This is a genomic window from Cellulosimicrobium sp. SL-1 (genome assembly GCF_011033075.1).
Lineage (GTDB): Bacteria > Actinomycetota > Actinomycetes > Actinomycetales > Cellulomonadaceae > Cellulosimicrobium > Cellulosimicrobium funkei.
This window is the reverse complement of record NZ_JAACJC010000004.1, coordinates 113,143-170,527: the sequence shown is the minus strand read 5'-3', so window position 1 is coordinate 170,527 and position 57,385 is coordinate 113,143. Positions and strand designations below refer to the sequence as shown.

Sequence of the window (57,385 nt, the reverse complement as noted above, 5' to 3'; positions counted from 1 at the left end):
CCGATGACGGCGCTGCGCGAGTTCCGCCTCCCCGACCTGGGCGAAGGGCTCACCGAGTCCGACATCGTCAGCTGGCACGTCCACGCGGGCGACCGCGTCGAGCTCAACCAGGTCATCGCGGAGGTCGAGACCGCGAAGGCCCTCGTCGACCTCCCGTCCCCGTACGCGGGCGTCGTCGCGTCCCTCCACGCCGAGGAGGGCCAGACGGTGAGCGTCGGCGAGCCGCTGGTCACCTTCGAGGTCGACGACGGCGCGGCCCCCGTGTCCGGCGGCGGTGCCACCCCGGTGACGGACGGCGCCGCGGCGCCCGGGGCCGCCAAGGTCCCGGCTCGGGTGCCCGACGCCGTCCCCGCCCTGGTCGGGGCGGTCGCCGCGGTGGGAGCCGCCCCGGCCGACCCCACCGACGCGCCCGGGTCCGCCGAGGTCCCGGCCCGGGCGCCCGACGCCGTCCCCGCCCTGGTCGGGGCGGTCGCCGCGGTGGGAGCCGCCCCGGCCGACCCCACCGACGCGCCCGAGCCGAACCTCGTCGGCTACGGGGCCCGACCCGACCGGGTCGGGCGGCCCGCGCGTCGACCCCGGCGGGCGGCGACTGAGACCCAGGTTTCAGGGCCCGACGTCGCCGAGGCACCCCGCCGCACCACCGTGACCGGCGAGCGGCCCCGGTCGACACCGCCCGTGCGCGCGCTCGCAAAGAAGCTCGGCGTGCGGATCGACCGGGTCGAAGGCTCCGGCCGCGACGGGCTCATCACGCGCGACGACGTCCTCGCGGCGGTGAGCTGCCACCGCGACGTCGCCCGCCGACCGCGCGACGAGCACCACGCGCACCCCGCGACGTCCGCCGGCCCGGGGGCATCGAGCGGCGAGAAGCGAGAAGTGGCCCCTCCGGACCGCGGCCGCGGGGCCACTTCTCCCCTCTCGGCGCCGGGTGCGGCGACGGGCGTGGCCGCCGACCGCGCGGCCGGCCTCGAGCCGGAGGTCGTGCCCGTGCGGGGCGTGCGCAAGCACACCGCGGCGGCGATGGTGGCGAGCGCGTTCACGGCGCCCCACGCGACGGTGTTCCTCACGGTGGACGTGACGCGGAGCGTCGAGCTCCTGGAGCGGCTGCGCACCCACCGCCTCGCGCGCGGCGCGCGGATCACCGTGCTGGCGCTCGCGGCCCGCGCGCTGTGCCTCGTGCTGCCGCGCCACCCTGCGCTCAACAGCGCGTGGCGCGACCTCCCCGACGGCTCGGCGGAGATCGTGCGGCACCGACGGGTGCACCTGGGGATCGCGGTCGCGACCGACCGGGGCCTCGTCGTGCCGCACGTGCCCGACGCGCAGGCGCTCGACCTGCCCGACCTCGCCGTCGCGCTGACCGACCTCACGACCACCGCGCGCGACGGCCGCACGACGCCCGAGCGCCTGACCGGCGGGACGATCTCGATCACCAACGTCGGGGTGTTCGGCGTCGACGCGGGCACCCCGATCCTCGTCCCCGGCGAGGCGGCGATCCTCGGCCTGGGGGCGGTGCGGCGTCGGCCCTGGGAGCACGACGGCGAGGTCGCGCTGCGCGACGTCGTCACGCTCAGCCTGTCGTTCGACCACCGCGTGGTCGACGGCGAGCAGGGCGCGCGCTTCCTCGCCGACCTGGGCGCGCTGCTGGAGGACCCGGCGCTCGCGCTCCTCGCCGGGAGCCGGCAGGAGGTGGTCGCGTGACCGTCCTGACGAGCGCCGTCGAGCCCGGGTCGGACGCGGCTCGGGCGAACGACGCCGCGCAGCGCGGGCTCGCTCAGGAGCTGCGCGAGCGCACGGCGGACGTCGCGCGCGGCGGCCCGGCGTCGGCGCGCGACCGGCACGTGGCGCGCGGCAAGCTGCTCCCGCGCGACCGCGTCGACCGGCTGCTCGACGAGGGCAGCCCGTTCCTGGAGATCGCACCGCTCGCCGGGTACGGCGTGGACGACGGCGCGTGGCCGGCCGCGGGTGTCGTCGCCGGGATCGGGGTGGTGAGCGGGCGGCAGATCATGGTCGTCTGCAACGACGCGACCGTGAAGGGCGGCACGTACCACCCGCTCACGGTGAAGAAGCACCTGCGGGCGCAGGAGATCGCGCTGGAGAACCGGCTGCCGTGCGTCTACCTCGTCGACTCGGGCGGTGCCTTCCTGCCCCGGCAGGCCGAGGTGTTCCCGGACCGCGACCACTTCGGCCGGATCTTCTACCACCAGGCGCGTCTCTCGGCGGCGGGGATCCCGCAGATCTCCGCGGTGCTCGGGTCGTGCACGGCGGGCGGCGCCTACGTGCCCGCGATGAGCGACGAGACGGTCATCGTGCGCGGGCAGGGCACGATCTTCCTCGGCGGTCCGCCGCTCGTGAAGGCGGCGATCGGCGAGGTCGTCACGGCCGAGGAGCTCGGCGGCGGTGAGCTGCACGCGCGCCGCAGCGGCGTCGTCGACCACCTCGCCGACGACGACGAGGACGCGCTCGACACCGTGCGGCGCATCGTCGCGACGCTCCCGCCCGACCCGGAGCCCGCGTGGGACGTGGCGCCCAGCGAGCCTCCCCGTGTGGCGGGTGCCGCCGTACAGGACCCGGGGGAGGATCTGTACGCCGCCGTCCCGGCCGACGTCCAGGCTCCCTACGACCCCCGCGAGGTCATCGCCCGGCTCGCCGACGGGAGCCGGTTCGACGAGTTCAAGCGCGAGTACGGCGACACGCTCGTCACGGGCTTCGCGCGGATCCACGGGCACCCCGTCGGGATCCTCGCGAACCAGGGTGTGCTGTTCTCGGCGTCCGCGCTCAAGGGGGCGCACTTCGTCGAGCTGTGCGACCAGCGCGGCATCCCGCTGCTGTTCCTGCAGAACATCTCCGGCTTCATGGTCGGCACGGACGCCGAGGCGGGCGGGATCGCGAAGGACGGCGCGAAGATGGTCACGGCCGTCGCGACGACGCGCGTCCCGAAGCTCACGGTGATCGTCGGCGGGTCGTTCGGGGCGGGGAACTACTCGATGTGCGGGCGCGCGTACTCGCCGCGCTTCCTGTGGTCGTGGCCCGCGAGCCGCATCTCCGTGATGGGCGGCCCGCAGGCCGCGTCCGTGCTGTCGACCGTCAAGCGCGACCAGCTCGCGGCGCGCGGCGAGACGTGGGACCCCGACGAGGAGGCCGCGTTCTCCGCCGGCATCCGCGCCGACTACGACGAGCACGGCAGCCCCTACTACGCGACCGCGCGGCTGTGGGACGACGGCGTGATCGACCCCGCCGACACGCGCCGCGTGCTCGGCCTCGCCCTCGGCGTGTGCGCGCGCACGCCCCTCGCCGAGACCTGGACCGGTGACCGGTTCGGCCTCTTCCGGATGTGAGCCGATGACCTCCCGCACCCTCCACGACGCGACCGCCCGCCCGACCGGCGGTCCCGGGTTCCGCACGGTCCTCGTCGCCAACCGCGGCGAGATCGCGTGCCGCGTGATCGGCACGCTGCGCCGCCTCGGCGTGCGGTCCGTCGCCGTCTTCTCCGACGCCGACGCCGACGCGCGCCACGTGCGCGAGGCCGATGTCGCGGTCCGGCTCGGACCGGCGCCTGCGGCGCAGAGCTACCTCGACGTCGACGCCGTCGTCGCGGCGGCCGTCGCGACCGGCGCCGAGGCGGTCCACCCCGGCTACGGCTTCCTCTCGGAGAACCCGGCGCTCGCCCGGGCGTGCGAGCGCGCGGGGATCGCGTTCGTCGGGCCGGGCGTCGACGCGCTCGAGGCGATGGCCGACAAGCTCGCCGCGAAGAGCATCGTCGGCGCGCGGGGCGTGCCCGTCGTGCCCGGGGCGGGCGAGCCGGGCATGTCCGACGACGACCTCCTCGCCGCCGCGGGCGCCGTCGGGTTCCCGCTGCTCGTCAAGCCGTCCGCCGGGGGCGGGGGCAAGGGCATGGTCGTCGTGCGCGCTGAGGCCGACCTGCCCGGCGCCCTCGCGTCCGCGCGCCGGGTCGCCGCGTCGTCGTTCGGCGACGACACGCTCCTGCTCGAACGGCTCGTCGAGGCGCCGCGCCACATCGAGGTGCAGGTGCTCGCCGACACGCACGGGACCGTGGTCCACCTCGGCGAGCGCGAGTGCTCGCTCCAGCGCCGCCACCAGAAGGTGGTCGAGGAGGCGCCGTCGCCGCTCCTCACCGCGGAGCAGCGCGCCCGCATGGGCGAGGCCGCGTGCGAGGTCGCGCGGTCGGTCGGGTACGTCGGCGCCGGGACGGTCGAGTTCCTCGTCCCCGCCGCGAGCCCCGACGAGTTCTTCTTCATCGAGATGAACACGCGCCTCCAGGTCGAGCACCCCGTGACCGAGATGGTCACCGGCCTCGACCTCGTCGCGCTCCAGCTCCGCGTCGCGGCGGGCGAGCCGCTGGGCCTGGCGCAGGACGACGTCGTGCTCCGCGGCCACGCCGTCGAGGCGCGCCTCTACGCCGAGTCGCCCGACCGCGGCTTCCTCCCGGCGACCGGGTCGGTGCTGGTCTACGACGACGGTGGCGTCCCGTCCGGGCCCGGCGCCTCGCCGCTGCGCCTCGACTCCGGGATCTCCGCCGCTGCCGTGGTGGGTGGGCACTACGACCCGATGCTCGCGAAGGCCGTCGCCTGGGGCGAGACACGCGACGAGGCCGTGGAGCGCCTCGACGGCCTGCTCGCGCGGACGGTCGTGCTGGGCGTCGAGACGAACACGGCGTTCCTGCGGTCCCTGCTCGCGGACGACGACGTCCGTGCCGGTCGGCTCGACACCGGCCTGATCGACCGGCTCGTGGCGTCGGGGTCGGATTCGGGGTCGGTGGCCGGGCTTGGCGAAGGGCCGGGGGCCGTGGTCGGGTCCGGCGAGGGGCCGGGGGGTGTGCGCGCCGTCTACCCTCCGCGCCCTCGTTCCTCGGGCGCTCCCGCCAGGCCCGACCACGACAGCGCGCACACCCCCCGACCCCTCGCCTCGGAGGTCGGCTCGCCATCCGACGGCCCGGACTGGGTCGACCTCGTCGCCGCAGCCCTGTTCCTCGTCGAGCAGGCGGTTGCGGCTCGTCCGGAGGGCGGGACGGGCCACAACCGCCTGCTCGGCGGGGGGATCGGGGGGCGGGACGACGATCCCTGGCGGGTGGGGGACGGGTGGCGGCTCAACGGGGGCGCGGCGGCGCGGCGGGTCCTGCTCGTCGATGCGGCCGGGAGCGCGCACGAGGTGCGGGTGTCCGGGGTGGTGGGGGACGCCGTCGTGCACGTGCCGGCAGCCGACGACGGCGCGTGGCCCGGCTCGACGACGCACGCGGCGCGGGCGTCGCTCGTCCGCGACCCCGGGGCCGACGGCGCGTGGTGGCTCACCCTGGACGGTGTCCGGGAGCGCGTGCGGCTCGCCCTCGACGCACCCCCCGCCGACGGGGAGCCCGCGACGGTGTGGGTGTGGCGCGACGGGCGGACCGTCGCCCTGGCCGCCCCGGACCGGGAGCAGCGCGCCGCACGGGCGCGGGCCGACCGCCGTCGGGCACGGGGTGACGCGCCCGGCGCGACCGACCCCGAGGTGCGCGCCGCGATGCCCGGCACGGTCGTCACGGCCGCCGCGGACGGCGAGCCCGTCACCGCGGGGGACGTCCTCGTCACCGTCGAGGCCATGAAGATGGAGCACCCGCTCCTCGCCCCCCACGACGGCGTCGCCGACGTGCGCGTGCGCCCCGGCGACCTCGTGCGCCGGGACCAGGTGGTCGCCGTCGTCCACCCTCACGACTCCGGTGCGGCACAACCCGCCGCCCCGGTCCCGCAACCCGACACCCAGGGAGCATCATGATCGAGGCCGACGTCCTGCTCGACGACGAGCAGCGGAAGCTCAGCCAGGTGGTGCGCGACTTCGCGGACAGCGTCGTCGCCCCCGCCGCCTACCGCTACGACACGGAACGCCGCCTGCCGATGGAGATCATCGCGCAGATGGGGGAGCTCGGGCTGTTCGGGCTGCCGTTCCCGCGCGACGTCGGCGGCCAGGGCCAGGACTACGTGTCGCTGTGCCTCGCCGTCGAGGCGCTCGCGCGCGTCGACCAGTCGATCGCGGTGACGCTCGAGGCCGGGGTCGGGCTCGGGATCGTCCCGCTCTACCGGCACGGCTCGCGCGAGCAGCAGGAGCGGTGGCTGCCCGACCTGCTCGCCGGGCGGACGCTCGCGGCGTTCGGGCTCACCGAGGCCGGTGCCGGGTCCGACGCGGGCGGCACCCGCACGACCGCGCGGCTCGACGGCGACGAGTGGGTGATCGACGGGTCGAAGCAGTTCATCACCAACTCGGGGACGCCCATCACGAGCCTCGTGACGATCACCGCCGTCACGGGCGAGACGGTCAGCCAGGACGGCGAGGTGCGCAAGGAGCTGTCGAGCATCATCGTCCCCGCGGGGACGCCCGGGCTCGAGGTCGGGCCGTCGTACGACAAGGTCGGCTGGCACACCTCGGACACGCACCCCCTCACGCTGACCGGCGTCCGCGTGCCCGCCGGGAACCTGCTCGGCGAGCGCGGCCGCGGGTACGCGAACTTCCTCCGCGCGCTCGACGAGGGCCGCATCGCGTTCGCCGCCCTCGCGACCGGCGCCGCGCAGGGCTGTCTGGAGGAGGCGCTGCGGTACGCGCGCGAGCGCGTCGTGTTCGGGCGGTCGATCGGGGAGAACCAGCACGTCGCGTTCACGCTCGCCCGCATGCAGGCGCGCGTGCACACCGCGCGCCTCGCGTGGCTCGACGCCGCGCAGAAGCTCGTGCGCGGCAAGCCGTTCAAGGCGGAGGCGTCGGTCGCGAAGCTCGTCGGCGGCGAGGCCGCGATGGCGAACGCGCGCGACGCGTCGCAGATCTTCGGCGGCTACGGGTTCCTCAACGAGAACCCCGTCGCGCGGCACTACCGCGACGCGAAGGTGCTCGAGGTCGGCGAGGGCACGACCGAGGTGCAGCTCATGGTCATCGCGAGGAGCCTGGGACTGGACGGCTAGCGGGGGACCGACGCCGACGTCAGGGACGAGGGGAGGAGCAGCATGCGCGAGGTGGTCCAGCGGGGCCTGTACTACGACGAGCTCGAGACCGGGGTGGTGTACCGCCACCGTCCCGGCCGCACGCTCACGGAGGCGGACGACGTCGTCTTCTCCACGCTCACGATGAACCACCAGGCGCTGCACCTCGACGCCGCGTGGGCCGCGACCCAGCCGTTCGGGCAGCGGCTCGTCAACTCGATGATGACGCTGTCGACGCTCGTCGGGCTGTCCGTCGGGCAGGTCACGCAGGGCACGATCGTCGCGAACCTCGGGTTCCGCGAGGTCGAGTTCCCGAAGCCGCTGTTCCACGGCGACACCCTCTACGCCGAGACGGAGGTCGTGGAGAAGCGGCTCTCCGCGTCGCGGCCGGGGCAGGGCGTCGTGACCCTCGAGCACCGCGGCCTCAACCAGGACGGCGTGCTCGTCGCACGCGCCGTCCGCACCGCGCTCTTCTGGACGCGCGCCGCCCACGAGGCGGCGTCGGCGGCCGTGCCCGACGACGCCCGGTCCCCCGGGGCGTCCACCGGACCCGGGGCTGTGGGCACGGTGGGTACCGATCCCGGCGACACCCCCGAGCCCGGCGCCGGGCACGACGACGGCCCCGGGCTCGGCGAGCACGCGGCGGGGGTGCACGAGCCCGTCCTCGAGCGCGGCGACGAGGAGAGCGCGTGGTGAGCGACGGCGTCGGGCACCGGGCCGCCTCCCCGCCAGGGTTCGGGCTCGGGCCCGCGGTGCTGTTCTGCCCCGGCGACCGACCCGACCGGTTCGCGAAGGCCGCGGACCGCGCGGACGCCGTGATCCTCGACCTCGAGGACGCCGTCGCCCCGCACGCCAAGGACGCCGCGCGGCGTGCCGTCGTCGAGGCGTCCGCGACGCTCGACCCGGCGCGCACGGTCGTGCGGGTGAACCCCGTCGGGACGCCCGAGCACGCGCTCGACGTGGCGGCGCTCGCGGACACGCGCCTGCGGACGGTCATGGTCGCCAAGGCCGGGCCGGAGCTGCTCGTATCGCTCGGCGGGCTCGCGACGACGCTCCCCGGGGTGCGGGTGCTCGCGCTGTGCGAGACGGCCGCCGGTGTCGTGGCGGCGCCGGAGCTCGCCCGCAGGCCCGAGGTCGTCGCGCTGATGTGGGGCGCGGAGGACCTCGTCGCGTCCCTCGGGGGGACGTCGAGCCGCCGCCCCGACGGCACGTACCGCGACGTCGCGCGGCACGCCCGCGCCGCGGTGCTGCTCGCGGCGGGTGCGGCGGGGAAGGCCGCGGTCGACGCTGTGCACCTCGACGTGGGCGACCTCGACGGGCTGCGCGCCGAGGCCGAGGACGCGGCCGCGTCGGGGTTCGCCGCGACGGCGTGCATCCACCCGAGCCACGTCCCCGTGATCCGCGCCGCCTACGCGCCGACCGCCGAGCAGGTGGCCGACGCCCGCGCGCTGCTCGACGCCGCGGCCGCGAACCCGGGCGGCGCGGGCGCCGTCTTCACGTTCGAGGGCCGCATGGTCGACGAGCCGGTGCTCCGGCACGCGCGGGCGGTCCTCGACCGGGTGGTTCTCGACCGGGCGCGCTCGGACGGGTGAGCGCGGGGATCTCGCGCTCGCGGGCCCGGCCGACGGCGCCTCGTCGCGGCCGACCGGACAAATACCCCGCTCCGCCCGTTCCACTTGCGGGCTCGGGCATCGTATGGTCACTCGCGTGAACGTCTACGTCGTCCTGTCCCGCAGTCGTACGGTCCTGTCCCGGACGATCGCGCTGGCGACGCGCGACGAGTTCACGCACTCCTCCCTGGCGCTCGACCAGGGGCTCGACCTCATGTTCAGCTTCGGCCGGCGCCGGGCGGGCAACCCGTTCGTCGGCTGCTTCCGGCGCGAGCGGTTCGACGACGGCCTGTACCGCGGCATGGACGTCGTGCCGGGGGTCGTGCTCGCGGTGCCCGTGACCCCCGAGCAGCACGAGGCGATCCGCGTCCGGATCACCGAGTTCCTGCTCGACTCGCACGCGTTCTCGTACAACGTGCGCGGCCTCGTCGGCGCGCGGTTCGGCCGCGGGCACGAGGCCGCGGACCGGTTCTTCTGCTCGGAGTTCGTCTACCACGTGCTGCACGGCGCGGGCGTGTGGGACCTCGGGGTCGAGCGGTGGCAGGTGCGGCCCCAGACGCTGCTCGACCTGCCGGGCCGCGTCGTCTTCCGCGGGGACCTCAAGGACTACGTCGCCGCGCACCGGACGCTCGAGACGCTGCCGTCGCTGACGTTCGCGCCCGCCCGGGAGCGCGTGCCCGGCTGATCGCCGGGGCGCGCTCCGCGGGCCCCGCGCCGTCCCCGTCGCCCGCGGCCCCTCAGCCCGCGCGGAGCGCCGCCACGATGTCCTCGACCCGCTGCTTGGCGTCCCCGAAGAGCATCCCGGTGTTCTCGCGGAAGAACAGCGGGTTCTGCACCCCGGCGTAGCCCGCCGCCATGGACCGCTTGAAGACGACGACCTGCTCCGCCTCCCACACGCGCAGCACGGGCATGCCTGCGATGGGCGAGCCGGGGTCGTCGAGCGCGGCCGGGTTCACGGTGTCGTTCGCCCCGATGACGAGCACGACGTCCGTCCCCGCCAGGTCGTCGTTGATCTCGTCCATCTCGAGCACGATGTCGTACGGGACGCGCGCCTCCGCGAGCAGCACGTTCATGTGCCCGGGGAGCCGGCCCGCGACGGGGTGGACGCCGAAGCGGACCTGGGCGCCGCCGTCGCGCAGGAGCTGCACGAGGTCGGCGACGGGGTACTGCGCCTTGGCGACAGCCATGCCGTAGCCCGGGGTGATGACGACGCTCCGCGCGTCGCGCAGGAGAGCCGCGACGTCGTCGGCGCGCACCTCGCGGTGCTCGCCCTGCGGGCCCTCGCCGCCCGCGGGGGCCGCGCCCTCCTCGGCCCCGAAGCCGCCGAGGATGACGGACACGAACGACCGGTTCATGGCCCGGCACATGATGTAGCTGAGGATCGCACCGGAGGACCCGACGAGCGCGCCCGTGACGATGAGCAGGTCGTTCCCGAGCATGAAGCCCGCCGCGGCGGCGGCCCAGCCGGAGTACGAGTTGAGCATCGAGACGACGACGGGCATGTCGCCGCCCCCGATCGACGCGACGAGGTGCCAGCCCAGCGCGAGCGACACGACGGTGAGCAGGAGCAGCGGCCACACGGACGGCACGACGACGAACCACGCGACGAGCCCGAGGCTCGCCACGAGCGCCCCGAGGTTGAGCAGGTTCCGGCCGGGGAGCTGGAGCGGCGCCGACCGCGTGCGGCCGGACAGCTTGAGGAACGCGACGACGGAGCCGGTGAACGTCACGGCGCCCACGAGCACGCCGAGCGAGACCTCGACGAGGTGCGCGACGTCGTCGTGCCCCGCGGCCTGCGCGGTGAGGTACGAGTTGAAGCCGACGAGCACGGCCGCGGCCCCGACGAAGCTGTGCAGGATCGCGATGAGCTCGGGCATCTGCGTCATCTCGACGCGGCGGGCCCGCCACGTCCCGACGGCGGCGCCCACGAGGAGCACGACCGCGACGAGCAGCGCGGTGACGAGGACGGGTCGGGCGCTCGTGCCGAGCGCGAGGACGATCGTCGCGGCGAGCGCGAGGACCATGCCGACCATGCCGAGGACGTTGCCGCGGCGCGCGGACTCCTGCTTCGACAGGCCCGCGAGGCTCAGCACGAACAGGACGGCCGCGAGGACGTAGACGGCCTGGGCGACGGACGTGGCGGTCATCGGGCCACCTCCTGCGCACGGGCGGGGACGTCCTTGCGGAACATGCCGATCATGCGGTTGGCGACGAGGAAGCCACCGAACACGTTGATGCTCGCGAGCGTCGCCGCGACGAGCGCGAGCGTCGAGACGACCCAGTCGTCGGAGCCGAGCTGCAGGAGCGCGCCGACGAGGATGATGCCGGAGATCGCGTTCGTCTGGGCCATGAGCGGCGTGTGCAGGGAGTGCGTGACGTTCGAGATGACGTAGTACCCGACGATCACCGCGAGCGTGAACACCGTGACGTGCCCGACGAGCGACGGCGGCGCGAACGACAGCGCGAGTGTGACGAGCACCGCGGCGAGCGCGGCGCCGACGGTCCGACGGCGGCGGCGCAGGCTCGCGGCGGCGGCCTCCGTGGCGGCCCGCTCGCGGTCCGCAGCCTCCTGGGCGGGGTCCGGCGGTGGTGGCGCGGCGGGGGACGGCGCCGCGCTCACCGCGACGGGCGGCGGCGGCCAGAGCACCTCGCCGGCGCGCGCGACGGTCATGCCGCGCTGGACCGGGTCGTCGAGGTCGAGGACGGGCACGCCGTCCTTGCCGGGCGTGAGCAGCTCGAGCAGGTGCACGACGTTCGTCCCCAGGAGCTGCGACGTGTGCTGCGGGAGCCGGCCCGCGAGGTCGGTCCAGCCCACGACCACGACGCCGTTCTCGGTGACGACGCGCTCGCCCGGCACGGTGAGCGCGCAGTTGCCGCCGCCCGAGGCCGCGAGGTCGACGACGACGCTCCCGGGCCGCATCCCGGCGACCGCCTCGGCCGTGAGGGTGCGCGGCGCCCGGCCGCGCACGAGCGCCGTCGTGACGACGACGTCCGCGTCGGCCGCCTCGCGCGCGTAGACGGCGAGGGCCGCCGCCTCCTGCTCGGGCGTGAGCGGCTTCGCGTAGCCGTCGGCCGACATGCCCTGCTGCGCCGCGGGCTCGCGCACGGCGGTGCCGCCCATGGACTCGATCTGCTCGGCCGCCTCCGACCGGACGTCGAACGCGCGGACCTGCGCGCCGAGGCTCGCGGCCGCGCCGACCGCAGCGAGGCCCGCGACGCCGCCGCCGATGACGAAGACCTTCGCGGGCGGCGTCTTGCCCGCGGCGGTGACTTGCCCCGCGAACATGCCGCCGTACTCGGCCGCGGCCTCGACGACGGCGCGGTAGCCCGCGACGTTCGACAGCGTGCTCAGGACGTCGAGGGCCTGGGCACGCGAGATGCGGGGCACGGCGTCGAGCGCGAGCGCGGTCACGCCGTGGTCGGCGAGGCGCCGCACGAGGTCGGGGTCGTTCGCGGGACCGAGCATCGCGACGAGGGTCGCGCCCGGGCGCAGGAGCGCCACCTGCGCGTCGGTGGGCGCGTTCACGGCGGTGACGACGTCGGCCCCCCACGCCGTCGCGGCGTCGACCACCGCGGCGCCCGCAGCCTCGTACGCGGCGTCGGAGAACGTGGCCCCCGCGCCCGCGTCGTGCTCGACGACCACCTCGTACCCGAGCGCCCGCAGGCGCTCGACCGTGCGCGGGGTGGCGGCGACCAGCCGCTCCCCGTCCCTCACCTCGCGGGGGACACCGATCCTCACGTGCGGGCTCCTCACCTCGTCGAGCATCGTGGGCGCCCGCGCGACCGGAGACGGCGGCAGGTGCGCGGCGAGCCTATCGGGGGCCGCCCGCGCCGTCCCGGGTCGAACGTCCCCGGGCCTGCGGCGTCCGCCCACGCGGTGCGCGGACCGCGACGGGGCCGGGCGTGCGGGCTAGAGGTCGCCCTTCTTCTGCAGGAAGCGCATGGCGAACCAGCCGATGGGGATGCGCGCCCAGTACGTCGCGACGCGGAACAGCATCGCGACCGACGTCGCGATGGCGGGCGGCACCTGGGCTGCGGTGAGGCCGGCGATGAGGGCGAGCTCGATCGCGCCGAGGCCGCCCGGCGTCGGGACGGCCGCGCCGGCCGCGTTGCCCACCAGGTAGATGACCGCGACGTCGACGAGGTCGAGCTCCTGCCCGAACGCCGCGAGCGCGGCGTCGAAGGCGAGCACGTAGCCGAGCGTCATGACGATGTTGCCCGCGAACCCGAGCGCGAGGCGGCCGGGCTGGCCCAGCATCTCCGAGAGCCGCGGCCAGACCTGCTGGACCGTCGGCCGGATCTTGGCGAGCGCCCAGGTCCGCACCGCCGGCACGAGCAGCGTCGCGAGCACGGCGAGCGCGACGCCGCCGATGGCGAGCAGCACCGTCGTCGAGGGGAGCTGGACGAGGCCGCCCTCGCCGGTGAAGACGGACAGGACCACGAGGATGAGGATCGTCACGACGAACTGCGACACCTGGACGAGCGCGACGGTGGCGACCGCCATGGGCGTCGAGATGCCGCGCTTCGTGAGCAGCCGCAGGTTGAGCGCCGCCGGGCCGATGCCGGCGGGCGCGGCGAGCGCGATGTACGACCCGGCGGCCTGCGTGAGCGTGACGCGCCACATCGACAGTCGCTTCGGGGAGAACGCGGCGAGGGTGAGGGCCGCGCCGACCCACGTGAGGATGCCGAGCGCGAAGGACAGGACGGCGAACCAGGGGTTCGCCTCCGTGACGGCTGTGGCGATCTGGTCGAAGTTGAAGGACGTCACCAGCGCCGTGACGGCCGCGATGACGAGGACGAGCGTGAGGATGGTGCGGCCGCCGAAGCGGGTGATGCGCTGCGGCTCGACGTCGGCTTCCGGCAGCCGCTCCACGAGCGCCGCGCGCAGCTCCTTGAGCAGCTCCTTGTCCTGCCGGATCTCCTCGCGCGTGCTCGGCGGCAGGGCGACGGACTGGAGCAGCGGGCCGATGGCGGCGATGTCGTCGTCGGGCAGCACGCTCACCGCGGACTCGACCGCGCGCTGCGCCCCGACGCGCAGCGCCAGCAGCGCGACCATCTGGGCGAGGTCCATGCGGCGCGCGAGCTCGGACGACGCGATGTCGCCCTGCTCCCACCCGGTGAGCCACACCTCGGGGGCGCCCGTCGCCGGCTCGTGCGAGACGAGCACGACGTCGGAGGTCAGGGCGCGGTGGGCGATCCCCGCGGAGTGGGCGAGGCGGAGCTGGCGCCACGCCTCGTTGAGCACCGAGCCGGTGAGGTCCTCGACGGGGAGGTCGCGCAGCGACACGGCGCCCGTCGCGTGCTCCTGGACCAGCACCATCGAGTCGGCGGACTCGGCGACGCCCAGGAGCCGCGGCGTGCGGACGCCGGCCGCCCGGGCCGCGTAGGACAGGAGGGCCGTGCGCTCCGCGGCGGCGCGCAGCGAGATCGCGGCGCGACCCTCGCTGCCGCGCAGGCGCAGCGACCGCCAGAAGCGGGTGAGGAAGCCGACGACCTGGCGGTCGCCGTCGAGCACGACGACGTCGCGGCGCACGTCGTCCTCCGCGAGCATCGCGTAGACGCGGTTGTCGCCCGCGCGCGTCAGCGCGATCGCGGCCGGGTCGGACGGGGCGTCCTGGGGCTCGGGGGCGGCGTCCGTGCCCTGCGGTGCGGCGCCCTCGTCGGGGTGCGCGGCCCCGAGGTGGTGCGCCGCCAGGGCGGCGTCGGCGGTGAGGACGGTCCCGCCGTCGTCGTCCGCGCCGGGCGCGCGCAGCACACCGACGTGCACCTCGGCCGTGATGCGGCCCTCGGCGTCGACCTCCGTGATGGGGTCGTCCGCCGCCTCGGCGAGCTCGTCGTCGTCGGTGACGTCGCGCACGCGGACGAGCGCCACGGGAGAGAACCCCGCGCGCCGGACCCCGGCCACGAGGTCGGGCCCGTACGCGCGCTCGCTGCGCACGCCGGAGACATAACGCACGGCCAGCCCGGCGAGCCGTCCGAGCAGCAGCGTGATGAGGATGCCCGGCAGCGAGACCTGGCCGGTGATGAGCACGACGCCGATGCCGACGAACAGCAGGTTCCACGACCACTTGACGGTGCGCCGCCGGGTGCGGGTCCCTGCGGCGGTGAGCAGCCCGCCGATCGCCGCGACGTAGCCCGGGACGGTCAGGCGCCACGCGCCCTGGGAGTAGACGGAGAGGCCGCGCACCAGCTCGTCGGAGCCCCAGGCGCCCAGGGCCAGCACGACGAGCACCCCGAGCAGCAGGCCGAGACCCGCGGCGACGATCGACTCGACGACCTGGCGACCGAGCCGGCGCACGCCGAGCTCGGTGAGGACCGCGATAGGGACGAACAGGGTGATGAGGCCCTCGAGCACCGCGACCGGCACGAACAGGATCCGCGCGAGCAGGTCGGAAAAGTTGCGGACGTCCTCGGCCACGCCGGCCGTCGTGCCGTGCGCGTACACGGACATGAGGAGCACCACGGCGACGCCGATCGCGCACAGCACGAGGTTGACGAGGTCGATCGGGTGCCGGACCCGCTGCTCGGCGGTGTCGACGACGCGGACCGTGCCCTCGTCGTCGCCGTCGCGCGGGGCGAGCAGCGCCTCGAGCGCGCCGGTCTGGGGACGGGCGTCACGCCGACCCGACGCGGTGAGCGACCCGACCTCGACGACCGCGCCCACGTGGGGCGTGTCGCCCGTCGTCGGCTCGGGCGCGGGGGAGGACATGCCTGCGAGTCTAGGTCCGGGGGTCCCGGCAGGCGCGGTATTTGGCCGATTCCTCCGGGTGATTCGCCCGGTTCGACCGGTTGTCCGACGCACGTGGGGGTTGTTCGACGGGCGGGTGTGAGGAAGGCCTCCCTAGCATGGGGGTGCGAGCACCCCTGGGGAGGTCGGCATGGCACGTGGCACGACGACGCAGCGCGACGAGGCCGGAGGCGCCGCACCCGCGACGCCGGACGAGAGCGGGCAGGAGCGCAACCCCTTCCGGCGGGTGTGGTGGCTCCCCGTCGTCCGGGGCACGCTCCTCGTCGTCCTGGGCCTGCTCCTCATGATCGAGCCGCTCGAGCGGCTGGGGACCCTCCGGGTCGTGCTGGGGGCGTTCCTCGTGGCCGACGGCGTGCTGGTCGCCGTGCAGGGGTTCGTGCACCGCAAGCAGGTCGGGTCGGCGTGGTGGCTCGCGCAGGCCGGGGTCAACGTCGTCTTCGGCGTCGTGGTGGCGCTGTGGCCGGACCTCGGCGCGACGGCGCTGTACTACGTCCTCGCCGTCTGGGTGCTCGTCCTCGGCATCACGACGATCGCGGGGGCGGCGGCGCTCGTGCGCAACCGCGACCTCGGCTGGGCGTGGATGCTCGCCGTGGGGATCGTGTCGGTGCTCTTCGGGATCCTCCTCGTCACGCGCCCGCTCGACGCGTTCGACGTGCTGCGCCTCGTCACCGTGGTGTTCGCCCTGTACGCCTTCGTGTCGGGGGCGATCCACGTGGTGTCCGGCTTCGCGGTCCGGGCGGTCGCGCGGGAGCTCGCCGACCTGCGCGCGCAGGCGGTCGCGGCCGGTGTCGTCGTGACGGGCGGGTCGGTGCTGGGCGCCGCCGCGGTGCACCCGGGCGTGGCTCCGCCGTCGGCCGTGAGCGGGGCGCCCGCCGGGACCCCGGCGGCTCCCGCGCCCGACGCGTCCCCGACGAGCGACCTCGCCCCGGCCGAGCCCGCCCCGGTGGAGCCCGCCCCGGGCGAGCCTGGCCCGGGCGACCCGGCGGCGGGTGGTCCCGGGGTGGCCGGACCGGAGGACCGCGCGGGCTCCTGAGGGCCGTTCGGTTGTCGTCCGCCAGGGCCGGGCGCCCCGAAAGGGGCGGGACTTTACACCCACGACGCGACCGCTGTGAGTGTGTCTCACGTCACGACCGTTGCCCGGGGCGCAGGGTTACGACCGGGTAACAACGCTGGCGTTCTGTCCGGTTTTCTGTCGATCCTGACACCTGTGCGACACGGCACTGTGCTAGAAATCACGGCACTCCGCCGACAGGTCGGGGTCCTGGTGCGTGCAAGGTCGCGCCACCGGTGTCTCGCACCCCGAGAAACCCGAGAAAGAGGTAGACACATGACAGCGGTGTCCAGGAAGCGGCTCCTCGCCGCGGCCGCCGGTATCACGGCGGTGACGCTGACCCTGACCGCGTGCGGCGGGGGCTCGAGCGACGGCGAGGGCGACGGTGACGGCGGCGGTTCGGCGAGCGGCTCGCTCGTCATCGGCACCACCGACAAGGTCACGGTGCTCGACCCGGCCGGCTCGTACGACAACGGCTCGTTCGCCGTGATGAACCAGGTCTTCCCGTTCCTCATGAACACCCCGTACGGCAGCCCCGACGTCGAGCCCGACATCGCGGAGTCGGCCGAGTTCACCTCGCCGACCGAGTACACGGTCAAGCTCAAGCCGGGCCTGAAGTGGGCCAACGGCAACGACCTCACGTCGTCCGACGTGAAGTTCTCGTTCGACCGCCAGGTCGCGATCAACGACGAGAACGGGCCGGCGTCGCTGCTCTACAACCTCGACAGCGTCGAGACGCCCGACGACACGACCGTCGTCTTCCACCTGAAGAGCGAGAACGACCAGCTCTTCCCGCAGATCCTGTCCAGCCCGGCGGGCCCGATCGTCGACGAGGACGTCTTCGCGGCCGACGCGCTCACCTCGGACCAGGACATCGTCGACGGCAAGGCGTTCGCCGGCCAGTACACGATCACGGGCTACAAGTTCAACGAGCTCGTCTCCTACGAGGCGTACGACGGCTACGAGGGACTCCTCGGCCCGGCGAAGACCGACAAGGTCGCGGTGAAGTACTTCGCCGAGGCGTCGAACATGAAGCTCGAGATCCAGCAGGGCAAGATCGACGTCGCGTGGCGCAGCCTGTCCGCGACGGACATCGAGGACCTGCGCGGCAACGACGACGTCAAGGTCGTGGACGGCCCCGGCGGCGAGATCCGCTACATCACGTTCAACTTCGACACCCAGCCGTTCGGCGCGAAGACGCCGGAGGCCGACCCGGCCAAGGCGCTGGCCGTGCGCCAGGCCGCCGCGTCGCTCATCGACCGCGACGAGCTCTCGGACCAGGTCTACAAGGGCACCTACACCCCGCTGTACTCCTACGTGCCCGCGGGCCTGACCGGCGCCGCCGAGCCGCTCAAGGAGATGTACGGCGACGGCGCGGGCAAGCCCGACGCCGCGAAGGCGCAGCAGCTCCTGGCCGACGCGGGCGTCGAGACGCCCGTGACGCTCAACCTGCAGTACTCGAACGACCACTACGGCCCGTCTTCGGCCGACGAGTACGCGCTCATCAAGGACCAGCTCGAGAAGGACGGCCTCTTCACGGTCAACCTGCAGACCACCGAGTGGGTCACGTACGCCAAGGAGCGCACGTCCGACGTCTACCCGGCGTACCAGCTCGGCTGGTTCCCGGACTACTCCGACGCGGACAACTACCTCACGCCGTTCTTCCTCACGGAGAACTTCCTGGTGAACCACTACGCCAACCAGGAGGTCAACGACCTCATCCTCCAGCAGGCGGCGACGCCCGACGCCGACGAGCGCACCGCGCTCATCGAGGAGATCCAGAGCAAGGTCGCGGCGGACCTGTCCACGCTCCCGTACCTCCAGGGCGCGCAGGTCGCGGTCGTCGGGACGGACGTGGAGGGGGCCGAGGACACGCTGGACCCGTCCTTCAAGTTCCGCTACGCGGCGCTGTCCAAGGGCTGACCGGCAGCTGCCCCAGCCGCCCGGCCCTCCCCGCGCGACCCGCGGGGAGGGCCGGGCACCGCTCGTCCGGACCGGCGACCACGCCGACGCCCGGGCACCTGAGGAAGAGACGACATGACGACCACCACCACCGACGTGCCCGTCGGCGAGGACGCGCCCCGCGACCCCGGCGGCACGGGGCGGGTGCGCACCCCACGCACGACCCGCCGTCGCGGCGGCGGGCTCGGGAGCTACATCCTGGTCCGCGCGCTGCTCATCATCCCGACGGTCTTCATCCTCGTGACCACGGTCTTCGTGGTCATGCGGGCCACGGGCGACCCGATCACCGCCGCGCTCGGCGGACGGCTCACGCCGGACCAGCTCGCCGAGCGCATCCACGAGGCCGGGTACGACCGCCCGGTGGTCGTGCAGTACCTCGAGTACCTCGGCGGCATCGTGCGCGGCGACTTCGGCACGACGATCAGTGACAACCGTCCCGTCACCGAGGTGCTCGCGACGTACGGCACCGCGACGCTCGAGCTCGCGGTCTACGCCCTGCTCGTCGCGTTCGTCGTCGGCATCCCGCTGGGCATGCTCGCGGGCTACCTGCGCGACCGCGTGCCCGACGCGATCCTGCGCGTCTCCGCGATCCTCGCCTACGCGACCCCCGTCTTCTTCGCCGGCCTCATGCTCAAGCTCGTCTTCTCGGTGTGGCTCGGCTGGCTGCCCGTGTCCGGGCGCGCGTCCACCGACGCGGAGATCGAGCTGCAGTTCCTCGACGACCCTTCCGGCTTCTACCTGATCGACGCGATCCGGACGGGCGACCCGGCGATCGTCGGCGACGTGCTCCAGCACGCCGTGCTCCCGGCGCTCGCGCTCGGGCTGCTCACCGCGGGCGTGTTCCTGCGGCTCGTGCGCACCAACGTCATCGGGACGCTCTCGACCGACTACGTGGTCGCGGCGCGGTCGCGCGGCGTGCGCGAGTCCCGGCTCGTGCGCGCGCACGCGTGGCGCCCCGCGCTCATCCCCATCATCACCGTCATCGGGCTCCAGGTCGCGATGCTCCTCGCGGGCGCCGTGCTCACCGAGACGACGTTCGAGTGGAAGGGGCTCGGCTTCCAGCTCGCCGAGTACCTCCAGGCGCGCGACTTCGTCGCCGTCCAGGGGATCGTCGTGCTCATGGCCGTGATCGTCGCGGTCACGAACTTCCTCGTCGACATCATCGCGGCGCTCATCGACCCGAGGGTGAGGTACTGACATGGTCGCGGAGACCGTCGTCCCGGCCGGTCCGGGCACCGGGGGCCCCGTCCCCGTCGTCGTCCCCGAGCGCGGGCGCGTCGCGTGGTGGAAGCGCCTGCCCGTCGTCCACCAGCTCCGGCAGAGCGTCGGGCTGCAGCGCGGCATGCTCGTCACGGGCCTCGTCATCACGGGCCTCTTCCTGCTCACCGCCGCCCTCGCGCCCGTGCTCGCCCCCTACGGGTACAGCCAGCTCCGCACGGCGGACGGGCCGTTCGGCGCGCAGCAGCCGCCGTCCGCCGAGCACCTGCTCGGCACGACCGTCGGCGGCTACGACGTCCTGTCGCGCGTCATCTGGGGCGCGCAGACGGCGCTCCTCGTCATCGTCGTGGCGATCCTCGCCTCGATCGTCGTCGGGGTGCTGCTCGGGCTCGTCTCCGGGTACTTCGGCGGCTGGGCCGACCGTCTGCTCGTCGTGGTCTGCGACGCGATCTACGCGTTCCCGTCCCTGCTCCTCGCGATCCTCATGGCGATCGTCATCTCCGGCGGCCAGTCGAGCATGTGGGGCGGCATCCTCGCCGCGGCCTTCTCGATCACCGTGGTGTTCGTCCCGCAGTACTTCCGTGTCACGCGCGCGGAGGTCGTGCGGATCAAGGGCGAGGCGTTCGTCGACTCGGCGCGCGTGCTCGGCACGCCGCACCGGCGCATCATGGTGCGCCACGTCCTGCGGAACTCGACCCGCACGCTGCCGCTCATCGTCACGCTCAACGCGTCCGAGGCGATCCTCACGCTCGCCGGGCTCGGGTTCCTCGGATTCGGCATCGAGCCGACGGCGGCCGCCGAGTGGGGCTACGACCTCAACAAGGCCGTGTCCGACGTGACGAGCGGCATCTGGTGGACCGCGCTCTTCCCGGGGCTCGCGATCGTGCTCGTGGTGCTCGGCATCACGCTCGTCGGCGAGAGCCTCAACGACCTCGCCGACCCGCGGCTGCGCTCCCGCCGCGCGTCCGCCGAGGTGTCGGGCGACGTCGCGGAGACGTCGGTCGTGCCGGGCGGGACGCTCACCGCCGGCCCCGGCGGCCTCGACGCGATCGAGGGCGCGGGCTCGCGCTCCGACGAGCTCGCGGCCACCCCCGGGCAGCGCGACCCCGACGCCGTCGGGCTCGACGGGCGGGCCGGCAGCACCCCGGACGACGACCCTCCGACAGGTCCGGCGACAGGCCCCGCGGCCGGTCCTGCGCCTGCTCCAGCGGACGCACCCCACGACGAGACGGAGGACCGGCGATGAGCGCCGTGACCGAGACGACCCGCCGCGAGAGCGGTGACGCCGCACGCCCCGTCGTGACGATCCGCGACCTCGCGGTGTCGTTCGCGACCGACGCCGGGGCGGTACGCGCCGTCGACGGCGTCGACCTGGAGGTCGCGCCCGGGGAGGTGCTGGCCGTCGTCGGCGAGTCCGGGTCCGGCAAGACGGTGACCGCGAAGACGATCCTCGGCCTGCTGCCGTCGACCGCGACGGCGCGCGGCGCCGTCGTGCTGACGAACAAGGCCGGGACGGCCGACCACGACGTCGTCACGCTCGGCGGGGAGCGGCTGCGTCAGGTCCGCGGGACCGACGTCGCGATGGTCTTCCAGGAGCCGTCCGCCGCGCTCAACCCGGTGTACACGGTGGGCTGGCAGATCGTCGAGGGCATCCGCGCGCACACGAAGGTGTCGCGGCGCGAGGCGCGCCGGCGCGCGGTCGACGTGCTGCGGCGCGTCGGCATCCCCGACCCGGAGACGCGCGTCGACCACTACCCGCACCAGTTCTCCGGCGGGCAGAAGCAGCGCATCGTCATCGCCATGGCCCTCGTGCTCGACCCGGGGCTCATCGTCGCGGACGAGCCCACGACCGCGCTCGACGTGACCGTCCAGGCCGAGATCCTCGACCTCCTGCGCCGGTGCCGCGACGAGTTCGGCACGGCCATCGTGCTCATCACGCACAACATGGGCGTCGTCGCGGACCTCGCCGACCGGGTCGCGGTCATGTACCAGGGGAAGGTCGTCGAGCAGGCGCCCGCGCGCGAGCTCTTCGCCGCCCCGCAGGCCGCGTACACGCGCGCGCTGCTCGACTCCGTGCCGCGCGTCGGCGAGGGGACCGCGCGGGCCGAGGCCCGCGCGTCGGCCCGCGACGCCGGGTGGGCGGACGCGGAGCCCGTGGTGGCCGCGCAGGGACTGACCGTCACCTACCCGGGCCGCCTGCGCCGCCCCGGCTTCACCGCGGTCGACGACGTCTCGCTCACCATCCGGCCCGGCGAGGTGCTCGGCCTCGTGGGCGAGTCCGGCTCCGGCAAGACGACGTTCGCGCGCGCCGTCGCCGGTCTCACCCGGGTGACGGGCGGGTCGCTGCGCGTGCTCGGCGTCGAGATGAACGGCGTGAGGGAACGCGAGCTGCGCCCCGTGCGGCCGCGCATCGGGTTCGTGTTCCAGGACCCCGCGACGAGCTTCAACCCGCTGCTCACGATCGCGGACTGCGTCGCGGAGCCGCTCGTCGTGCACGGGCGCGCGGAGTCGCCCCAGGCGGCGCGCGGGCGCGTCGACGAGCTCCTGGAGGCCGTGCAGCTCCCGCGGTCGTACGGCGACCGGTTCCCGCACGAGCTCTCCGGCGGGCAGCGCCAGCGCGCGTCGCTCGCCCGGGCCCTCGCGCTCGACCCGGAGCTGCTCGTGGCCGACGAGCCGACGTCGGCGCTCGACGTCTCCGTGCAGGCGCGCGTGCTCGAGCTGTTCGCCGAGCTCCAGCGCGAGCTCGGCTTCGCGAGCCTGTTCGTGTCCCACGACCTCGCCGTCGTGGACCTGCTGTCCGACCGCATCGCGGTGCTCTATCGCGGGCGGCTGGTCGAGGAGGGCACGGGCGCCGAGGTGCTGGGCAGCCCGCGCGAGGAGTACACGCAGCGTCTCCTCGCGTCCCTGCCCGTGCCCGACCCGGTGCTCCAGGCGGAGCGCCGCGAGCAGCTCCGAGCGCTGCGCGGCGCCTGACCCGATCCTGGCCCGGCCCGAGCTCCGCGCGTCGGGCCGGGCCGGCCCCGGGGGTGGCTGCCCCTAGCATGTGAGTCCCGTCCGTCGAGAACCAGGAGCACCGGTGGCCACTGCGTACGACATCCTGTTCGGCCTGACCCCGCAGGACGCGGTGGACGGGTCGCCGGTCGGGACGGCGGACCTGCTGCCGCCGCCCGTCGCTCCCTGGGGCGAGGTGGCCTGGGGGTGGATCGGCGACGGCGGCCCGGGGATCGAGCCACGGACGTGGCCGCGGAGCCCGAGCACCGGGCTGCCGATGCGGCACGCCGTCACGCTGCGGCTGCCGGCCGAGTACCAGCGTCGGGGCCCCGGGTTCCCCGGCGTCGCGTACTTCCTCGGCGAGGGCCAGTTCGCCACCGAGCACGACGCGAGCGACCCGGAGGACCCGTTCGTCGTGGACCTGCGGGCGGCCCGGGAGCACCCGCAGGCGCTCGTGCTCAGCGACATCATCGGCCAGAGCTTCGCCCTGGTCTGGCTGACCGAGCAGGAGCTCTCGGCCGGTCCCACCGCCGCCCCGCCCGACACCCGTCGGCCGGGCGAGCACGTCGCGACGGACGACGGGCAGAACGCGTGGGACCCGCCCCTCGGCACGCGTCGCGGGGAGGACATGACCGTCACGCGGTGGGCCTACCTGGTCCCCCGGGTCGACGACCCGAACGCGGGCCTCGCCCCGGGCCAGGAGGAGGACGGCTGGGTCTCGCCGTGGGACGAGGACTGGACCGGGCTCCCGGAGGAGGAGCGGACCTGGGCGGACGACCATCTCGGAGGGACGTCGGAGGCGATGGTCGACTCGCTCCCGAGCGGCTTCACGCCGCACTACCTCGAGCTGTCCACACCCACGTGGGGGGTCGACTACGGCAACCGCGAGACCCACCTGGTCGACCTCGAGACGGGCGCGTTCGGGATCGCCTGACCGCCCATGGCACGCGAGCGCGGCCGTCACGCGAGGCCGAGCGACTGCTTCCACTCCAGAGGCAGGAGCGCGTACCCGACGAACGCGACGACGTCGAGCAGGGTGTGCGCGATCATGAGCGGCATGACGCGGTGCCGGCCCCAGCGGGACGTGTAGAAACACGAGAACACGACGCCCATGACGACGTTCCCGAGGAACGGTCCGAAGCCCTGGTACAGGTGGTACGCCCCGCGCAGGAGCGAGCTCCACACGACGAACTTCACGCGCCCCCAGCCGAGGTCGCGCGTGCGCTCGAACAGGTACCCGACCGCGATGACCTCCTCGAGCAGACCGTTCTGCAGCGCGGCGAGGACGAGCACGGGCACCGTCCACCACGCGGCGTTGAGCGCCGACGCCTGCACCTCGACCGTGATGCCGAGGACACGCCCGAGCGCGTAGAACCCCAGGCCGGGGATCCCGATGGCCGCGGCGAGGGCGAACCCCCAGCCGACGTCGCGCAGGGGCCGGGCGCCGTCGAGCCCGATGGCGCGGACGGCGGAGCGGCCGCGCGCGCTGAGCAGGTACAGCGCGAGCGCGACGGGCAGCACGGCGAAGAAGATCCCGACGAGCTGGTAGGCGAGGTCGAGGTACGGGCGGGCCGACCGGCTCACGTTGAGGCTCGCGGACTGCTCGCCGAGCGGGGTCCCGGCGGTGAGCCGCGCGACGATGGTGATGATCGCGTAGACCGCGGACTTGCCGAGGCTGAGCCCGAGCACGATCCAGATCTCCGCGCCGATGCGACGGCGCGTGGCGCGGTCCGGGCGCGCGGGAGCGCCGGGGGCGACGGCGGCGGGGGCGGCCGTCGGGCCGGGCACGGGCGCGGCGGGGGAGCCGGGAGCGGTCAGGTCGGGCACGGTCCGGTTATAGCACCGCTCACCGGAACCCACCTCGGTGCCCCCTGGACGGAACCTGCTCGCCGACCACGGGCGGAGCGCCCCGCGAGCACGCGATCCGCGACCGGATCGGGGCGAGAGCGGTCGCGTACCCCGTGCTCGGCGGGTGGAGGGGCTATTGGCGGGGTGGGCGGCCCGGGCGGCGGGGCGGGCGGACGTCGCGGGGGAGGCGGCCGGCGTCGTCGAGCGCTCGGCGCAGGAGCATCTCGATCTGCGCGTTGACGCTGCGCAGGTCGTCGCCGGCCCAGCGGGCGAGGGCGTCGTGCACGGCGGGGTCGAGGCGCAGGAGGACCGACTTGCGCTGCGGCCGCTGCGCTCGGCCCGGGCTCGGGGGCGTCTCCGTGCCCGCGTCTGCACCCGCGCCGGTGGCTGTGCCCGTGCCCGACGACGCCTGCTCGTCCGGAGAGGGTGCGTCGCCCTCGGGGGTGGCCTGCTGCCCGCCCGCGGGCACGCCGCGGCCCGACGACGGCTGGTCGCCGTCGCCGGGCGCGTCGCGCTTCTCGGGCGGCGTGGGCCCGACGGGCGTCACTGGTACAGGGACCCCGTGTTGACGACGGGCGTCACGCGGCTGTCGCCGCAGAGCACCACGAGGAGGTTGGAGACCATCGTCGCGCGGCGCTCGTCGTCGAGCGTGACGATGTCCTCGGCCTCGAGGCGGGACAGGGCGTCCTCGACCATGGACACCGCGCCCTCGACGATGCGCGAGCGTGCCGCGATGATCGCCCCGGCCTGCTGGCGCTGGAGCATCGCCTGCGCGATCTCGGGCGCATAGGCGAGGTTGGAGATGCGGGCCTCGATGACCTCGACTCCCGCCACGACGACGCGCTCCGCGACCTCCGCCGCGATCTCGGCCGAGACGACCTCCGTCGCGCCGCGCAGCGACTCCTCGCCGGCCTCGGCGTCGTCGTAGGGGTGGGACATCGCGACGTGGCGCAGCGCGGACTCGGCCTGGACCACGACGAAGTCGTCGTAGTCCTCGACCGCGAACGACGCCTTGGCGGTGTCGGCGACCTGCCAGACGACGATCGCGGCGATGTTGATGGGGTTGCCGTCGGCGTCGTTGACCTTGAGCTCGCTCGTCTCGAAGTTCCGGACGCGCACGGACACGCGGCGGCGGGTGCTGAGCGGCACCGTCGCGACGAGGCCCGTGGTGCGGACGGTGCCGAGGTAGCGGCCGAAGAACTGGACGACGACCGTCTCGCCGGGGTTGATGACGGCGACGCCGGTCGGGACGAGCACGCCCGCGAGGAACGCCAGGACGCCGAGCGTGATGAGCACGGTGGGGTTGCCGGCCTCCGCCGCGGCGGCCACGACGAGCCCTGTGCCGCCGAGGAGCAGGACGATGCTCAGCGCGATGACGGCGGCCGCGCCGCCCGCTCCGAGGGACCAGGCGGGCCGCTCGGTGACGTCGACGCGCGTGCCGTCGTGACCGACGGGGCGGCCGGTCGGTTCGCCGCCGACGGACTCCTGCGGGGGTGCTGCGCTCTCGGTCACGGTGGTCGTCCTCTCCTGCGGCGGGGCCGCGTCGTGTATAGCAAAGTGATATCACATTTCTGAGCTGTGCCGCCATCCGTCCCGCGGGGCCTTGCGCGAGGGCGTTCGCGTGTGGGAATCTACAAACAGGTTTGCAGTGCAAAGTAGTTTCCGGAACGACCCGCACCACCGAGAGGCCACCATGACGACCGACCACGGCGACGCCGTCCACGACGGAGCCGTCGGCGAGCCCGACGAGCCGTCCCTCGGCGCCGCCGAGACGCTCCGCCTCATCCGCGAGCAGCAGGAGCGCGCGCGCCAGGCGACCGAGCCCGACTCCCGACTGCTGTTCCTCGCGTGGGGCGTCGCGTGGCTCGTCGGCTACCTGTGCCTGTGGACGAGCGCGGTCCGGGTCGCGGACGGGACCGCGACGGTCCGCGTCACGAGCGGCGCCGGCCAGGTCATGGGCGCCCAGCCCGAGCCGTGGGCCTTCTGGGTCTTCTTCAGCCTCATCGCGGCCGCCGTCGCGTTCACGATCGTCCACAGCGTCACGCGCACCGCCGGGACGCGCGGCGTGAGCGCCCGCACCGGGGCGATGTACGGGTGGTCGTGGATGCTCGGGTTCCTGTGCTTCGGCCTCGTCCTCGGCGGGCTGGCCCGCGCCGGGGCGTCCGAGGAGGTCATGGCGCTCGCGAGCAACGCCTTCGCGTGCGTCGTCGTGGGCCTCCTCTACCTCGGCGGCGCGGCCGCGTTCGGCGACCGCGGGCTGTTCGTCCTCGGCGTGTGGATCCTCCTCACCGCGGCCGTCGCGACGTTCGCCGGGCTGCCGCTCACCTACCTCGTCATGGCGCTCGCGGGCGGCGGCGGCTTCCTCGTCATGGCCGCGATCGAGCAGGTCGTGCGCGTCCGACGACGGCGTCGCGCGTCCCACCCCGTGCCCGCCCGGCCGGCGGAGGGTGCGGCCGATGCCTGAGACCGAGCTCGACCCCGTCATCCACGCGCCCGCGCGGCTGCGCGTGGTCGCGACGCTCGCCACCCTCCCGACGGGCGACGAGCTGTCGTTCCCCAAGCTCCAGAAGCTCCTCGACATGACCGCCGGCAACCTCTCGACGCACCTGCGCAAGCTCGAGGACGCCGGCTACGTGACCGTCACCAAGACGCACGAGGGCCGCACGCCCGCCACCTACCTGTCCCTCACCGCCCGCGGTCGCGTCGCCTTCGAGGACTACACGACCGCCCTCGACGCCCTCCTGAAGGGAGCCCGACCATGAGCGACGAGCGCACCGAGCGCGCCCCGCGCACCGGCCCGGTCCGGACCGCCCGAGCCGAGCCCGCGCCGTCGGGCACGGACCGCACCCCGTCCGTGGTCGCCGTCGACCGCGTGACGCGTCGCTTCGGCGCGGTCGTCGCGCTCGACGACGTCTCCCTCACCGTCGGGGGCGGTGAGCTCGTCGGGCTGCTCGGCCCGAACGGCGCCGGGAAGTCGACGCTGCTGTCCCTGGTCAGCGGGCAGCGGCGACCCGACTCCGGGACGGTGCGGCTCCTCGGGGGCGACCCGCGCGACGCGCGCAGCCGCGTCGGCCTCGGCCTCACGCCGCAGGAGACGGGCCTGCCCGCGACGCTCAAGGTGCGGGAGGTCGTGGACTTCGTCGGCGGCCACTACCCCGACCCGGTCCCGACGGCGGAGCTGCTCGAGCAGTTCGGCCTCACCGAGCTCGCGGGCCGCCAGACGGGCGCGATGTCCGGCGGGCAGAAGCGCCGCCTCGCCGTCGCGCTCTCGCTCGTGGGCCGCCCGCGCGTCGTGCTGCTCGACGAGCCGACGACGGGCCTCGACGTCGGCGCGCGGCAGGCGCTGTGGGACGCGATCCGCGCGTACCACGCGGGCGGCGGGACGGTGCTGCTCACGAGCCACTACCTCGAGGAGGTGCAGGCGCTCGCGCAGCGCGTCGTCGTCATCGACCAGGGCGTCGTGAAGGCCGACGACTCGCTCGACGCGATCCTGCGGCGCGTGTCCCTGCGGCGCGTCGTCGTCGGGTCGGCCGTCGACCTGCGCGACCGTCCGGGCGTCGTGCGAGCCGATCGCCTCGGCGACGGCCGCCAGGAGCTGTACACGCCCGACGCCGACGCGCTCGTGCGCGAGCTCGTCACCTCGGGCGTCGACTTCCACGACCTCGAGATCCGGGGGGCGAGCCTCGAGGAGGCGTTCGAGCAGATGGTCGCGCGCGGCGCGGCCCCGACGACGGAGGCACGGGCCCGATGACCACCACGACCACCACCCCGCGGACGGCGACGCTGCCCGGGCCGCTGCGCCTCACGTGGCTGCACCTCAAGTACCAGTTCCTCGAGACCGTGCGCGTCCCCGTCGCGGTGCTCGGCAACCTGCTGTTCCCGGCGCTCGCGATGTTCTTCTTCGTCGTGCCGCAGAAGGCCGTGGCCCAGGACCCGGTGGCGGCGACCATGGCCGTCGCGTCGCTCGGTCTGTTCGCGATCTGCTCGGCGAGCCTGTTCACGTACGGTCTCGGCGTCGCGGAGGACCGGCAGCTGCCGTTCGACCCGTTCGTCCGCACGCTGCCCGCGGGGCCCGCGCCGCGCATGGCGGCGCGCGTGCTCAACGGCGGGATCTTCTCGCTGTTCGGCCTCGTGCCGCTCATCCTCATCGGCTGGCTGTTCACCGACGCGAGCGTCACCGCGACCCAGCTCCTCGCGGGCGTCGGGACGGTGCTGCTCGTGTCCGTGCCGTTCGTGCTGCTCGGCATGGCGATCGGCTACTCGCTGTCGGCGAAGGCGGCGCTCCCGGTGGTCCAGGTGATCCTCTTCCCGCTCGCGTTCGCGGGCGGCCTGTTCCTGCCGCCGTTCCTCTTCCCCGACTGGCTCGACGCGATCTCGAAGGCCACCCCGACCCGCGCGGGCCGCGACCTGCTCGTCCAGGCCCTCACGGGCGAGCCGGCGTACGGCGCCGCGTGGTTCGTGCTCCTCGGCTGGACGGTGCTGTTCGCCGTCCTCGCGGTCGGCGCCTACCGCCGCGACGAGGGCCGCCGCTTCCGCTGACCCTCACGCCCCTACTGACCCCACCCCTCCCGCCGAGCACGGGGACGGCGACCGGATCCGAGCGATTCTGGTCGCCGTCCCCGTGTTCGGCGGTTTTCGGTTCCGGGTGTCAGGCAGCGCGGCGGAGGCGGAGGGAGTTGCCGACGACGAGCACCGAGCTCGCGGCCATCGCCGCGCCCGCGATCATCGGGTTGAGCAGGCCGGCCGCGGCGAGCGGGATCGCCGCCACGTTGTAGGCGAAGGCCCAGAAGAGGTTCTGCTGGATGACGCGCAGCGTGCGGCGCGACAGCCGGATCGCGGTCGCCGCGCTGCGCAGGTCGCCGCGGACAAGCGTGAGGTCGCTCGCCTCGATCGCGACGTCCGTGCCGGTCCCCATCGCGAGCCCGAGGTCAGCCGTCGCGAGCGCGGCGGCGTCGTTCACGCCGTCCCCGACCATCGCGACGACGCGCCCCTCGCGCTGGAGCCGGGCCACGACGTCGACCTTCTCGTCGGGGAGGACGCGCGCGACGACGTCCGTCTCCGCGATGCCGACGGCGCGCGCCGCCTCGAGGGCCGCGCCCTCGCCGTCGCCCGTGAGCAGGTACGGCCGCAGGCCGAGCTCCCGAAGCTCGCGCACGGCCTCGGCCGACGTGGGCTTCACCGGGTCGCGCAGCACGAGCACCGCGCGCGCCCGGCCGTCCCACGCGACGACGACGGCGCTCGCCCCCGACGCCTCGGCCGCCGCGAACGCGTCGTCGAGGGCCGGCTCCGGGGTCACGCCCTCGCGCGCGAGCCAGGCGGGCTGCCCGACGAGCACCCGGCGCGCGGTGAGCCCCGCGGCCCCGGCGCCCCGCGAGAGGCCCGAGTGCGCGGTCCGGACGACGGCCTCGACCCCGCCGCCCGGGGCGCTGCGGAACTCGAACGCCTGCAGCGAGCCCACCGCGACGCCGTCGGCCCCGACCCGGGGGCCGTCGTCCGACGCCGGGGCGCCCGCGGGCAGGTCGCGCGCGGCCGCGGTGATCGCGCGGGCGATCGGGTGCTCGCTCAGGGCCTCGACCGCGCCCGCGTGGCGCAGGGCGTCGCGCGCGTCCGCAGCCGCGGGGCCGTCGGCCACGAGCCGGTCGAGCGGCGCGCGGCCCGACGGCGTGACGACCGCCTCGAGCGCCATCGCGCCCTGGGTGACCGTGCCCGTCTTGTCGAGCACCACCGTGTCGACGCGGCGCGTCGACTCGAGGATCTCCGGGCCCTTGATGAGGACGCCGAGCTGCGCGCCCCGGCCCGTGCCGACGAGCAGGGCCGTCGGCGTCGCGAGCCCCAGCGCGCACGGGCACGCGATGATGAGGACCGCGACCGCGGCGGTGAACGCGAGCTGCGTCCCGGCGCCCGCGAGGAGCCACGCGGCCAGGGTCCCCACCGCGAGCACGAGCACGACCGGCACGAACACCGCGGAGATACGGTCCGCGAGCCGCTGCACCGGCGCCTTGCCCGTCTGGGCCTGCGTGACGAGGCGGCCGATCTGCGCGAGCGTCGTCTCCTCGCCCACGCGCGTCCCCCGCACCAGCAGCGCGCCCGCCGCGTTCACCGTCGCGCCGGTCACGGCGTCGCCGGGTCCGACGTCGACCGGCACCGGCTCGCCCGTGAGCAGCGACGTGTCGACGGCGCTCGACCCCTCGAGCACGACGCCGTCCGTCGCGACCTTGTCGCCCGGCCGCACGAGGAACACGTCGCCCACCGCGAGGTCGGCGACGGGCACGCGCTCGGTGACGCGCGCGCCGTCGGGCCCGGTGCGCGGGGTGCCGTCGGGGGCGAGCAGCACGCGCTCCGCGTCCTTCGCGCCCAGCGCGAGCAGCGACCGCAGCGCGTCGCCCGCGCGCCGCTTCGAGCGGTGCTCGGCGTACCGGCCCGCGAGCAGGAACGTCGTGACGACGGCCGCGACCTCGAAGTAGAGCTCGGGCGCGGCGCCCGCGTGGCCGCGCGACGGGACGAGCGTCGGCTCCATGCGCATCCCGAGCGCGCCGGCGCCGCCCAGCAGCAGCGCCCACAGCGACCAGAGCGTCGCGGCGACCACGCCGAGCGACACGAGCGTGTCCATCGTCGACGCGCCGTGCCGGGCCGCGCGGAACGCCGCCGCGTGGAACGGCCACGCGGCCCACGTGACGACGGGCAGCGAGAGCGCCGCGACGACCCACTGCCAGCCGGTGAACTGCAGCGCCGGGACCATCGACAGCGCGACGACCGGCACGGTGAGCACCGCCGCGACGCGCAGGCGCTGCGCCAGCACGGCGCCGCGGTCGGTCGGGACGGCGCCGTCGTCGGGTGCGGCGGTGGCGCGGTCAGGCCCGACGGCGCGGTCGGGCTCGATGGCGGGGGCCGGCTCGGTGGCGGGGTCGGCGGAGGTGCGCGGGCCCGCCTCCGGGTCCTCCGGCCGCACCGCCGCCTCGGCGGTCGCTACGGCGGTCGTCTCGCCCTGATCCGCCGGGGGAGTGCCCCGGTCGGCCGTGGCGGCTGCGCGGCGGGTCGTGACGCGGGCCGTGTAGCCGGCCTTCTCGACGGCCTCGACGAGGTCGGCGTCGGTGACGTCGGCCGCGAGGACGACGTGCGCGGTCTCCAGCGGGAGGTTGACCGTCGCGGTGACGCCCTCGACGCGGTTGAGGCGCTTCTCGACGCGCGCGACGCACGACGCGCACGTCATGCCGCCGATCGCGAGGTCGACCTCGGCGACGGGCCGGGCCTCCGCGGCTCCGCCGGGTGCGGCGGTCGGCGTGGGCGCGGGCTGTGCGGTCATCGGTGGGGCTCCTCGACGGGGTGCGGGGCGAGGTCGCCGCGGTGGTCCGGCGTGGTGGCCGTCGCGGCGTGCGCGGCGCTGCTCGTGCGCGCGGGGGGTCGGGGGTCGCGGTGGCGACCGGGACCCGGGGTGCCCGACGACGGTCGCGGCCTCGTGCGGTCGAGGCGCGTCCCGCCGTCGGGCATCGGGGAGGTGCGGACCGGGGACGGTCAGGCGCGGGGCGGGACCTGAAGGTCGTACGTCTTCGTCGCGGGGGCGGCGTCGGCGGCGGGCTCGGTGCCGCAGCCGCACGCGCAGTCGTGCGCCTCCTGCTTGTCGGCCGCCTGCTCGGCGTACTGGGCGGCGAGCGCGTCCTGCTGGACCTCGACCGACGCGACCTCGTACCCGGCCTCGTCGACGGCCTCGCGCAGCGCGGCCTCGTCGAGCGGGTCGTCGGAGAAGACCGTGACCTCGGACGTGCTGCCGACGCGGAGCTCGACGCTCACGTTCTCGACGCCGGCGACGGCCTCGAGGTCCTTCGTGACGTGGGCGACGCAGTTGCCGCAGGTCATGCCGGTGATGCCCAGGGTCGTGACGGTGCTCATGGTGCTCCTCGGGTGGTGGGGTGGTCAGCTGCGGACGAGGCGGGCGATGGCGTCGGCGGCCTCCTTGACCTTGGCCGCGCCCTCCGCCTCCGACTGGCGGGCCGCGTCCACGACGCAGTGGCCCAGGTGGTCCTCGACGAGGCCGATGCTCACGGCCTGGAGCGCCTTGGTGACGGCGGAGACCTGCGTGAGGATGTCGATGCAGTAGACGTCCTCGTCGATCATGCGGGCGATGCCGCGCACCTGGCCCTCGATGCGGCGCATGCGCTTGAGGTATGCCTCCTTGTCGGACGCGTAGCCGTGCGGACCGGTGTGGACCGCCTGCTCCTGCTCGACGGCCGTCGCCTCGGTCGTGTCGGTCATGCTCTCCTCCTCGTCCAGGACGCGATAGCGCGCCCGCCGCGCGGGTGGTGCGGCGGTGATACCCCGTCAGGGTACGCCCCATCATACCCCCGTGAGGTATCCGCGGGGAGGCTCGCCGAACGCCTCCTGGGCCGTGACACGTGTCATGCCCGTGGGGTGAGGACTCCACCCCGTCCGGTGACGGGCCGCACTGCCGCAGGCGCCGTACCGGCGCGAGGCTGGAGGCACCACCAACGAGAGGCGCACCATGACCGACATCGTCACCGGGCTCCAGGACCTCACGCAGGGCCTGCCGCCCTTCCTGCGCTGGGTCGGGGTCCTGCTCGCCGGCGCGATCCCCTACGTCGAGGCCGAGGGCGCGGCGGTCCTCGGGGTCGTGGCGGGCGTCAACCCGTTCGTCGCCATCCCGGTCGCGATCGTCGGCAACGCGATCGCGCTCGCCCTGGTCGTCTGGGTCATCGGTGCCGCGCGCAGCGGGATCACGCGCGGACGGACCGTCGAGACCACGCCCAAGCGCCAGCGGATGCGGCAGGTGTTCGACCGCTACGGCGTGCCCGGCGTCAGCCTCCTCGGGCCGCTGCTCCTGCCGAGCCACGTCACCGCCGCGGCGATGGTCGGGTTCGGGGCTCCGCGTGCCCGCGTCTTCGCGTGGGGAGTCGTGGCGGTCGCCGCCTGGGCCCTCGTGCTGGGCGTCGTCGTGCACCTCGGGGTGAGCGCCGCCGTCGGCTGACGGCCGATCACGACGCCGTCACGACGGGATCACGATTCGTCGCCCGCCGCGCGGTGCCCCGGGTGCGCACCTACCCTCCCAAGCATGGGCACGGGAGCCGGAGCACGACGCGCGCTGCGCGTGGCGGTGGTGTCGGTCGCGCTCGCGGGGACCGGCGTGGTCGCGGCGCCGCCCGCGGGCGCGTGCGCGTGCGGCGGCCTCGTCGACGGGCCCGCGTACGACACGGCGGTCTCCCACGAGACCGCGGTCCTCCAGTGGGACGGGACCACCGAGACGATGCTCGTCGAGCTCTCCACGCTGTCGAACGCGCCCGAGGTCGGCCTGCTGCTGCCCACGCCCGCACCGGCGCAGGTCGCGCTCGCCGACCCGCAGGTGTTCCGCGAGCTCGACGAGCTCACCCAGCCGCGCGCCGTCGTCTCCGACACCCGGTGGTGGCCCGAGCTCGGCTTCGGGAGCGGGGCGGACGCCGTGGCGGGCGCGGACGTCACGGTGCTCGACGAGGTCCGGCTCGGGCCGCTCGACGTCACGACGCTCGGCGCGAGCGACGCCGGCGCGCTCGACGCCTGGCTCACCGAGCGCGGGTTCCAGCTCCCCGAGACGATCCGGACGGCCCTCGCCCCCTACGTCGGCGAGGGCTGGTCGTTCGTCGCGGCCCGGCTCGCGCCCGAGGAGGCGGCCGCGTTCGACGGCACGCTCCAGCCGCTCCGGGTCACGTTCCCGAGCGGCTCGCTCGTCTACCCCATGCGCATGTCCGCCGTCGCGGAGGACACCCAGAGCACGCGCACATACGTCCTGGCTGACCACCGCGTCGACCGCGTCGACGCGACCGCCGAGGCGCAGGAGCCGACCGTGCGCTTCGCCGGGCGCCTCGACCCGGCGCACGTCGTGTCGCAGGAGCTCGCCGCGCTGCTCGCCGGCGGCGGCTTCGTCACGGCCCACGAGCAGGTGTTCACCGCGCCGGCGACGCAGATCGTCTCCGACTTCTCCTTCGCCCCCGCCGCCGCGGACGTCGCCTTCACCCCGACGTACGCCGTGGTCGCCGAGAAGCGGATCGGGCCGTTCTTCGCCGGGCCAGTCCTCGCGTTCGCCGGCGTGCTCGCGCTCGCGGCGCTCGTCGTCTGGAGAGGCCGACGACGCCGCGCGCCCTCGCCGGCCCTCGCCCCGCACCCCGCGCGCGCCTGAGCGGCACGACCCGGCCCGCTGCCCGGGTCACCCCGGACGGGCGAGACGCGCGGTTCGCCGCGACACGCGGCACCGCCGGGTGTTCCATGGAGGCGAAGCGGGAGGCGCCCGGGCCCAGGCCGTCGGGAGCCGGCCCGTCACCTCGGCAGGGGAGTGACCATGACGATCCAGGACCCGATCCTCACCGCCTTCTCGCGCACCGCGAAGCAGGTCTGGTACTGGCCGGTGATCCGCGGCGTGCTCGCCATCCTCTTCGGCATCATCGCGCTCGCGTGGCCGGACAAGACGGCGGCCGTCGTCATCTGGGTGATCGGCATCTTCGCCGTCGTCGACGGCATCGTCGAGATCGTCGAGGGCGTCCGGCGCCGCGGCACGGGCAGCGGCACCGCGTTGCTCGTGACGATGGGCGTCCTGAGCCTCGCGGTCGGCGTCGTGCTGCTCGTGTGGCCGGGCAAGACCGCGATCGTGCTCACCTGGATCGTCGGGTTCTGGGCCGTGGTCTACGGCCTGTTCCAGACGGTCGCGAGCCTTGACCTGCGCAAGGTGCCCGGGAGCGGGTGGGGCTGGGGCGTCGTCGCCGGCCTGCTCGGCATCGTCTTCGGTCTGCTCGTGCTGTTCAACGTCAACGCCGGCCTGGTGTCGATCGTGTGGCTGCTCGCGCTCTTCGCGATCGTCTGGGGCGTCATGCTCATCGCGTTCGGCGTCCAGATCCGCTCGCTCGGCCGACAGGCCGGACGCGCGGCCACCCCCGGCACGTACTGACCCCCGCCGACCACGGGTTGCTGTCGTTCTGAGCGTCAGAACGACGGCAACCCCGTGGTCGGCGGTGGGACGCTCCGGCCGGGCGCCGTCAGGCGGGGCGGGCCTCGGCGGCCGCGCGCGCGGCGGCGGGGAACGCGTCGAGGATGCGGGCGACGGCGGTGTCGTCGTGGGCGGCCGAGACGAACCACGCCTCGAACACCGACGGCGGCAGGCTGACCCCGGCGTCGAGCATCGCGTGGAAGAACGCGCGGTACCGGAACGACTCCTGCGCCTGGGCCTGCGCGTAGTCGCGGACGCCCGCGGTCGCGGCGAGCTCGCCGAACATCACGGAGAAGAGCGAGCCCGCGCGCTGCACGCGGTGCGGCAAGCCCGCGGCGTCGAGCGCGGAGCTCACCGCCGCCGACAGCACGCCCGCGACCTCGTCCACGCGCGCGTACACCGTCTCGTCGGCCAGCCGCAGCGTCGCCAGGCCCGCGGCGACCGCGACGGGGTTCCCCGAGAGCGTGCCCGCCTGGTAGACGGGTCCGAGGGGCGCGAGCTGGTCCATGACGCTCGCCGGTCCGCCGACCGCGGCGACGGGCATCCCGCCGCCCACGACCTTGCCGAAGGTGAACAGGTCGGGCGTCCAGCCGTCCGCGCCCTGGCCGCGCAGCACCGCGTTCTCGAGACCCCACCAGCCGCTCGGCCCGACGCGGAAGCCCGTGAGCACCTCGTCGAGGATCAGCAGCGCGCCGTGCGCCGCCGTGATGCGGCGCAGGCCCTCGTTGAAGCCCTCCGCGGGCGGGACGACGCCCATGTTCGCGGGCGACGCCTCGGTGATGACGGCCGCGATCTCGGAGCCGCGCTCCGCGAACGCCGCCTCGACCGCCGCGAGGTCGTTGTACGGGAGCACGAGCGTCTCGGCCGCCGTCGCCTCGGTGACCCCGGCCGAGCCGGGCAGGGCGAGCGTCGCGACGCCGGACCCCGCCTCGGCGAGCAGCGCGTCCACGTGCCCGTGGTAGCAGCCGGCGAACTTCACGACGACGTCGCGCCCGGTCACGCCGCGCGCGAGCCGGATCGCGGTCATCGTGGCCTCCGTGCCCGTGGACACGAGGCGCACGCGCTCCGCGGCGGGCACCCGGCGGCGGATCTCCTCCCCGAGCTCGACCTCGCCGAGCGTCGGCGCGCCGAACGACAGCCCGCGGGCCGCCGCCTCCTGGACCGCGGCGACGACGTCGGGGTGCGCGTGCCCGAGCAGCGCCGGGCCCCACGAGCACACGAGGTCGACGTACTCGCGGCCCGCGACGTCGGTCACGTACGGGCCGCGCGCCGAGGCGAGGAACCGCGGGTCGCCGCCCACGGACCCGTAGGCGCGCACGGGCGAGCTGACGCCGCCCGGGAGCACGCCCTGCGCGCGCACGAACGCGGCGTGGTTGTCCGCCCCGCCCGCGCCCGGCGCGCCGAACAGCGCCGCGTCCTGCGCCTGCACGGCCTCCGCCGTCCCGAAACCGCCCGTGTCCGTCATGCCCGCGTCCTTCCGTCGTTCTCGTCCAGCCAGCCCGCGAGCTCCGTCGCCCAGTAGGTGAGGATCACGTCCGCGCCGGCGCGCTTGATGCCGAGCACCGACTCCGTGACGGCGGCGCGCCGGTCGATCCAGCCGTTCGCCGCGGCCGCCTCGATCATCGCGTACTCGCCCGACACCTGGTACGCCGCGACGGGCACCGCCGACATCTCCGCGACCGCCGCGAGCACGTCGAGGTACGACCCGGCGGGCTTCACCATGACCATGTCCGCACCCTCGGCGAGGTCGAGGTCGGCCTCGCGCAGGCCCTCGCGGGCGTTGCCCGCGTCCATCTGGTAGGTGCGGCGGTCGCCCTGGAGCGCCGAGTCCACGGCCTCCCGGAACGGCCCGTAGAACGCGCTCGCGTACTTCGCGGAGTACGCGAGGATGCCGACGTCGTCGAACCCGGCGGCGTCGAGCGCCTCGCGGATCACGGCGACCTGGCCGTCCATCATGCCCGACGGCGCGACGACGTCCGCGCCCGCCCGCGCCTGCGCGACGGCCATCGAGGCGTAGCGGTCGAGCGTCGCGTCGTTGTCGACGACGACGCCCCCGTCCCGGCCCTCGGCCAGCACGCCGCAGTGCCCGTGGTCGGTGAACTCGTCGAGGCACGTGTCCGCCATGACGACCGGCCCGCCGTTCGTGTGCTCGCGCGCCGCCTCGACCGCGACCCGGATGCCTCGCTGCAGGATGCCGTCCTCGGCGTCCGCCTGGGTGCCGGTCGCGTCGCGCTCGGCCGGGATGCCGAAGAGCATGACGCCGCCGACCCCGGCGCGCGCGGCGTCGCGCACGGCGTCCGCGAGCGTCGCCTCGGTGTGCTGCACGACGCCCGGCATCGACGAGATGGGGCGCGGCGCGTCGAGGCCCTCCTTGACGAACAGGGGGAGCACGAGGTCGGACGCGTGCACGCGCGTCTCGCGGACGAGCCGTCGCACGCGCGGGCTCGTGCGCAGGCGGCGCGGCCGGTGGTGCCCGACGGGGAGCTGGTGGGTCACGAGGGGTCTCCTTCGGAGGTCGGGTCGACGCCGGTCGTGCCGGCGGCCGGGGGAGCGGCCGGGTCGTCGGGCAGGGCGGCGGAGCCGGCGGTGGTGCGGGTGGCGGCGAGCGCGCCGACGAGCGCGGCGGCCAGCGCGGCGTCGGTCGGGCGCTCCGCGACGGCATCGAGCCGCAGCCCGACGTCGCGCGCGGCCCGGGCGGTCGGGTCGCCGATCGCGACGCCCACGACGTCGTCGCGCGGGCCGAGCTGCCGCGCGACCTCGCGCGCGACGCTCCCCGAGGTGAGCACGACGGCGTCCACCGCGCCCGCGCGCCACGCCGCGACGACGTCCGGCGCGAGCGTGTGCGTGACGGTGCGGTAGACGGTGACGACGTGCGGGACGTACCCGAGGTCGTGCAGGCCGTCGTGCATCGTCGGCGCGGCGAGGTCCCCCTGCGGCAGCAGGACCACACCTCTACCTCGCGAGGTAGAGCCCTGGTTCCCCGAGGTAGAGCCCTGGTTCCCCGAGGTAGAGCCCTGGTTCCCCGAGGTAGAGCCGCGGTCCGCCGGGGTAGAGGCCTGGTCCGACGGGGGGAGGGCGGCGAACGCGGCGACGAGGCCGCGGGCGGAGTTCTCGTCGGGCTCGAGCTCGACGGGGACGTCGACCGCCTCCAGGGCGCGGCGCGTCGCGGGCCCGACGGCGGCCCAGCGGGCCCGGCGGGCCGCGTCGCCGAGGTCGACGCCCTGGCGGGCGGCGCTCGCGAGGAGCTCGTCGATCGCGTTGACGCTCGTCACGACGACCCACGCGAAGTCGCCGTGGACCAGGCGGGCGAGGGCGCCGTCGACGGGCGCGGTGTCTTCGACGGGTGCGCGCTCGATCGCCGGGCTGACGAGGACGCGGGCGCCCGCGTCGCGGAGCGTCGCCGCGAGGCCCGCGGCGCGCTCGGGCGCACGCGGGACCAGGACGGTCCGACCGGCGAGCACGTCGGCCCGGCGGGCCGCGTCCAGGTCGTCCACAGGCCCCACGGCGTCCACGCTGTCCACCGGCCCCACGGCGTCCACCGTCTTCGCGGCGTCGACAGCGTTCACGGCGCCCGCCGTGCCGCGCGCCGGGAGCGGGGGCACCACGGCCGCGGGTCCCCGCGACGGGTCGCGCAGCGGTCCGGGGCTCATTCCGCCGCGCCGCGGTAGCCGCCGTCGCGGAGCTGCTCGCGGGCAGCCTCCACGGCGCGGTCGGTCGCCGGGGCCTCCGCGGCCGGGGCGTCGAGGACAGGGGTGCCCGCCCCGGTCTCGCGCAGCGGCGCGAGGCGCGCGGCGCCGTCGGCGAGGAGCGCGTCGGCGACGCGGGCACCCAGCCCGCGCGCGACGTCGTCCCGGGCGGTCGCGGCCGCGGCGAGCGATCCGGCGCTCGGGGGGAGCGCGGCGCGCGCGGAGTGCGTGAGCTGCTCGGCGCCGTCGACCCGCGCGACGACGGCCGTCAGCGCCACGTGGCCGTCCTCCACGACGGCGTGCGCGCCGACGGGGGCCGCGCACCCGGCCTCGAGCCGGCCGAGGAGCGCGCGCTCGGCGAGCACGGCGAGGCGCGTGGGCTCGTGGTCGAGGTCGTGCAGGGCACGGGCGAGGACGGGGTCGTCGAGCGACGACGTGCGCACCTCGACGGCGAGCGCGCCCTGCCCGGCGGCGGGCGCCATGATCGCGGTGTCGATGACCTCGGACACGGCCTCGAGCCGGCCGAGGCGGGCGAGGCCCGCGTAGGCGAGCACGACGGCGTCGAGGTCCGCCTCCTCGCCGAGCGCACGCGCGAGGCGCGTGTCGACGTTGCCGCGGATGTCGACGACGTCGAGGTCGGGGCGGACGGACCGGAGCTGCGCGGCGCGCCGCGGCGACCCGGTGCCCACGCGGGCGCCGCGCCGGAGCGTCGTGATGGTCAGGCCGCCGCGCGCGCACAGGACGTCGCGCGGGTTCTCGCGCTCGGGCGTGACGACGGTGAGCCCCGGTGCGGGCTCGGTCGGGAGGTCCTTGAGGGAGTGCACCGCGACGTCGCACCGGCCGTCGAGCAGCGCCTCGCGGAGCGCGGTCACGAAGACGCCCGTGCCGCCCATCTGGGCGAGCGAGCCGGTGAGCACGTCGCCGTCGGTGCGGATGCGCACGATCTCGACGTCGCGGCCGGTCAGCTCTTCGAGGCGGCGGGCGACGTGGCCGGTCTGGGTCGTCGCGAGGGCGCTGCCGCGCGTGCCCACGCGGAGGGGCGTCGTACCTGCAGGACTCACGGAACCAGTCTCTCCCCACTTCGGCATTCCACGAAAATGTGCACGTCACGGCGCGGGAATGATGCGGGGAGTGACGTGGTCCTGACGGCCGGTCAGGAAGTTGCGGACAATGTGTCAGGTCATTTCGCGCGGAATTCTCGGGACTATTCCGGCGTGCAATCCGGTGAGGATTCCCTCACCCCGCGGCCGCGAGGCCGCGGGCACATTCCTGCGCGTGGCCGACGATCGACGCGAGCCCCGTCCCGGCGATCCAGCCGCCGGTCACGGCCAGCCCGGGCACGGCGTCCACGCGCGCGACGAACGCCGCGACCTCGCGCCGGAACGCGGGCGTGGGCGGGGGCAGCGCGCCGTTCCACCGCGTGACGACGTGGCCGAGGACGCGCCCGTGCAGGTCGACGCCGAAGAGGCGCGACGCGTCCAGGACGACGCGGTCGAGGTCCGGCTCCGTCGTCGCGCCGATGCGTCCGTAGCTGAGGCGCACCACGTGGTGCCCCGGCCCGGCGGCGGCGCGGACGCGGTCGCGCAGCCAGGGCCACTTGGCGGTCGAGTGCGTGAGCGCCTTGGCCTCGACGTCCGACGGCGGCGCCGCACGCCCGGCGTCGCGGTGCGGCGGGGCGACGAGCAGGCCGGTCCCGCGCGGGGCGTCGTCGAGCTCGGGCGCGCGCAGCAGGAGCGTCACGAGCCGCACGTCCGCGCCGGGCTCCGGGTCCGGCAGGAGGTCGGCCGCCGTCCCGACGAGCGGGCCGAGCGCGTCGACGAGCGCCGGGGTCGTCACGACGAGGCGCGGCGCGGCGAGGTCGACCGAGCCGCTCGGGGTCTCGGCGCGCACGAGCCAGGTCCCGGGGCCGCCGTCCGGGGCCGCGGCGCGCGAGATCCCCGTGACCTCGTGGCGCAGCCGGAGGTCGGCACCCGCGGCGAGCCCCTCGACGAGCCGGTGCATGCCGCCGTCGATGCCGCGCACGGCCGACCCGGCCGGGGCGAGGGCGCGCATCGACGCGACGGCGCGCGCGAGCGACCCCTCGCGCTCGAACGCCTCGCGGAGCCCGGGCGCGACCGCCGCGACGTCCAGCCGGTCGAGGGGGGCGGAGTGCACGCCGGAGGCGACCGGCGCGACGAGCCGCTCGGTCACGCGCGCCCCCATGCGGGACCGCGCGAACGTCTCGAGCGTCCGCAGGTCGGTGAACCGGCGGGGCAGCACCCGGTCGAGGCTCGCGCGCAGCGACCCGCCGAGGCCGACGGCGCGGCGCACGTCGCGCGACCACGGGTCCGCGGGGATGCCGAGGACGCCCGCGCGCGGCAGGGGGTACGCGTGCCCGGCGGCGTAGCCCCACGCGCCCGCGCCCGACGGCTCGACGACGTCGAGCCCCAGCCCGCGCACGAGGTCGCCGACGGCGGTGCCCCGGGCTGCGAACGACTCGGCCCCGAGGTCGACGCGCACGCCGTCGAGGCCGGGCAGGTCCCCGCCGCGGACGGGCCCGCCAGGCACCTCGGCGGCGTCCAGCACGACGACGCGCAGCCCCTGCGCGCGCAGCGTCCGCGCGGCGGTGAGCCCGGCGACGCCCGCGCCGACAACGATCGCGTCCGCGGTCTCGACCCCCTCCGGTGCGGCGGGTCCGGACGGACGGGGCGTCGTCGGCTCGGTGCTCACCGTCGGGTCGCCTCCTCGGTGGCGGTGTCGGCGGCGCTGCCGGGAGCGTCGTCCGCGAGCGCGTGGACGAGCGCGACGACGCGCGTCAGCACGTCGGGGTCGGTGTCCGGCGGGACGCCGTGGCCGAGGTTGACCACGTGCCCCGGGGCCGTGCGCCCGCGGCGCACGACGTCCCGGACGTGCGCCTCGAGCACGTCCCACGGCGCGGCGAGCAGCGCGGGGTCGATGTTGCCCTGCACCGGCACGGGGGCGTGGCCCTCGGCGAGGAGCCGGGCGGCGTCGTCGAGCGGCGTGCGGTAGTCGACGCCCACGGCGACGTCCTGCACCCCGGCCGTGGTGACGGCGTCGCGCATCGCGGGGAGCAGGTGGCCCGTGCCCGTGCCGAAGTGGACGACGGGCACGCCGAGGTCCGCGACGTGGGTGAGCGCGCGCGTGCTCGCCGGGGCGGCGCCGGCCGCGTAGTCCGCGAGCGAGAGCGAGCCGGCCCACGAGTCGAAGAGCTGCGCCGCGCTCGCGCCCGCCTCGACCTGCGTCCGCAGGAACGTGCCGGTGAGGTCGGCCGCCCAGTCGACGAGGCGCTGCCACGTCTCCGGGTCGCCGCGCAGCAGGGCGCGCGCCGCGAGGTGGTCGCGCGACGGCCGGCCCTCCACGAGGTAGGCGGCGAGGGTGAACGGCGCCCCGGCGAACCCGATGAGGGGCGTCGTGCCGAGCGCGTCGACGGTCAGGGCGACGGCCTCGCGGATAGGGGCGAGCGCGTCCTCGGTGAGCTCGCTCTCCACGAGCCGGGCGACGTCGTCGGGCGTGCGGTACGCCTGGCCCATGACGGGGCCGACGCCCGGCGCGATCTCCACCTCGACGCCCGCGAGCCGCAGCGGGACCACGATGTCCGAGAAGAAGATGCCCGCGTCCACGCGGTGCCGGCGCACCGGCTGGAGCGTGATCTCGGACGCGAGGTCGGGGCGCAGGCACGAGTCGAGCATGCTCACGCCCTCGCGGGCGGCGCGGTACTCGGGCAGCGAGCGGCCCGCCTGGCGCATGAACCACACGGGTGTGATTTCCGGGCGCTTTCCGGTCGTGCCCGCGCGCAGGGCCTGCACGAGCGGGGAACGGTCCGTGCGGCCGTCGGTCAGGGGATGGCCCGGGGAAAGGGCGACAGGAATCACAGCTACCGATTCTGCCTCTCTCCCGGGGGAATGATTAAATCGGAGGCACTGTGGCTCTTCTCTCCCTCACGGCCAGCCACCACGAGCTGGACCTCGACGCCCTGGAACGACTCTCCACCGGGGCCCACTCGATCGGCGGCTCCGCGGTCGCGGCGTGCGACGTCATCACCGGTGCGGTCGTCCTCGCGACGTGCAACCGGTTCGAGCTGTACCTCGACGTGGACGCCCCCCTCGACGGCACCGGCGTGCAGCACGCGACCGAGCACGTCGCGCGTATGGTCGCCGAGGCGTCGGGCGTGGAGGTGGCCGAGGCGCTCGCGTCGTTCCGCACGCGCGCCGGGACCGAGGTCGCCGAGCACCTGTTCGCCGTCGCGTCGGGCCTGGACTCGATGGTCGTGGGGGAGCGCGAGATCGCCGGCCAGGTCAAGCGGGCGCTCGAGACCGCGCACGCCGACGGCGTGACGTCCTCGACGCTCGAGCTCCTCTTCCAGACGGCGTCGCGCACGTCCAAGAAGGTCAGCACGCAGACGACGCTCGGCGGGGCCGGTCGCTCCGTCGTCGCGCTCGGGCTCGACCTCGCCGCCGCCGAGCTGCCGCCGTGGCCGCAGGTCCGCGCCGTCCTCATCGGCACCGGGTCGTACGCGGGCGCGAGCCTCGCCGCGCTGCGGGCGCTCGGGTGCGACGACGTGCGGGTCTACTCGCAGTCCGGCCGCGCCGAGGAGTTCGCCGCCGCGCGCGGCGTGGAGGCCGTGACGGACCTCGTCGCGGCGCTCGAGGACGCGGACCTCGTGGTGTCGTGCAGCGGCGCGCGCGGGCGGGCGCTCGCCGCGGACACCGCGCGCCCGGGCCCCGAGCGGCGCGAGCAGGCGATCGAGCACGTGCTCGACGCCGCCGCCGTGGTGCGGGCGCGCGAGCGGGCCGCGGTGCGGGCGGGCGAGGAGCCCGTCGCGCGCCCCACGGTCGTGCTCGACCTCGCGCTGCACCGCGACGTCGACCCGCGGGTGGCCGACGTCGAGGGCGTGCTCCTGTACGACCTCGCGACGCTCGCGGCGCACTCGCCGTCGATCGCGTCCGAGCTCGTGACCCAGGCCCGCGCGATCGTCGACGAGGCCACGCGGGCGTTCGAGGAGACGCGCCTCGGCCGGGCGGCGGACACCGCGGTCGTCGCCCTGCTGGCCGACGCCGAGCGGCGCGTCGCGCTCGAGGTGGCCGACGTCGTCGCGCTGCGCGAGGCGGACGGCGACCCGGTGGAGCCGGACGAGGCCGACGAGATCGCGCGCGGCGTGCGGCGCCGCGTGCACGCCGACCTGCACCGCGCGATCGTCGCGGCCCGCGCGGAGGCCGTCGCCGCGGCGCAGGCCGAGGAGCGTGCGGTCGTCGCGGACGCCCAGGCGCTCGTCCACGAGGCCGCCGCCGCACGCTGAGCACTGTCCGCTGGACGGACCCGCTGCCTCAGGCACGCGATTGACAGCGCAGTCATAGCCGGGAGAGGGTGGCCGACGGACGCCCGTCGTCGACCAGGAGCACCGTCGCCCCGCCACGAGCGGCCCGGGCGGCACCTGACCGACGGCCCCGGGGCGCCCCGGGCGACGACGCCCGGTCGCACGTCGAAGAGGACATGGCATGAGACGACCACGACTCGCCCTGCTCGCCGCAGGGCTCGCGCTCGCCGTCGCGCCGGGCACGCTGCTGCCCGCCGCCGCGGGCGCCGCCCCCGCCGACGAGGGCACCGTCACCGCCGCCGCGGGCGACGACCTCACGCTCGAGGTCAACCCGTTCGTCGGGACCGAGAGCGAGGGCAACGCCTACCCGGGCGCGACCGTGCCGTTCGGCATGGTCCAGCTCAGCCCGGACAACACGAACTCCTACGCCTCGACGTCGTACAGCACGAACGCCGGGCGCGTGTGGGGCTTCAGCCACCGGCACGTGAACAGCGCGGGCTGCCCCGCGGCGGGCGAGCTGCTCGTCACGCCGGACACGAGCACCACCCCGCGCACGTCGCGCTCCTTCATCGCGATCAAGGACCAGAAGAGCACCGAGCGCGCGTCGGCCGGGTTCTACGAGGTGACGCTCGCGAACGACGTGCGCGCCGAGCTCACCGCGACCACGCGCGTCGGCGCGCACCGCTACACGTTCCCCGCGTCGACGACGTCGCACCTGTCGTTCAACGTGGGCCAGACCCTGCGCGACGCCGGCGCGAGCTCGGTGACGTGGGTCGACGACCGCACGCTCGAGGGCTGGGTCGACAACGGCGGCTTCTGCGGCGGCACGCCGGACAAGCAGCGGTACTTCTTCAGCGCGACGTTCGACCGCCCGGTCGCGTCGAGCGGCACGTGGGGCACCGACGCGCGCTACGTCGCGGGCTCCACGACGAGCGAGGTCGCGGGCGGCAACAACGGCGCCGTCGCGGTGTTCGACACCACGACCGACCGCGACGTCGAGGTGAGCGTGGGCGTGTCGTTCGTGAGCGTCGACGGCGCGCGCGCCAACCGCGAGGCCGAGGCCACCGACGAGGGCGGGCAGGTCGCGTTCGACACCGTGCGCGAGGAGGCCCGCGACGCGTGGAACGCGGAGCTGGGCCGTGCCGCGATCGACGCGTCGCCCGACCAGCGCCGGATCTTCTACACCCAGCTCTACAAGACCCTGCTGTCCCCGACGATCGGCAGCGACGTCGACGGCCGGTACCGCGGCATGGACCTCGAGGTCCACCAGGCCGACGGCTGGGACTACTACCAGAACTTCTCGCTCTGGGACACGTACCGCACGCAGGCGACGCTGCACGCCCTCCTGCTGCCCGAGCGCGCGCAGGACATCGTGCGTTCGATGTACCAGCACCGCGTCGAGGGCGGCTGGCTGCCGCGCTGGTCTCTCGGCGCGCTGGAGACCAACATCATGGCGGGCGACCCGGTCACGCCGTGGCTCGCGGAGAACTTCGCGCTCGGCACCGTCCCCGACGACATCGCCGACGAGCTGTGGGACTACCTCGTGGAGAACGCCACGACGACCCCGCCGGACGACGTCGCGTCCGTCGGGCGGCGCAGCACCGAGTTCTACGCCGAGCACGGCCACGTGCCGTTCTACCCCGAGAACGAGGGCGGCCTCGGCGGCCAGTTCGAGGAATACCGCCACGGCGGCTCGGCGACGCTCGAGCTCGCGCTCGCCGACGCGAGCCTCGGCGCCGCGGCCGAGCGCACGGGCCGCGAGGGCGGCCAGGCGTTCCTCGACAAGGGTCGCAACTGGCGCAACCTCTGGAACCCGGACGTCCAGCTCTCGGGCGGCTTCCAGGGCATGGTCAACGCGAAGCGCCCGACGGGCGAGTTCGTCACCCTGCCCGAGCTGACGGACGTCACGCGCTCCGGCTTCCACGAGGGCGTGCCGTGGCAGTACCAGTGGATGGTGCCGCAGGACGTCACGGGCCTCCAGGAGGTCATGGGCGGCGAGGACGGCTTCGTCGAGCGTCTCGACTACTACTTCGACCAGCCGGCGCTCGCCGCGAACCCCGGCGTCTCGCCGAGCACGTGGGCCAAGGGCGGCAGCTCGTACTACACGACCATCCGCTACAACCCGGGCAACGAGCCGGCGATCATGAACGCGTGGCTCTACGGCTACGTGGGCCAGCCGTGGAAGACGAACGACGTCCTCGCCGCGAACCTCAACCGCTTCCCGGACACCCCGGGCGGCGGCGTCGGGAACGACGACCTCGGCACGCTCGCCGCCTGGTACGTCATGGCGTCGCTCGGGTTCGAGCCCGTCATGCCGGGCTCGGGGATCCTCGCGCTCAACGCGCCGAAGGTGCAGGCCGCGACGCTCACGACCGACGCCGGGGCGACGCTGCGCATCGACGCGGCGGGCGCGAACGAGAAGCTCCCGAGCTACGTCGCCGGCCTGGAGGTCGACGGCGTCGCGCACACCGCCGCGTGGCTCGACGTCGCGGCGCTGCAGGACGGCGGCACGCTCGACTTCGACCTGTCCGACACGAGCGCCGGACTGACGTGGGGCACCGCGGCGGCCGACCGCATCCCGTCGGTCTCCGCCGTCGCCCCGCCCGCGCCGGTCGAGGTCGAGGCGAGCGCGCGCTGCCTCGGCGGTCGGGCGTTCGTCGCGGTCCGCGCGACCAGCACGGCCGACGCGCCGGTGGACGTGACCCTCACGACGCCGTTCGGCGAGCGGACGGTCCGGCACGTGCAGCCGGGCAAGAGCGCCTACCAGTCGTTCACGACGCGCGCGACGTCCGTCGAGGCCGGGACGGCGGCCGTCACCGTGGGCACGACGTCGACGGTCGACGCGGCGTACGAGGCGCTGGCCTGCGGCTGACCGCCACGTCGCCACGGGTGCGCGTCGCGCACCGGACGAGGGCCGTCGTCGGGCAGGACGCCCGACGGCGGCCCTCGCCGCGCCGCTAGGCTCGCCGCGTGAGCACCACTACGCGCCTCGGCGTCCTCGACATCGGCTCGAACACCGTGCACCTCGCCGTCGTCGACGCCGCGTACGCGGCGCGTCCCGTGCAGGCCGCGGGGGCGCGCACGGTCGTGCGCATCATGCGCTACCTCCGGCCCGACGGGTCGCTGTCCCCGGAAGGGGTCGCGGCGATGCTGGCCGCCGTCGACGACGCGATGGCGCTCGCGCGCGAGTCGGCCGTCGACGAGATGCTGCCCATGGCGACGTCGGCGCTGCGGGACGCGACCAACGGGCCCGAGGTGCTCGCGGCGATCGGCGAGCGCGTCGGGCAGCCGGTCCACGTGCTCTCCGGCGAGGACGAGGCGCGCCTGACGTTCCTCGCCGCGCGCCGCTGGCACGGCTGGGCCGCGGGCCGGCTGCTCGTCCTCGACATCGGGGGCGGGTCGCTCGAGATCGCGTCGGGCGTCGACGAGGAGCCCGACCTCGCCGTGTCCCTCCCGCTCGGCGCGGGGCGCATGACCATGGCCTTCCTGCCCGACGACCCGCCCGCGCCCGAGCACGTCGAGGCGCTGCGCGAGCACGTGCGCACGACGCTCGCGCCCGCGGTCGCGCGGTTCGCCCGGCTCCCGCGCCCGGACCACGTCGTCGCGACGTCCAAGACGTTCCGCTCGCTCGCCCGGCTCGCGGGCATGCAGACCGAGGCGGTCGGTCCTGACGACCGGTGGCGGATGCGCCGCGCGCAGCTCGCGGACTGGGTGCCGCGGCTCGCGCGCATCACGGCCGAGGGCCGCACCGCGCTGCCGGGGATCACGCCGGAGCGCACGTTCCAGATCGTCGCGGGCGGTGTGGTCGCGGTCGAGACGATGCGCGCGCTCGGCGTGGACGAGGTCGAGATCTGCCCGTGGGCGCTGCGCGAGGGCGCGATCCTGCGCCGCCTCGACCACGCCTGACGCCCGGAGAGCAGCTCAGCCGTCGGCTCCGCGCGCGCCGGGCGGGGTCGCCCACCGCGGCGCGTCCGCACCCCACGGCCGGGCCGGCGCGGGGTAGTCGTCGACGGGCTCGCCCGCGAGGCGGTCGAGCGCGGGCCGCGTCGTCGTCGCCTCGACGTCCCGGCCGTCGAGGCGCACCCGGTGCCCGACGACGCACCGCGCCCCCGGCGTCCGCGGCGGCCCGTGCGCGGGGTCGCGCCCGGGCGCGGCGAGCAGCGCGTGCGCGGTGCGGGCGAGCGCGCCGTCCACGTCGCGCCCGCGGCCGTCGGCCGCGCGGTCGGCGAGGGCGTCCACGACGGCCGCGGCCAGGAGGTAGCCCGTCGCGTGGTCGAGCGCCTGGGCGGGCAGGGCGCCGGGCGCGGACGTCGAGGCGTCGCCCACGGTCCCGTCCCGGGTGCCCTCCACGAGCGCGATCCCGCTGGCCGCCTGCACGATCGAGTCGAAGCCGCGGCGGCGGGCCCACGGGCCGTCGTCGCCCCATGCGCTGACGCGCGCGCGCACCGCGCCGCCCGGCAGGCGCAGGCCGAACGCCTCGACCGCGCCCGGGCGGTAGCCCGTCACGAGCACGTCGGCGGCGTCGAGCAGCTCCTGGGCCCGGGCCCGGCCGTCGGGGGTCGCGAGGTCGAGCAGCGCGGACCGCTTGCCCTGCCCCGTGTCGAGGTGCTGGACCTCGATCTCGGGCAGGCCCGGCGGGTCGACGCGCAGGACGTCCGCGCCGAGCAGCGCGAGCGTCCGGGTCGCGACGGGCCCGGCGATGACGCGGGTGAGATCCAGGACCCGGAGGCCGGCGAGCGGTCGGGGGCCGGGGGCGAGCGGGCGCGGGGGAGCGGCGTCGTCGCGCACCGCGGTCCGCACGGGAGGGCCCGACGCCGCGGCCCGGCCCGGCACGGACGCGCGCCACTCGTCCGCGGAGCGCACGCGCACGGCGACCGCGCCGACCGAGGCCGCGAGGTCCTCGACCTCCTGCGCCGACCGCGCGGCGAGCGCCGTCGCGACGTCGTCCCGGGACGGGTGGTCCGCGACCGTGGCGGGCAGGTCGAGGAGCGCGAGCAGCCGCGCGCGGTGGTGCGGGTAGTTCGCGTGCGTGCGGACCCAGCCGTCCGCCGCGCGGAAGAAGCCGGACAGCGGCGCGAACCCGTCCACCGGAGCGCCGTCGACCCGCAGCAGCCGGTCGCTCGCGAACGCCGCCGCGACGCGCTCGGGGTCCGGGGCCGGTCCGGGGTCGAACCCGCCCGCCCGCGCCGCGGCGTCGCGCACGGCCGCGACCGACGCGAGCGCGAGGCCCAGCACGGGCAGCGTCGCGGCGAGGAGGTCGTCCGCGTGTCCCGTCCCGTCGGTCATGGCACGACGGTACGCCCCGCGTCGTCGAGCCTCGGGCGCTGTTGGACGGTCGTCCATCTGGCGGTCCGCGCGGACGGGACTTAGCGTTCCTGAGGCGTGTCAACCCGACACGCCGGGCATGTCGGATCTCTTCAGGGGGCAGCAGATGGTTCGGAACGCGAGGCGCTGGTCGGGCGTGGCGATGGCGACGGCGCTCGCCACGGGGCTCGGCGGTCTGCTCGTCGCTCCGAGCGCGAGCGCGGCGGGCGCCGTCGTGGCGCCGCTGGGCGCGCGCACCTACTCGGTCTCCTCCTACTACGGCCCGCGCTGCATGCCCGTCGCCGGTGCGTCGGCGTGGCACCTCGGGCAGGACCTCGGCGCGGCCTCCGGCACCCGGATCAACGCCATCGCCGACGGCACCGTCCTGCGCGCGGGCAGCGTCACCGGGTTCGGGCAGTGGGTCGTCCTGCGGCACACCATCGGCGGGAGGACGGTCTCGAGCGTGTACGGGCACGTCATCGACGGCGACAAGTACGTCAAGGCCGGGCAGACGGTCAAGGCCGGGCAGCGCATCGCCGACGTCGGGTCCAGCGGCTTGTCCACGTCCCCCCACCTGCACCTCGAGGTCTGGAACGGCACCTACGGATCGGGCGCGTCGCACACCGACCCGCTCGCCTACCTCACGGGCCAGGGCGTCGACCTCGGGCGCGACGCGACACGGGTGGCCGCCAGGTCGACCGCGACGTCGTGCACCTACTACACGAACGCCGTCGTCGACCTCCGGGCCGGGGCGGCGACCGGCTCCGCCGTCGTCGCCCGGATCCCGCACGGGGCGACCGTCGTCGGCGCCCCCGGGGACGAGAGCGGTTCGTGGCGCCGGGTCACGTCGGGGCAGGCGACGGGCTGGGTCCCTGCGGCGAGCATCGGGCCGACCAGGCCCGCGCCGATCGGCACACCCCCGGCACCCCAGCCGCCCGCATCCCAGCCCCCGGCGCCCCAGCCGTCGGCACCTCAGCAGGCGACCCGGTACGTCACGGCCGCGTCGCTCAACCTCCGGGCGTCGGCGACGACGGCCTCGGCCGTGGTCGCACGGCTCCCGAAGGGCACGACGCTCTCCGTCGCGACCACGTCGGGCGGCTGGCTCAAGGTCACCGCGAACGGCCGGACCGGCTGGGTTTCCGCCCAGTACACCTCGACGGGCGCCCCGTCGGCGCCCGCGACGCCGACCCCTGCCCCGGCGACGCCCCAGGCCGGGACGTCGTACGTCACCGCCTCGAGCCTCAACCTGCGGGCGTCGGCGTCGACCTCGTCCAAGGTCGTCGCGCGGCTCGGGCGCGGCACCGTGGTGACGCACGTGGGCACCGCCTCGAAGGGGTGGCTCAAGGTGACCGCCGGGGGCAGGACGGGCTTCGTCTCCACCGCGTACCTCTCGGCGCAGAAGCCCCGCTGAGCCGATCTCCGCGCCGCGCCCCTCCGGGGGCGCGGCGTCAGTTCCCCAGCGTCACCGTGCCGGGGAACCGGGCGGCGGACCGGTCCGTGACCGAGCCGTCGCCCGCGGCGTTGATCTCGCTGATCATCATGACGAGGTCCAGGTCGGAGTCGGCCGCCCGGGCGAGGCTCGTGGCGAGCTGGTACGGGTCCGAGAGCGGCTTCATGTCGTAGTCGGTGACGATCGCCCGCGTCTGCATGCCGAGGGCGTCGTTCTCGACGGCGGTCCGCACGCTGTCGGCGAGGCGGTTCATCTGCGACTCGGTGAGCGTCATCGTCACCTGCTGGCCGGGTGACACCTCGCCGGACGGCGAGAAGCCGGAGAAGTCGCGCGTGTTGAAGTACTGCGACGACATGTCGTCGGCCGTGACGTCGAACGAGTACGTGCGCGCCGACAGGTCCTCCGTGCCGGACGCGTCGAACGACTGCGACAGGCGGAAGTCGCCCCGGTCGCCGTACGTCGCGGTCATGAGCTGCTCGGTGCTGCCGTCGGGGTAGGTCGTCGCGACGAGCGAGCCCGTGTTCTGGCCGAGCTGCCACTCGGCCCCGCCGACGGGCGTGTCGAAGCCGACGGTCGACGTCGAGTCGTAGTTGACGCGCTCGATGGTCGTCGTGCCGGAGATCCCGGTCGACGGGTCGCCGGGGATCTCGCCGGTGACGAGGTAGGTGTCGTAGGCGGCCTGGCCCTCGGGCGTGGACAGGTCGAACTCGGCGCTGCGCAGGGACGCGCCGTCGAGCGACGTCGTGTTGCCGAGCATGACCTTGACCGCGTCGAAGTCGAGGCCGAGGCCCGCATGGTTCGCGATCGCCTCCGTCGGGCCCGCGGTGACGCGGACGGTGTCGTCGCCCGTGCGCTCGATGAGGCTGCTCACGCCCTCGGAGTCCTTGACGGACGACTCCAGCGCGATGTGCCGGAACGCGGCGTCGAGCTCGGTCTTGGAGTAGCTCCCGCCGTCCATCGTCACGGACGAGCCGACCGGCATGCTCCGCGGGTCGAACGGGTTGACGGACCCGGGGTCGACGTCGGTGCCGTCGGGCATCTTCAGGGTGTACTCGGACGTGACGCCGGTCGTGTACCCCCCGCTGACGCCCGTGCCGCCCTTCGAGACGCCGCCCTCGACGCCGATCGAGACGTCCGACTTCGACGTGTAGGTGGTGAAGCCGTCCTCCGACTTCTCCCCGACCGTGTACTCGGCGCCGCCGTTGACGCCGAACGAGACCTTGGAGCCGTCGGTCGTCTTGAACCAGTCGGCGAGCGACCCGCTGCCGGAGTACGTCGTCTCGCCGCTGTCCGGGTCGTGGGAGACGCCGAAGCCGACCTTCGAGTCCGTGCCCTCCGTCGCGGGGCTCCCGAGGCCGCCGTTGTCGGAGCCGCCGCTCTGGCTGCCCTTCACCGAGACCGTCGGGCCGCCGGGGCCGTCGCCGCTCTCGCCCGGGCCGCCGTCGCCCGACCCTCCGGAGCCCGAGCCGCCGGACCCCGACCCGGACCCGCCCGACCCGCCAGCCCCGCCGGCACCCCCGCCCGTGCCGTCGGAGCTGGCGCTCTCCTGCTGGTCGGCGTTCGTGCGCACCTTGTCGGCAGCGTCGCGCAGCGTCGCCGCGGCCGCGGCGAGCGCGGGGCCGAGCTCGGAGGTCCAGCGGCCGCGCAGCTCGTCGCCGTCGGGCCCGGCCCAGCGGGCCCCGCTCACCGTGGACTGGAGGCCGCCGCGCGTCGTCTCGAGCGACTCCGACGCCGTCGTCAGGCTCTGCGCGAGCCTGCGCAGCTCGCCGATGTCGGCACCGTAGAACCCCATGGTCGTCCCTCTGTCGCGGCGGATCGTGCTTCCGGAGCGTACGTGGACGGGCGCCCCCGCGTCTCGGGGTGCCCATGGGGCGAGGTCCCCATGCCGCGTCCGAGCGGCCTGCCTGGGGGCGCGCGGTCAGGCCGAGAGGATGTCCGCGAGGCGTTCGAGGACGATGCGGCCGGCGGGCGGGACGCGGTCCGCGTCAGCGGGCGTGAGCCACGCGAGCTCGGCGATCTCGGCGTTCGGTGCCGGCTCGGGCGACCCGGGCAGCGGCTCGGCGTACAGGCAGTGCATCCGCACGACGCGCCCGCCCAGCCCGTGCCCCGGGGCCTCGGCGACGAACGCGGGCCGGACCGTCCCCGGGTCCAGGCGCACGCCGAGCTCCTCGTGGATCTCGCGCACCAGCGCCTCGCTGTCCGTCTCGCCGGGCTCGACCTTGCCGCCCGGCATGAAGAAGCGGTCCTTCCCGGTCGTCCGCACCGCGAGCAGGCGTCCGTCGCGGACGTTCACCCACCCGACGGTGCGCAGGGGCGGGAGGTCGGACGGCGGGGCCGACGCTCCGGCGGTCGAGGGGTCGGCGGGGCGGAGGTCGGGCGTGCTCACGCGTCCCACTGTGCCACCCGGCACCCACGGCGGGGCCGGGAAACCCCGACGGCGCGTGGCGCACCCAGCGAACCACGCGCCGTCGGGCTGCCCCTCGCGCGGCCCCAGTTCCGGCGAAGGGCGATCGTGCCGGGCCGAGGCCCGGCACGACGATCGTCACACCGACCAGCGGACCCTGCTCGGTGCGGACTCGTTCCAGACGCGGTCGAGCGCGGTCACGGCGTACGTGTACCGGCGCCCGCGCACGGCGGTCGGGTCGAGGAAGTCCTGGACCACCCGGCCCTCGGCCCGCTGCGTCGCGACGAGGTTCGCCGGGTTCTCGGTGTCCACGTGCTGCACCCACCCGTCGGCACGGTAGATCGCGAACGACGTCGCCGCGAACCGGCGGCCGCCGGCGTCGGTCCAGTGCACGCGGACGCCGTCGTCGCGCCAGCCGGCCCACGCGAGCACGGGCGTGCGGACCTTCGTGCCCGGGAGGTGCGGCATGGCCGGGACGAGCGCCGGGTACCGGTAGTGGTCGTCGCGCACGCGCGTCATCGAGCCCTGCGGGTCGGCCGGGACGTGCTTGGCCGAGAAGTAGACGTTGCCGTGCACCGGGTGCTCCTGCTCCTGGCAGAACGTCAGGTGGTTCGACAGCTCGGCCGGGTCGGTGAAGACGCCCGACGTCACCTTGTACAGCGCCTCCCCGATGTACAGGTGCGTGCCGGACTGTGCGGCGACGTCGGCCCACCACGGGACGAGCTTCGCGTAGTCCGCGACGGCGAGCCCCAGCTGCCAGTAGATCTGCGGGTTGATGTAGTCGAGCCAGCCCTCGAGGACCCACTTGCGCGTGTCGGCGAACTGCATGTCGTACGACTGCGAGCCGCCCGTCTGCGAGCCGCGCGGGTCCGTGGAGGCGTTGCGCCAGATGCCGAACGGGCTGATGCCGAACTTGACCCACGGCTTCGCCTGCTTGATGCGCTGCGAGATGGACTGCACGAACGTGTCGACGTTGTGGCGCCGCCAGTCCTCGACCCGGTCGAAGCCCGCGCCGTGGGTCGCGAAGGTCGCGGCGTCCGGGATCGTCTCGCCCGCGACGGCGTACGGGTAGAAGTAGTCGTCGAAGTGCACGCCGTCGATGTCGTAGTTCTCGACGCTGTGCAGGATCGCGTTCTTGATGTGCTCCTGCGCCGCGGGCAGGCCGGGGTCGAAGTAGAGCTTTCCCCCGTAGGCCCACACCCACTCCGGGTGCTGCCGCGCGGGGTGCTCGGGGACGAGCCGCGCCGGGTCGGCCTGCATCGACACGCGGTACGGGTTGTACCAGGCGTGGATCTCCAGGTTGCGCCGGTGGCACTCCTCGACGACGAACGCGAGGGGGTCGTAGCCGGGGTCCCGGCCCTGCACACCCGTGAGGTACTGCGACCACGGCTCGTAGGGGCTGGGCCAGAACGCGTCGGCCGTCGGGCGGACCTGGACGAACACGGCGTTGAGACGGAAGTCGCGCGCGACGTCGAGCCAGCCGAGGAGCTCGGCCTGCTGCTGCTCCGCCGAGAGCCCGGACGCCGACGGCCAGTCGATGTTCACGACGCTCGAGATCCACATCGCGCGCAGCTCGCGCTTGCGGGGTGCCGGGGCCGCGGTCGGTGCGGCGTGGGTCGCGCCGGGCGCGGTGAGCGCGGCGGCCGGGGTGAGCGAGCCGACCGTCACGGTGAGCGTGCTCGCCGCGACGCCCGCCGTGGCGAGGGTGAGGAACTGTCGTCGTCCGACGCCGGCCGGAGCCGGGGCGGGAGACGTGGGGGAGCCGTCGAGCGTCATTGCTGATCCTCCGGGTCGTCGAGTATGTGGCAGATAGTTTCACAGAACGACGTGTCTGTGAAGGTTTGCGCCACGCGATCCCGGCGGAGGGGCCGAGAGTGGGTTCGTCGGCGCTCCCGGGTCCGGCGCGGTGCGGGACGCCAGGTGGACCCTCCCGGCCTGTGCCCGGCGGGCCGCGACGCGCCGTGCGGGTCCTGCACATACCTTCGCGGCAAGAGTATGGTCGCCGCCATGGCATCGAAACCGCTCCAGGAACCCGCGTTCCTCGTGCTGTCCGCGCTCGCCGCCGGGCCGCTGCACGGGTACGGCATCGCGCAGGACGTCGAGTCCAGCTCCGACGGGCGCGTGACCCTGCGCGCCGGCACGCTCTACGGCGCGATCGACCGGCTCGTCGCCGCCGGGCTCGTCGAGGTCGACCACGAGGAGGTCGTCGACTCGCGGCTGCGCCGGTACTACCGGCTCACCACCGAGGGCGGCTCGCGCCTCGCCGCCGAGGCCGAGCGCGCCGAGGCGCAGGCGCGCCGCGCGCTCGAACGGCTCGGTGCCCGACGCCGCCCGGCCGCCCCGGTGCGCGACCGCACCCCGGCCCGCCCCGCGCGCAGGCTCGACGGGGGAGTCGTCGACGGCGGGGCGGTGCCCGCATGAGCGGCCACGACGGCCACCACGACACGGACGCCGCCGGCTCGGTGCTCGTGGCGCCGGTCCTCGTGCGGGACTACCGGCGGCTGCTGCGCCTGTTCCCGTACACCTACCGTCGGGCGCACGAGGCCGAGATGCTCGGGCACCTGGTCGACGGCGCGCGGCCCGGGCAGTCGCGCCCGACGCGGGCCGAACGGTGGGACCTGCTGCGCGCCGCCGCGCGCGAGTGGCTGCTCGCACCGCTGGGCCCGACGGAGCGCCAGCGCGCCTCGGCCTCGGTGGTCGTGCTGGTCGTGCTGACCGCCGTGCTCGCGGTCCCCGCGGCGTACGACCTCGTGCGCGCCGTCCAGGCGGTGACGGACGACGCGGCGCGAGAGGTGCTCGGGTCGCTCTCCTCCCCGGTGCTGCTGGCGACCGTGGCGGCGCTGGTCGCGGTGCCCCTCGCGCCGGCCTGGCTGGCGTGGCTCTCCGCGCTCGTCGCCGTCGCCGTGGGAGCGCGGCGGACGGCGCTCGTGCTCGCCGCGCTCGCCGCGACGGCGGGAGTCGTGGCCGTCGGGGCCCTCGTCTCGGCGGAACGGGCGTTCGTCGCGTTCCAGGCGGTCGGCTGGGTCGTCGTCATCGTGGCCTTCCTCCTGACCCTCGTCGCGCGGGCACGGCAGGAGGCGCCCGTCTTCGGCGCGCGAGCGGGAGCGGTGGCGTTCTGGATGACCGCGGCCACCCTCGCGCTGTCGGCACGAGGCGGTGCCTCGGCGGTCTCGCAGGAACGCGTCTGGGTGTCGATGTCGGTGAGCCCTTCCCTACAGGCCATCGGCCTGGGCTGCCTGGGTGTCGTGGCGCTGCTCGTGGTCGTCCGCCCCGTGCGGCAGGCCGCTCCCGTCCTCGGCGGCGTGCTGCTGGCTATGACCCTGAGCCGGTCGGACGTCTTCTGGTCCGGCGCGCTCGACACGACGGTCGTGAACCTCGGCAACGTGCTGGGCGTGGTCGGGCTGTCGGTCGCGCTGACCCTCGCGACCCGCTGGGTCGTCAACCGCCTCGACGAGCTCGCCGAGGTGCGCGCGTCGCACCGCGCCCAGCTCGCGGCCACGGGTGGGATGCCGGGCCGGGGCGGCCCCCACCCGGGCGAGCCGACCGCCGTCTGACCCGGGCGCCGTCGAGCACGACGCGGGGTGCGGACGAGAACGGGGCCGGCGACCGAGATCCCGAGGATTCGGTCGCCGACCCCGTGCTCGGCACCGGCCGGTCAGTCCAGGTAGGTCTCGACCAGGCGGGAGGCGAGGCCCGTGTACGTCGCGGGGGTGAGGTCCGCGAGGCGCTGTGCGACGTCGTCGGGCAGGCCGAGGCCCGCGACGAACTCGCGGAGCCGCGCCGCGTCGACGCGCTGGCCGCGCGTGAGGTCCTTGAGGCGCTCGTACGGGTTCTCCATGCCGGGGACGCCCGCGACCGACGCCGCGCGCATGGCCGACTGGAT

The 57,385-nt window shown here is 75.3% G+C and carries 46 protein-coding genes and 1 pseudogene (2 of these 47 running past the window's edge); 27 read left to right on the top strand and 20 right to left on the bottom strand.

The genetic code is table 11. The features are described 5' to 3' along the window. From GWJ10_RS07450 to GWJ10_RS07415, 8 genes are all read left to right on the top strand, one after another. Positions 1-7, top strand: partial view of an alpha-ketoacid dehydrogenase subunit beta gene (locus GWJ10_RS07450; RefSeq protein WP_163186558.1) — the 3' end only. 1,022 nt of this gene lie to the left of the window's left edge; 7 of the gene's 1,029 nt are visible here — the last part of the coding sequence; its start codon lies beyond the left edge, outside the window; the stop codon is at positions 5-7. Next, a complete protein-coding gene (locus tag GWJ10_RS07445; RefSeq protein ID WP_163186556.1) occupies positions 4-1,695 on the top strand; it encodes a dihydrolipoamide acetyltransferase family protein in 1,692 nt (563 codons plus the stop codon). The genes GWJ10_RS07450 and GWJ10_RS07445 overlap by 4 nt, the downstream gene beginning before the upstream one ends. Next, positions 1,692-3,332 carry a carboxyl transferase domain-containing protein gene (locus GWJ10_RS07440; RefSeq protein ID WP_061267073.1) on the top strand — a complete coding sequence of 547 codons (1,641 nt, stop codon included), beginning with the start codon at positions 1,692-1,694 and terminating at the stop codon, positions 3,330-3,332. Before GWJ10_RS07445 ends, GWJ10_RS07440 begins: the two co-directional genes overlap by 4 nt. 4 nt (positions 3,333-3,336) lie before the next feature. Next, positions 3,337-5,763, top strand: coding sequence for a biotin carboxylase N-terminal domain-containing protein (locus tag GWJ10_RS07435; protein WP_163186554.1), 2,427 nt, complete (start codon positions 3,337-3,339; stop codon positions 5,761-5,763). Then, positions 5,760-6,935, top strand: coding sequence for an acyl-CoA dehydrogenase family protein (locus GWJ10_RS07430; protein WP_163186552.1), 1,176 nt, complete (start codon positions 5,760-5,762; stop codon positions 6,933-6,935). The genes GWJ10_RS07435 and GWJ10_RS07430 overlap by 4 nt, the downstream gene beginning before the upstream one ends. A 42-nt stretch (positions 6,936-6,977) precedes the next feature. Beyond that, the gene (locus GWJ10_RS07425; protein ID WP_346773827.1) at positions 6,978-7,649 is read left to right on the top strand and encodes a MaoC family dehydratase; all 672 of its coding nucleotides are present in this window, start codon (positions 6,978-6,980) and stop codon (positions 7,647-7,649) included. Then, positions 7,646-8,545, top strand: a complete 900-nt coding sequence (locus tag GWJ10_RS07420) for a CoA ester lyase (protein WP_163186550.1) — start codon at positions 7,646-7,648, stop codon at positions 8,543-8,545. Before GWJ10_RS07425 ends, GWJ10_RS07420 begins: the two co-directional genes overlap by 4 nt. 115 nt (positions 8,546-8,660) lie before the next feature. Continuing rightward, a complete protein-coding gene (locus GWJ10_RS07415; RefSeq protein WP_061267070.1) occupies positions 8,661-9,248 on the top strand; it encodes a hypothetical protein in 588 nt (195 codons plus the stop codon). Positions 9,249-9,300: 52 nt separating this feature from the next. Here GWJ10_RS07415 and pntB read toward each other — a convergent pair whose 3' ends face one another. From pntB to GWJ10_RS07400, 3 genes are all read right to left on the bottom strand, one after another. Continuing rightward, entirely contained in the window at positions 9,301-10,710 is a 1,410-nt protein-coding gene (gene pntB, locus GWJ10_RS07410; RefSeq protein ID WP_163186548.1) for a Re/Si-specific NAD(P)(+) transhydrogenase subunit beta, read from the bottom strand. Next, on the bottom strand, positions 10,707-12,302 hold the full coding sequence (locus tag GWJ10_RS07405; RefSeq protein ID WP_163186546.1) for a Re/Si-specific NAD(P)(+) transhydrogenase subunit alpha: 1,596 nt from the start codon (positions 12,300-12,302) through the stop codon (positions 10,707-10,709). Before GWJ10_RS07405 ends, pntB begins: the two co-directional genes overlap by 4 nt. 171 nt (positions 12,303-12,473) lie before the next feature. Beyond that, positions 12,474-15,272, bottom strand: a complete 2,799-nt coding sequence (locus GWJ10_RS07400) for a flippase-like domain-containing protein (protein WP_163186545.1) — start codon at positions 15,270-15,272, stop codon at positions 12,474-12,476. Positions 15,273-15,441: 169 nt separating this feature from the next. Here GWJ10_RS07400 and GWJ10_RS07395 point away from each other — a divergent pair, with 169 nt between their 5' ends. From GWJ10_RS07395 to GWJ10_RS07370, 6 genes and pseudogenes are all read left to right on the top strand, one after another. Then, entirely contained in the window at positions 15,442-16,344 is a 903-nt protein-coding gene (locus GWJ10_RS07395; protein WP_163186543.1) for a DUF308 domain-containing protein, read from the top strand. Between the two features lie 294 nt (positions 16,345-16,638). Continuing rightward, complete coding sequence (locus GWJ10_RS07390) at positions 16,639-18,285, top strand: ABC transporter substrate-binding protein (protein WP_076403909.1); 1,647 nt, start codon at positions 16,639-16,641, stop codon at positions 18,283-18,285. Between the two features lie 114 nt (positions 18,286-18,399). Next, positions 18,400-19,521 (top strand): ABC transporter permease, encoded by a 1,122-nt coding sequence (locus GWJ10_RS07385; protein WP_163186541.1) that lies wholly within the window; start codon positions 18,400-18,402, stop codon positions 19,519-19,521. 1 nt (position 19,522) lies between these two features. Further along, a pseudogene (locus GWJ10_RS07380) lies at positions 19,523-20,503 on the top strand (ABC transporter permease); the annotation flags it as partial. Positions 20,504-20,784: 281 nt separating this feature from the next. Beyond that, positions 20,785-22,515, top strand: coding sequence for an ABC transporter ATP-binding protein (locus GWJ10_RS07375; RefSeq protein ID WP_076403907.1), 1,731 nt, complete (start codon positions 20,785-20,787; stop codon positions 22,513-22,515). A gap of 103 nt (positions 22,516-22,618) precedes the next feature. Continuing rightward, positions 22,619-23,467 carry a hypothetical protein gene (locus tag GWJ10_RS07370; RefSeq protein ID WP_163186539.1) on the top strand — a complete coding sequence of 283 codons (849 nt, stop codon included), beginning with the start codon at positions 22,619-22,621 and terminating at the stop codon, positions 23,465-23,467. Positions 23,468-23,493: 26 nt separating this feature from the next. Here GWJ10_RS07370 and GWJ10_RS07365 read toward each other — a convergent pair whose 3' ends face one another. The 3 genes from GWJ10_RS07365 to GWJ10_RS07355 form a co-directional block, all read right to left on the bottom strand. Beyond that, positions 23,494-24,243, bottom strand: a complete 750-nt coding sequence (locus GWJ10_RS07365) for a CPBP family intramembrane glutamic endopeptidase (protein WP_241005723.1) — start codon at positions 24,241-24,243, stop codon at positions 23,494-23,496. 271 nt (positions 24,244-24,514) lie between these two features. Beyond that, positions 24,515-24,928 (bottom strand): AT hook motif protein, encoded by a 414-nt coding sequence (locus tag GWJ10_RS07360; RefSeq protein ID WP_163186377.1) that lies wholly within the window; start codon positions 24,926-24,928, stop codon positions 24,515-24,517. Further along, on the bottom strand, positions 24,925-25,893 hold the full coding sequence (locus GWJ10_RS07355) for an SPFH domain-containing protein (protein WP_163186537.1): 969 nt from the start codon (positions 25,891-25,893) through the stop codon (positions 24,925-24,927). Before GWJ10_RS07355 ends, GWJ10_RS07360 begins: the two co-directional genes overlap by 4 nt. A 181-nt stretch (positions 25,894-26,074) precedes the next feature. On the opposite strand from GWJ10_RS07355, the gene GWJ10_RS07350 reads away from it, so the two are divergent. The 4 genes from GWJ10_RS07350 to GWJ10_RS07335 are packed head-to-tail and all read left to right on the top strand — an operon-like array spanning position 26,075 to position 28,920. Beyond that, on the top strand, positions 26,075-26,845 hold the full coding sequence (locus GWJ10_RS07350; protein WP_163186535.1) for a hypothetical protein: 771 nt from the start codon (positions 26,075-26,077) through the stop codon (positions 26,843-26,845). Then, entirely contained in the window at positions 26,838-27,143 is a 306-nt protein-coding gene (locus tag GWJ10_RS07345) for a transcriptional regulator (protein WP_021482836.1), read from the top strand. Before GWJ10_RS07350 ends, GWJ10_RS07345 begins: the two co-directional genes overlap by 8 nt. Next, positions 27,140-28,132 (top strand): ABC transporter ATP-binding protein, encoded by a 993-nt coding sequence (locus GWJ10_RS07340; protein WP_163186533.1) that lies wholly within the window; start codon positions 27,140-27,142, stop codon positions 28,130-28,132. Before GWJ10_RS07345 ends, GWJ10_RS07340 begins: the two co-directional genes overlap by 4 nt. Further along, complete coding sequence (locus GWJ10_RS07335) at positions 28,129-28,920, top strand: ABC transporter permease (protein ID WP_061267065.1); 792 nt, start codon at positions 28,129-28,131, stop codon at positions 28,918-28,920. The genes GWJ10_RS07340 and GWJ10_RS07335 overlap by 4 nt, the downstream gene beginning before the upstream one ends. Before the next feature lie 109 nt (positions 28,921-29,029). On the opposite strand, the gene GWJ10_RS07330 is transcribed toward GWJ10_RS07335, so the two are convergent. From GWJ10_RS07330 to GWJ10_RS07320, 3 genes are all read right to left on the bottom strand, one after another. Further along, a complete protein-coding gene (locus GWJ10_RS07330) occupies positions 29,030-31,684 on the bottom strand; it encodes a heavy metal translocating P-type ATPase (RefSeq protein ID WP_163186531.1) in 2,655 nt (884 codons plus the stop codon). A 209-nt stretch (positions 31,685-31,893) separates the two neighbouring features. Next, complete coding sequence (locus GWJ10_RS07325; RefSeq protein ID WP_163186529.1) at positions 31,894-32,268, bottom strand: heavy-metal-associated domain-containing protein; 375 nt, start codon at positions 32,266-32,268, stop codon at positions 31,894-31,896. 24 nt (positions 32,269-32,292) lie between these two features. Then, on the bottom strand, positions 32,293-32,631 hold the full coding sequence (locus GWJ10_RS07320) for a metal-sensitive transcriptional regulator (protein WP_021483344.1): 339 nt from the start codon (positions 32,629-32,631) through the stop codon (positions 32,293-32,295). Between the two features lie 247 nt (positions 32,632-32,878). Here GWJ10_RS07320 and GWJ10_RS07315 point away from each other — a divergent pair, with 247 nt between their 5' ends. The 3 genes from GWJ10_RS07315 (at position 32,879) to GWJ10_RS07305 (ending at position 35,305) form a co-directional block, all read left to right on the top strand. Continuing rightward, complete coding sequence (locus GWJ10_RS07315) at positions 32,879-33,361, top strand: hypothetical protein (RefSeq protein ID WP_076403897.1); 483 nt, start codon at positions 32,879-32,881, stop codon at positions 33,359-33,361. Positions 33,362-33,445: 84 nt separating this feature from the next. Continuing rightward, positions 33,446-34,543 (top strand): DUF2330 domain-containing protein, encoded by a 1,098-nt coding sequence (locus GWJ10_RS07310; protein ID WP_163186527.1) that lies wholly within the window; start codon positions 33,446-33,448, stop codon positions 34,541-34,543. A 159-nt stretch (positions 34,544-34,702) separates the two neighbouring features. Further along, positions 34,703-35,305, top strand: a complete 603-nt coding sequence (locus tag GWJ10_RS07305; protein ID WP_086149422.1) for an HdeD family acid-resistance protein — start codon at positions 34,703-34,705, stop codon at positions 35,303-35,305. An 88-nt stretch (positions 35,306-35,393) separates the two neighbouring features. Here the strand turns inward: GWJ10_RS07305 and hemL are convergent, their stop codons facing one another. The 6 genes from hemL to hemE form a co-directional block, all read right to left on the bottom strand. After that, positions 35,394-36,809 (bottom strand): glutamate-1-semialdehyde 2,1-aminomutase, encoded by a 1,416-nt coding sequence (gene hemL, locus GWJ10_RS07300; RefSeq protein ID WP_163186525.1) that lies wholly within the window; start codon positions 36,807-36,809, stop codon positions 35,394-35,396. Beyond that, entirely contained in the window at positions 36,806-37,840 is a 1,035-nt protein-coding gene (hemB, locus tag GWJ10_RS07295; protein ID WP_163186523.1) for a porphobilinogen synthase, read from the bottom strand. The genes hemL and hemB overlap by 4 nt, the downstream gene beginning before the upstream one ends. Next, positions 37,837-38,994: a uroporphyrinogen-III synthase gene (locus tag GWJ10_RS07290; protein ID WP_163186521.1), complete on the bottom strand. Its 1,158-nt coding sequence runs from the start codon at positions 38,992-38,994 to the stop codon at positions 37,837-37,839. Before GWJ10_RS07290 ends, hemB begins: the two co-directional genes overlap by 4 nt. Further along, positions 38,991-40,091: a hydroxymethylbilane synthase gene (hemC, locus tag GWJ10_RS07285; protein WP_241005704.1), complete on the bottom strand. Its 1,101-nt coding sequence runs from the start codon at positions 40,089-40,091 to the stop codon at positions 38,991-38,993. Before hemC ends, GWJ10_RS07290 begins: the two co-directional genes overlap by 4 nt. A 175-nt stretch (positions 40,092-40,266) precedes the next feature. Next, a complete protein-coding gene (locus GWJ10_RS07280; protein WP_163186518.1) occupies positions 40,267-41,739 on the bottom strand; it encodes an FAD-dependent oxidoreductase in 1,473 nt (490 codons plus the stop codon). Further along, positions 41,736-42,902: a uroporphyrinogen decarboxylase gene (gene hemE / locus GWJ10_RS07275; protein WP_163186516.1), complete on the bottom strand. Its 1,167-nt coding sequence runs from the start codon at positions 42,900-42,902 to the stop codon at positions 41,736-41,738. Before hemE ends, GWJ10_RS07280 begins: the two co-directional genes overlap by 4 nt. A 50-nt stretch (positions 42,903-42,952) precedes the next feature. On the opposite strand from hemE, the gene GWJ10_RS07270 reads away from it, so the two are divergent. The 3 genes from GWJ10_RS07270 (at position 42,953) to GWJ10_RS07260 (ending at position 48,250) form a co-directional block, all read left to right on the top strand. After that, on the top strand, positions 42,953-44,326 hold the full coding sequence (locus GWJ10_RS07270) for a glutamyl-tRNA reductase (RefSeq protein ID WP_163186514.1): 1,374 nt from the start codon (positions 42,953-42,955) through the stop codon (positions 44,324-44,326). Between the two features lie 199 nt (positions 44,327-44,525). Next, positions 44,526-47,216 carry a GH92 family glycosyl hydrolase gene (locus GWJ10_RS07265; protein WP_163186512.1) on the top strand — a complete coding sequence of 897 codons (2,691 nt, stop codon included), beginning with the start codon at positions 44,526-44,528 and terminating at the stop codon, positions 47,214-47,216. Positions 47,217-47,314: 98 nt separating this feature from the next. Further along, entirely contained in the window at positions 47,315-48,250 is a 936-nt protein-coding gene (locus GWJ10_RS07260; RefSeq protein WP_163186510.1) for a Ppx/GppA family phosphatase, read from the top strand. 15 nt (positions 48,251-48,265) lie between these two features. On the opposite strand, the gene GWJ10_RS07255 is transcribed toward GWJ10_RS07260, so the two are convergent. Continuing rightward, complete coding sequence (locus GWJ10_RS07255; protein ID WP_163186508.1) at positions 48,266-49,630, bottom strand: CoA transferase; 1,365 nt, start codon at positions 49,628-49,630, stop codon at positions 48,266-48,268. 145 nt (positions 49,631-49,775) lie between these two features. Here GWJ10_RS07255 and GWJ10_RS07250 point away from each other — a divergent pair, with 145 nt between their 5' ends. Next, positions 49,776-51,059 carry an SH3 domain-containing protein gene (locus GWJ10_RS07250; protein WP_163186506.1) on the top strand — a complete coding sequence of 428 codons (1,284 nt, stop codon included), beginning with the start codon at positions 49,776-49,778 and terminating at the stop codon, positions 51,057-51,059. Between the two features lie 37 nt (positions 51,060-51,096). On the opposite strand, the gene GWJ10_RS07245 is transcribed toward GWJ10_RS07250, so the two are convergent. The 3 genes from GWJ10_RS07245 to GWJ10_RS07235 form a co-directional block, all read right to left on the bottom strand. After that, positions 51,097-52,890, bottom strand: a complete 1,794-nt coding sequence (locus GWJ10_RS07245; RefSeq protein WP_163186504.1) for a hypothetical protein — start codon at positions 52,888-52,890, stop codon at positions 51,097-51,099. A 126-nt stretch (positions 52,891-53,016) separates the two neighbouring features. Beyond that, on the bottom strand, positions 53,017-53,484 hold the full coding sequence (locus GWJ10_RS07240; protein ID WP_206158364.1) for an NUDIX domain-containing protein: 468 nt from the start codon (positions 53,482-53,484) through the stop codon (positions 53,017-53,019). A 156-nt stretch (positions 53,485-53,640) separates the two neighbouring features. Then, positions 53,641-55,278, bottom strand: coding sequence for a family 10 glycosylhydrolase (locus GWJ10_RS07235; RefSeq protein WP_163186502.1), 1,638 nt, complete (start codon positions 55,276-55,278; stop codon positions 53,641-53,643). Positions 55,279-55,509: 231 nt separating this feature from the next. On the opposite strand from GWJ10_RS07235, the gene GWJ10_RS07230 reads away from it, so the two are divergent. Together GWJ10_RS07230 and GWJ10_RS07225 are read left to right on the top strand one after the other, a co-directional pair. Further along, a complete protein-coding gene (locus GWJ10_RS07230; RefSeq protein ID WP_163186500.1) occupies positions 55,510-55,923 on the top strand; it encodes a PadR family transcriptional regulator in 414 nt (137 codons plus the stop codon). Continuing rightward, positions 55,920-57,056 carry a hypothetical protein gene (locus GWJ10_RS07225; protein WP_163186498.1) on the top strand — a complete coding sequence of 379 codons (1,137 nt, stop codon included), beginning with the start codon at positions 55,920-55,922 and terminating at the stop codon, positions 57,054-57,056. The genes GWJ10_RS07230 and GWJ10_RS07225 overlap by 4 nt, the downstream gene beginning before the upstream one ends. A gap of 101 nt (positions 57,057-57,157) precedes the next feature. Here the strand turns inward: GWJ10_RS07225 and purB are convergent, their stop codons facing one another. Beyond that, positions 57,158-57,385, bottom strand: the final stretch of a protein-coding gene (gene purB / locus GWJ10_RS07220; RefSeq protein ID WP_163186496.1) for an adenylosuccinate lyase. The gene runs 1,260 nt beyond the window's last position; only the last 228 of its 1,488 coding nucleotides appear in the window; its start codon lies off the right edge, out of view; it ends in the stop codon at positions 57,158-57,160.

Coding starts and splice junctions, on each gene's coding strand:
- GWJ10_RS07445 (WP_163186556.1), top strand. CDS start 4: ATGACGGCGCTGCGCGAGTTCCGCCTCCCCGACCTGGGCGAAGGGCTC.
- GWJ10_RS07435 (WP_163186554.1), top strand. CDS start 3,337: ATGACCTCCCGCACCCTCCACGACGCGACCGCCCGCCCGACCGGCGGT.
- GWJ10_RS07430 (WP_163186552.1), top strand. CDS start 5,760: ATGATCGAGGCCGACGTCCTGCTCGACGACGAGCAGCGGAAGCTCAGC.
- GWJ10_RS07425 (WP_346773827.1), top strand. CDS start 6,978: ATGCGCGAGGTGGTCCAGCGGGGCCTGTACTACGACGAGCTCGAGACC.
- pntB (WP_163186548.1), bottom strand. CDS start 10,710: ATGACCGCCACGTCCGTCGCCCAGGCCGTCTACGTCCTCGCGGCCGTC.
- GWJ10_RS07400 (WP_163186545.1), bottom strand. CDS start 15,272: ATGTCCTCCCCCGCGCCCGAGCCGACGACGGGCGACACGCCCCACGTG.
- GWJ10_RS07395 (WP_163186543.1), top strand. CDS start 15,442: ATGGCACGTGGCACGACGACGCAGCGCGACGAGGCCGGAGGCGCCGCA.
- GWJ10_RS07390 (WP_076403909.1), top strand. CDS start 16,639: ATGACAGCGGTGTCCAGGAAGCGGCTCCTCGCCGCGGCCGCCGGTATC.
- GWJ10_RS07385 (WP_163186541.1), top strand. CDS start 18,400: ATGACGACCACCACCACCGACGTGCCCGTCGGCGAGGACGCGCCCCGC.
- GWJ10_RS07375 (WP_076403907.1), top strand. CDS start 20,785: ATGAGCGCCGTGACCGAGACGACCCGCCGCGAGAGCGGTGACGCCGCA.
- GWJ10_RS07350 (WP_163186535.1), top strand. CDS start 26,075: ATGACGACCGACCACGGCGACGCCGTCCACGACGGAGCCGTCGGCGAG.
- GWJ10_RS07345 (WP_021482836.1), top strand. CDS start 26,838: ATGCCTGAGACCGAGCTCGACCCCGTCATCCACGCGCCCGCGCGGCTG.
- GWJ10_RS07340 (WP_163186533.1), top strand. CDS start 27,140: ATGAGCGACGAGCGCACCGAGCGCGCCCCGCGCACCGGCCCGGTCCGG.
- GWJ10_RS07335 (WP_061267065.1), top strand. CDS start 28,129: ATGACCACCACGACCACCACCCCGCGGACGGCGACGCTGCCCGGGCCG.
- GWJ10_RS07330 (WP_163186531.1), bottom strand. CDS start 31,684: ATGACCGCACAGCCCGCGCCCACGCCGACCGCCGCACCCGGCGGAGCC.
- GWJ10_RS07325 (WP_163186529.1), bottom strand. CDS start 32,268: ATGAGCACCGTCACGACCCTGGGCATCACCGGCATGACCTGCGGCAAC.
- GWJ10_RS07320 (WP_021483344.1), bottom strand. CDS start 32,631: ATGACCGACACGACCGAGGCGACGGCCGTCGAGCAGGAGCAGGCGGTC.
- GWJ10_RS07315 (WP_076403897.1), top strand. CDS start 32,879: ATGACCGACATCGTCACCGGGCTCCAGGACCTCACGCAGGGCCTGCCG.
- GWJ10_RS07310 (WP_163186527.1), top strand. CDS start 33,446: ATGGGCACGGGAGCCGGAGCACGACGCGCGCTGCGCGTGGCGGTGGTG.
- GWJ10_RS07305 (WP_086149422.1), top strand. CDS start 34,703: ATGACGATCCAGGACCCGATCCTCACCGCCTTCTCGCGCACCGCGAAG.
- hemL (WP_163186525.1), bottom strand. CDS start 36,809: ATGACGGACACGGGCGGTTTCGGGACGGCGGAGGCCGTGCAGGCGCAG.
- GWJ10_RS07290 (WP_163186521.1), bottom strand. CDS start 38,994: ATGAGCCCCGGACCGCTGCGCGACCCGTCGCGGGGACCCGCGGCCGTG.
- GWJ10_RS07265 (WP_163186512.1), top strand. CDS start 44,526: ATGAGACGACCACGACTCGCCCTGCTCGCCGCAGGGCTCGCGCTCGCC.
- GWJ10_RS07255 (WP_163186508.1), bottom strand. CDS start 49,630: ATGACCGACGGGACGGGACACGCGGACGACCTCCTCGCCGCGACGCTG.
- GWJ10_RS07250 (WP_163186506.1), top strand. CDS start 49,776: ATGGTTCGGAACGCGAGGCGCTGGTCGGGCGTGGCGATGGCGACGGCG.
- GWJ10_RS07245 (WP_163186504.1), bottom strand. CDS start 52,890: ATGGGGTTCTACGGTGCCGACATCGGCGAGCTGCGCAGGCTCGCGCAG.
- GWJ10_RS07235 (WP_163186502.1), bottom strand. CDS start 55,278: ATGACGCTCGACGGCTCCCCCACGTCTCCCGCCCCGGCTCCGGCCGGC.
- GWJ10_RS07230 (WP_163186500.1), top strand. CDS start 55,510: ATGGCATCGAAACCGCTCCAGGAACCCGCGTTCCTCGTGCTGTCCGCG.
- GWJ10_RS07225 (WP_163186498.1), top strand. CDS start 55,920: ATGAGCGGCCACGACGGCCACCACGACACGGACGCCGCCGGCTCGGTG.